52 protein-coding genes and 3 tRNA genes (2 of these 55 only partly in view) are annotated in these 56,465 nt (G+C 63.5%); 15 read left to right on the top strand and 40 right to left on the bottom strand.

Annotation, left to right across the window (positions count from 1 at the left end):
• From infB to scpB, 5 genes are all read right to left on the bottom strand, one after another.
• On the bottom strand, positions 1 to 1,175 hold the 5' portion of the coding sequence (gene infB / locus YH64_RS01800; RefSeq protein WP_143215214.1) for a translation initiation factor IF-2. It extends 1,879 nt beyond the left edge of the window; 1,175 of the gene's 3,054 nt are visible here — the first part of the coding sequence; it begins with the start codon at positions 1,173 to 1,175; its stop codon lies beyond the left edge, outside the window.
• A gap of 95 nt (positions 1,176 to 1,270) precedes the next feature.
• The gene (gene nusA / locus YH64_RS01795; RefSeq protein WP_006218270.1) at positions 1,271 to 2,749 is read right to left on the bottom strand and encodes a transcription termination factor NusA; all 1,479 of its coding nucleotides are present in this window, start codon (positions 2,747 to 2,749) and stop codon (positions 1,271 to 1,273) included.
• On the bottom strand, positions 2,746 to 3,249 hold the full coding sequence (gene rimP, locus YH64_RS01790) for a ribosome maturation factor RimP (RefSeq protein WP_046802774.1): 504 nt from the start codon (positions 3,247 to 3,249) through the stop codon (positions 2,746 to 2,748). The genes nusA and rimP overlap by 4 nt, the downstream gene beginning before the upstream one ends.
• Before the next feature lie 584 nt (positions 3,250 to 3,833).
• Entirely contained in the window at positions 3,834 to 5,669 is a 1,836-nt protein-coding gene (gene rluB, locus YH64_RS01785) for a 23S rRNA pseudouridine(2605) synthase RluB (RefSeq protein ID WP_046802773.1), read from the bottom strand.
• A gap of 35 nt (positions 5,670 to 5,704) precedes the next feature.
• Entirely contained in the window at positions 5,705 to 6,919 is a 1,215-nt protein-coding gene (gene scpB, locus YH64_RS01780) for an SMC-Scp complex subunit ScpB (protein ID WP_046802772.1), read from the bottom strand.
• A gap of 62 nt (positions 6,920 to 6,981) precedes the next feature.
• On the opposite strand from scpB, the gene YH64_RS01775 reads away from it, so the two are divergent.
• Positions 6,982 to 7,058 (top strand) — tRNA-Met (locus YH64_RS01775).
• Here YH64_RS01775 and YH64_RS01770 read toward each other — a convergent pair.
• The 4 genes from YH64_RS01770 to YH64_RS01755 form a co-directional block, all read right to left on the bottom strand.
• Positions 7,037 to 7,243 (bottom strand): hypothetical protein, encoded by a 207-nt coding sequence (locus tag YH64_RS01770; protein ID WP_082134327.1) that lies wholly within the window; start codon positions 7,241 to 7,243, stop codon positions 7,037 to 7,039. The two genes, YH64_RS01775 and YH64_RS01770, sit on opposite strands and share 22 nt — an antisense overlap.
• Positions 7,244 to 7,713: 470 nt before the next feature.
• Positions 7,714 to 8,619, bottom strand: a complete 906-nt coding sequence (locus YH64_RS01765) for a LysR family transcriptional regulator (RefSeq protein ID WP_104143175.1) — start codon at positions 8,617 to 8,619, stop codon at positions 7,714 to 7,716.
• Between the two features lie 105 nt (positions 8,620 to 8,724).
• Entirely contained in the window at positions 8,725 to 9,738 is a 1,014-nt protein-coding gene (locus YH64_RS01760; RefSeq protein WP_046802771.1) for a GTP-binding protein, read from the bottom strand.
• A 196-nt stretch (positions 9,739 to 9,934) separates the two neighbouring features.
• Positions 9,935 to 10,010: transfer RNA gene (locus YH64_RS01755), tRNA-Asn, on the bottom strand.
• A 235-nt stretch (positions 10,011 to 10,245) separates the two neighbouring features.
• Between YH64_RS01755 and YH64_RS01750 the strand changes: the two genes are divergently transcribed.
• From YH64_RS01750 to YH64_RS01735, 4 genes are all read left to right on the top strand, one after another.
• Positions 10,246 to 10,321, top strand: a tRNA-Thr gene (locus YH64_RS01750).
• A gap of 143 nt (positions 10,322 to 10,464) precedes the next feature.
• A complete protein-coding gene (locus YH64_RS01745; protein WP_046802770.1) occupies positions 10,465 to 11,124 on the top strand; it encodes a response regulator in 660 nt (219 codons plus the stop codon).
• Positions 11,121 to 12,455 carry an ATP-binding protein gene (locus YH64_RS01740; RefSeq protein WP_046802769.1) on the top strand — a complete coding sequence of 445 codons (1,335 nt, stop codon included), beginning with the start codon at positions 11,121 to 11,123 and terminating at the stop codon, positions 12,453 to 12,455. Before YH64_RS01745 ends, YH64_RS01740 begins: the two co-directional genes overlap by 4 nt.
• A gap of 78 nt (positions 12,456 to 12,533) precedes the next feature.
• Positions 12,534 to 13,976 (top strand): DegQ family serine endoprotease, encoded by a 1,443-nt coding sequence (locus YH64_RS01735; protein ID WP_046802768.1) that lies wholly within the window; start codon positions 12,534 to 12,536, stop codon positions 13,974 to 13,976.
• A gap of 33 nt (positions 13,977 to 14,009) precedes the next feature.
• On the opposite strand, the gene maiA is transcribed toward YH64_RS01735, so the two are convergent.
• From maiA to YH64_RS01720, 3 genes are read right to left on the bottom strand one after another with little or no spacing between them, the layout of a single operon-like run.
• Positions 14,010 to 14,654, bottom strand: coding sequence for a maleylacetoacetate isomerase (gene maiA / locus YH64_RS01730; protein WP_046802767.1), 645 nt, complete (start codon positions 14,652 to 14,654; stop codon positions 14,010 to 14,012).
• Positions 14,655 to 14,708: 54 nt separating this feature from the next.
• On the bottom strand, positions 14,709 to 15,686 hold the full coding sequence (gene ispH / locus YH64_RS01725) for a 4-hydroxy-3-methylbut-2-enyl diphosphate reductase (protein WP_046802766.1): 978 nt from the start codon (positions 15,684 to 15,686) through the stop codon (positions 14,709 to 14,711).
• Entirely contained in the window at positions 15,686 to 16,162 is a 477-nt protein-coding gene (locus tag YH64_RS01720) for a peptidylprolyl isomerase (protein WP_006218259.1), read from the bottom strand. The genes ispH and YH64_RS01720 overlap by 1 nt, the downstream gene beginning before the upstream one ends.
• A gap of 49 nt (positions 16,163 to 16,211) precedes the next feature.
• On the opposite strand from YH64_RS01720, the gene radC reads away from it, so the two are divergent.
• From radC to YH64_RS01690, 6 genes are all read left to right on the top strand, one after another.
• Complete coding sequence (gene radC / locus YH64_RS01715; protein WP_104143170.1) at positions 16,212 to 16,889, top strand: DNA repair protein RadC; 678 nt, start codon at positions 16,212 to 16,214, stop codon at positions 16,887 to 16,889.
• A gap of 196 nt (positions 16,890 to 17,085) precedes the next feature.
• On the top strand, positions 17,086 to 17,712 hold the full coding sequence (gene kynB, locus YH64_RS01710) for an arylformamidase (protein ID WP_006218257.1): 627 nt from the start codon (positions 17,086 to 17,088) through the stop codon (positions 17,710 to 17,712).
• A gap of 183 nt (positions 17,713 to 17,895) precedes the next feature.
• Positions 17,896 to 18,744, top strand: a complete 849-nt coding sequence (gene kynA / locus YH64_RS01705) for a tryptophan 2,3-dioxygenase (RefSeq protein ID WP_046802764.1) — start codon at positions 17,896 to 17,898, stop codon at positions 18,742 to 18,744.
• 212 nt (positions 18,745 to 18,956) lie between these two features.
• A complete protein-coding gene (locus tag YH64_RS01700; protein WP_006218255.1) occupies positions 18,957 to 19,223 on the top strand; it encodes a type B 50S ribosomal protein L31 in 267 nt (88 codons plus the stop codon).
• Between the two features lie 124 nt (positions 19,224 to 19,347).
• On the top strand, positions 19,348 to 21,078 hold the full coding sequence (locus YH64_RS01695; protein WP_046802763.1) for a glycosyltransferase family 39 protein: 1,731 nt from the start codon (positions 19,348 to 19,350) through the stop codon (positions 21,076 to 21,078).
• A complete protein-coding gene (locus YH64_RS01690; protein ID WP_046802762.1) occupies positions 21,075 to 22,481 on the top strand; it encodes an MATE family efflux transporter in 1,407 nt (468 codons plus the stop codon). The genes YH64_RS01695 and YH64_RS01690 overlap by 4 nt, the downstream gene beginning before the upstream one ends.
• 146 nt (positions 22,482 to 22,627) lie before the next feature.
• Here the strand turns inward: YH64_RS01690 and paaK are convergent, their stop codons facing one another.
• The 9 genes from paaK to paaA all read right to left on the bottom strand — a co-directional run bounded on the left by paaK (position 22,628) and on the right by paaA (position 30,836).
• Positions 22,628 to 23,947: a phenylacetate--CoA ligase PaaK gene (gene paaK / locus YH64_RS01685; RefSeq protein ID WP_046802761.1), complete on the bottom strand. Its 1,320-nt coding sequence runs from the start codon at positions 23,945 to 23,947 to the stop codon at positions 22,628 to 22,630.
• Positions 23,948 to 24,048: 101 nt separating this feature from the next.
• Entirely contained in the window at positions 24,049 to 24,519 is a 471-nt protein-coding gene (gene paaI / locus YH64_RS01680) for a hydroxyphenylacetyl-CoA thioesterase PaaI (protein ID WP_046802881.1), read from the bottom strand.
• Positions 24,519 to 25,307, bottom strand: coding sequence for a 2-(1,2-epoxy-1,2-dihydrophenyl)acetyl-CoA isomerase PaaG (gene paaG, locus YH64_RS01675; RefSeq protein WP_046802760.1), 789 nt, complete (start codon positions 25,305 to 25,307; stop codon positions 24,519 to 24,521). Before paaG ends, paaI begins: the two co-directional genes overlap by 1 nt.
• A gap of 14 nt (positions 25,308 to 25,321) precedes the next feature.
• Positions 25,322 to 26,986, bottom strand: coding sequence for a phenylacetic acid degradation protein PaaN (gene paaN / locus YH64_RS01670; protein WP_046802759.1), 1,665 nt, complete (start codon positions 26,984 to 26,986; stop codon positions 25,322 to 25,324).
• Between the two features lie 47 nt (positions 26,987 to 27,033).
• The gene (gene paaE / locus YH64_RS01665) at positions 27,034 to 28,119 is read right to left on the bottom strand and encodes a 1,2-phenylacetyl-CoA epoxidase subunit PaaE (protein ID WP_046802758.1); all 1,086 of its coding nucleotides are present in this window, start codon (positions 28,117 to 28,119) and stop codon (positions 27,034 to 27,036) included.
• A 13-nt stretch (positions 28,120 to 28,132) separates the two neighbouring features.
• A complete protein-coding gene (paaD, locus tag YH64_RS01660; RefSeq protein WP_046802757.1) occupies positions 28,133 to 28,639 on the bottom strand; it encodes a 1,2-phenylacetyl-CoA epoxidase subunit PaaD in 507 nt (168 codons plus the stop codon).
• Positions 28,636 to 29,400: a 1,2-phenylacetyl-CoA epoxidase subunit PaaC gene (gene paaC, locus YH64_RS01655; RefSeq protein ID WP_046802756.1), complete on the bottom strand. Its 765-nt coding sequence runs from the start codon at positions 29,398 to 29,400 to the stop codon at positions 28,636 to 28,638. The genes paaD and paaC overlap by 4 nt, the downstream gene beginning before the upstream one ends.
• Before the next feature lie 14 nt (positions 29,401 to 29,414).
• On the bottom strand, positions 29,415 to 29,699 hold the full coding sequence (gene paaB / locus YH64_RS01650; RefSeq protein WP_006218245.1) for a 1,2-phenylacetyl-CoA epoxidase subunit PaaB: 285 nt from the start codon (positions 29,697 to 29,699) through the stop codon (positions 29,415 to 29,417).
• 147 nt (positions 29,700 to 29,846) lie between these two features.
• Positions 29,847 to 30,836 (bottom strand): 1,2-phenylacetyl-CoA epoxidase subunit PaaA, encoded by a 990-nt coding sequence (gene paaA / locus YH64_RS01645; RefSeq protein ID WP_046802755.1) that lies wholly within the window; start codon positions 30,834 to 30,836, stop codon positions 29,847 to 29,849.
• Between the two features lie 172 nt (positions 30,837 to 31,008).
• Between paaA and paaX the strand changes: the two genes are divergently transcribed.
• Positions 31,009 to 31,938, top strand: a complete 930-nt coding sequence (gene paaX / locus YH64_RS01640) for a phenylacetic acid degradation operon negative regulatory protein PaaX (protein ID WP_046802754.1) — start codon at positions 31,009 to 31,011, stop codon at positions 31,936 to 31,938.
• Positions 31,939 to 32,061: 123 nt separating this feature from the next.
• On the opposite strand, the gene orn is transcribed toward paaX, so the two are convergent.
• A complete protein-coding gene (orn, locus tag YH64_RS01635) occupies positions 32,062 to 32,607 on the bottom strand; it encodes an oligoribonuclease (protein WP_046802753.1) in 546 nt (181 codons plus the stop codon).
• Between the two features lie 60 nt (positions 32,608 to 32,667).
• On the opposite strand from orn, the gene YH64_RS01630 reads away from it, so the two are divergent.
• A complete protein-coding gene (locus tag YH64_RS01630; protein ID WP_046802752.1) occupies positions 32,668 to 33,918 on the top strand; it encodes a M48 family metallopeptidase in 1,251 nt (416 codons plus the stop codon).
• 38 nt (positions 33,919 to 33,956) lie between these two features.
• Positions 33,957 to 34,871, top strand: a complete 915-nt coding sequence (gene rsgA, locus YH64_RS01625; protein WP_046802880.1) for a ribosome small subunit-dependent GTPase A — start codon at positions 33,957 to 33,959, stop codon at positions 34,869 to 34,871.
• A 124-nt stretch (positions 34,872 to 34,995) separates the two neighbouring features.
• Here rsgA and YH64_RS01620 read toward each other — a convergent pair whose 3' ends face one another.
• On the bottom strand, positions 34,996 to 35,727 hold the full coding sequence (locus tag YH64_RS01620) for a CoA pyrophosphatase (RefSeq protein WP_046802751.1): 732 nt from the start codon (positions 35,725 to 35,727) through the stop codon (positions 34,996 to 34,998).
• A gap of 123 nt (positions 35,728 to 35,850) precedes the next feature.
• Positions 35,851 to 36,231, bottom strand: coding sequence for a 50S ribosomal protein L19 (gene rplS / locus YH64_RS01615; RefSeq protein ID WP_006218237.1), 381 nt, complete (start codon positions 36,229 to 36,231; stop codon positions 35,851 to 35,853).
• A gap of 218 nt (positions 36,232 to 36,449) precedes the next feature.
• On the opposite strand from rplS, the gene YH64_RS01610 reads away from it, so the two are divergent.
• Positions 36,450 to 37,322: a DMT family transporter gene (locus tag YH64_RS01610; RefSeq protein ID WP_046802750.1), complete on the top strand. Its 873-nt coding sequence runs from the start codon at positions 36,450 to 36,452 to the stop codon at positions 37,320 to 37,322.
• A gap of 104 nt (positions 37,323 to 37,426) precedes the next feature.
• Here the strand turns inward: YH64_RS01610 and YH64_RS01605 are convergent, their stop codons facing one another.
• The 16 genes from YH64_RS01605 to YH64_RS01525 form a co-directional block, all read right to left on the bottom strand.
• On the bottom strand, positions 37,427 to 37,924 hold the full coding sequence (locus tag YH64_RS01605) for a hypothetical protein (protein WP_046802749.1): 498 nt from the start codon (positions 37,922 to 37,924) through the stop codon (positions 37,427 to 37,429).
• Positions 37,925 to 37,986: 62 nt separating this feature from the next.
• Positions 37,987 to 39,522 (bottom strand): PA0069 family radical SAM protein, encoded by a 1,536-nt coding sequence (locus YH64_RS01595; protein WP_370512716.1) that lies wholly within the window; start codon positions 39,520 to 39,522, stop codon positions 37,987 to 37,989.
• 212 nt (positions 39,523 to 39,734) lie between these two features.
• Entirely contained in the window at positions 39,735 to 41,033 is a 1,299-nt protein-coding gene (locus tag YH64_RS01590; protein WP_046802747.1) for a sulfate adenylyltransferase subunit 1, read from the bottom strand.
• Positions 41,034 to 41,073: 40 nt separating this feature from the next.
• Positions 41,074 to 41,982 carry a sulfate adenylyltransferase subunit CysD gene (cysD, locus tag YH64_RS01585; protein ID WP_046802746.1) on the bottom strand — a complete coding sequence of 303 codons (909 nt, stop codon included), beginning with the start codon at positions 41,980 to 41,982 and terminating at the stop codon, positions 41,074 to 41,076.
• 41 nt (positions 41,983 to 42,023) lie between these two features.
• Positions 42,024 to 42,770, bottom strand: coding sequence for a phosphoadenylyl-sulfate reductase (locus YH64_RS01580; RefSeq protein WP_046802745.1), 747 nt, complete (start codon positions 42,768 to 42,770; stop codon positions 42,024 to 42,026).
• 2 nt (positions 42,771 to 42,772) lie between these two features.
• On the bottom strand, positions 42,773 to 43,837 hold the full coding sequence (locus YH64_RS01575; protein WP_046802744.1) for a sulfate/molybdate ABC transporter ATP-binding protein: 1,065 nt from the start codon (positions 43,835 to 43,837) through the stop codon (positions 42,773 to 42,775).
• A 27-nt stretch (positions 43,838 to 43,864) separates the two neighbouring features.
• Positions 43,865 to 44,767, bottom strand: coding sequence for a sulfate ABC transporter permease subunit CysW (gene cysW / locus YH64_RS01570; RefSeq protein ID WP_046802743.1), 903 nt, complete (start codon positions 44,765 to 44,767; stop codon positions 43,865 to 43,867).
• Positions 44,764 to 45,654 carry a sulfate ABC transporter permease subunit CysT gene (gene cysT / locus YH64_RS01565; RefSeq protein WP_046802742.1) on the bottom strand — a complete coding sequence of 297 codons (891 nt, stop codon included), beginning with the start codon at positions 45,652 to 45,654 and terminating at the stop codon, positions 44,764 to 44,766. Before cysT ends, cysW begins: the two co-directional genes overlap by 4 nt.
• 24 nt (positions 45,655 to 45,678) lie before the next feature.
• Positions 45,679 to 46,707: a sulfate ABC transporter substrate-binding protein gene (locus YH64_RS01560; protein WP_046802741.1), complete on the bottom strand. Its 1,029-nt coding sequence runs from the start codon at positions 46,705 to 46,707 to the stop codon at positions 45,679 to 45,681.
• Positions 46,708 to 46,920: 213 nt separating this feature from the next.
• Complete coding sequence (locus YH64_RS01555) at positions 46,921 to 47,562, bottom strand: peroxiredoxin (RefSeq protein ID WP_046802740.1); 642 nt, start codon at positions 47,560 to 47,562, stop codon at positions 46,921 to 46,923.
• Positions 47,563 to 47,713: 151 nt separating this feature from the next.
• Positions 47,714 to 49,540 carry an acyl-CoA dehydrogenase gene (locus YH64_RS01550; RefSeq protein WP_046802739.1) on the bottom strand — a complete coding sequence of 609 codons (1,827 nt, stop codon included), beginning with the start codon at positions 49,538 to 49,540 and terminating at the stop codon, positions 47,714 to 47,716.
• A gap of 72 nt (positions 49,541 to 49,612) precedes the next feature.
• The gene (gene aspT, locus YH64_RS01545) at positions 49,613 to 51,313 is read right to left on the bottom strand and encodes an aspartate-alanine antiporter (RefSeq protein WP_046802738.1); all 1,701 of its coding nucleotides are present in this window, start codon (positions 51,311 to 51,313) and stop codon (positions 49,613 to 49,615) included.
• A gap of 22 nt (positions 51,314 to 51,335) precedes the next feature.
• Positions 51,336 to 53,162: a bifunctional aspartate transaminase/aspartate 4-decarboxylase gene (locus YH64_RS01540; RefSeq protein ID WP_046802737.1), complete on the bottom strand. Its 1,827-nt coding sequence runs from the start codon at positions 53,160 to 53,162 to the stop codon at positions 51,336 to 51,338.
• Positions 53,163 to 53,277: 115 nt separating this feature from the next.
• Complete coding sequence (gene aspT, locus YH64_RS01535) at positions 53,278 to 54,969, bottom strand: aspartate-alanine antiporter (RefSeq protein WP_046802736.1); 1,692 nt, start codon at positions 54,967 to 54,969, stop codon at positions 53,278 to 53,280.
• 198 nt (positions 54,970 to 55,167) lie between these two features.
• Positions 55,168 to 56,097 (bottom strand): electron transfer flavoprotein subunit alpha/FixB family protein, encoded by a 930-nt coding sequence (locus YH64_RS01530; protein WP_046802735.1) that lies wholly within the window; start codon positions 56,095 to 56,097, stop codon positions 55,168 to 55,170.
• Between the two features lie 2 nt (positions 56,098 to 56,099).
• On the bottom strand, positions 56,100 to 56,465 hold the final stretch of the coding sequence (locus YH64_RS01525) for an electron transfer flavoprotein subunit beta/FixA family protein (RefSeq protein WP_046802734.1). The gene runs 384 nt beyond the window's last position; the window shows 366 of its 750 coding nt (coding positions 385–750); its start codon lies off the right edge, out of view — the gene reads right to left on this strand; the stop codon is at positions 56,100 to 56,102.

The following is a 56,465-nucleotide window of genomic DNA, read 5'->3' as shown; positions in this document are numbered from 1 at the left end:
TTGTCGGCGGGCTTCTTGCGCGAGGCGTCATCCGACCAGGTCGAAGCAACTTCGGCGGTCTTGATGGTCTTTTTCGCGCCAGGAGCGGCGGGCTTGGCGTCCTTCTTGGCGCCAGGCGTGGCACCCGGCTTGCCGGCCGGCTTGTGCAGCGTGCCGGAAATCGGCGCGGCAGCGGCGGCTGCGGGGGCCTCCGGTTCAGGAGCACGCAGCACCTTGCGCGGACGATTCAGCATCTCGCGCAGCGCGGCGGCTTCGGCCTCGGCGGCACGGCGCGCCTCATCGCGGCCACCCGACGTAGCGGACGCAGCAAGGGGCGGGCCGGCGCGGCGGTTGTCGGCACGGTTGCCCACCTTGACGGGGGGCGCGGCCGGCGCGGGCGCGGCGGTTTTCACGGGTTCGGACTTCGCGGCAGGCTGCGCCTGGGCGATCGGCGCAGTGGCCTCGGGGGAAGGTGTATCGGACTTATTGGCTAGCACAACGGGTTCCGGCTTGGCTTCTTCAGCCTTGGGCTCGGTGGATTCAGTCTTAACTTCGGGCTTGGCCTCTTCGGCCACGGGCTCGGCAGGAGCAGGCGCCGGCGTCGGTTCGGGTTCAGGCTGGGCCTGGACTTCGGCGGCTTGCGCCTCGACGGGGGCGGGCACTTCGGCCGCGACGGGTTCAACAGGCGCGGGCGCTTCAACCGGCGCGGGCGCTTCTACAGCAACGGGCTCTTGTGCCGCGGCAGGGGCCGAAGCCTCGGCCTTGTCGGCAGCGGTCTCGCGGGGCTCGACCACGGCAGGAGCCTCGGGTGCAGCCGGCGCGGACACCTGCTGCTCTTCTTCGATCGCAACTTCATCTTCGGCACGCGCGGACGCGGCTTGCTCAAGGGCGATTTCGGAGGGATCACGCTTGACGAACACGCGCTTCTTGCGCACTTCAACCTGGATCGTGCGCGAGCGGCCGGTGGCATCAGCCTGCCGGATCTCGGACGTCTGGCGGCGCGTCAAGGTGATCTTCTTGCCTTCGGTCGCGCCATGGGCGCGACGCAGCGATTCGAGCAATTTCGCCTTGTCGCTGTCGGTGACGGAATCGTCAACCGATTTGAGGTCAACACCAGCCGAGCGCAGCTGATCCAGCAGCACATTGGCAGGCATTTTCAGCTCGGTAGCGAACTGGGCGACGGTGTTACTCGACATTAGGCTCTCTCTTCCCTATATGCAGCTATTACAAACAACGTGAACTTGCGGTGGATGAATCCAGCACTACCCACCGCAGACCCGTGTCCTTTTGGTTATTCTTCGTCGAACCAATGGGCACGGGCACGCATGATGAGGTCGCTGGCTTCCTGCTCGGTCAAGCCGGCGATTTCCGCCAGTTCGTCCGTTGCCAATTCGGCCAGATCATCACGCGTATGCACTTGACGCTCGGCCAGCTTTGCAGCCAGTTCTTGCGTCATGCCTTCGAGTTCAAGCAAATCCTGTGCGGTCTCAAGACGCTCTTCCTGGGCAATTGCCTCAGTCAGCAGCGCATTGCGGGCACGGGCGCGCAATTCATTGATGGTGTCTTCGTCAAACGCTTCGATTTCCAGCAGTTCCTGCATGGGTACGTAAGCGATTTCCTCGATACCGGTAAAACCTTCGTCGATCAGGATGTCGGCGACTTCCTCATCAACGTCCAACTTGCTCATGAACGTGGTGCGCAGACCCGAACGCTCGACTTCCTGGCGATTCAGGCTTTCTTCCGGCGTCATGATGTTGATCTGCCAGCCCGTCAGCTCGGACGCCAGGCGCACGTTCTGACCCTTGGCGCCGATGGCCTTGGGCAGGTTTTCTTCGTCAACCACGACGTCCATCGCATGCTTGTCTTCATCAACGACGATCGATTCGACGTTGGCCGGCGCCAAGGCGCCAATGACAAACTGCGCGGGGTCTTCAGACCACAACACGATGTCGACCTGTTCACCACCCAGCTCGTTACGAACCGCGGTGACGCGCGAACCGCGCATGCCGACGCAGGTGCCGATCGGGTCGATACGCTTATCGTATGCCACCACGGCGATCTTGGCACGCACACCCGCGTCGCGAGCGGCAGCCTTGATCTCGAGCAGACCCTGTTCGATTTCGGGCACTTCGTTCTCGAACAGCTGGCGAATGAACTCGGGCGAGGTGCGCGACAGGATCACCTGCTGACCACGCGCGGCGTGGTCAACACGCAACACGTAGGCGCGGACGCGGTCGGCAACCCGGAGATTTTCCTTCGGGATCATTTCGGAACGCGGCAGGCGCGCTTCGATCTTGCCGGTTTCGACAATGGCGTCGCCCTTGTCCATGCGCTTGATCGTGCCGGACACAATGGTTTCGCCACGGTCCAGGAAGTCGTTCAGCACCTGTTCGCGTTCAGCGTCCCGGATCTTTTGCAAGATGGCCTGCTTGGCCGCCTGCGCGCCGATACGGCCGAATTCGATGGGCTCAAGCGGCTCTTCGATGTATTCGCCTTCCTGAATATCAGGAACGATTTCTTGCGCGTCCGACAGCATTTCCTGCTTGTCGGGCTCTTGCAGGCCCGCTTCGTCGGGCACCACCAGCCAGCGGCGGAAGCCCTCGTGATCGCCGGTTTCCCTATCGATGGCGACACGAATGTCCGCATCATCCTTGAAGCGCTTTTTCATGGCCGAGGCCAGCGCGCTTTCCAGCGCACCGAACACGACGTCACGCGTGACGTTCTTTTCACGCGCCAAGGCATCGACCAACAGAAGAATTTCGCGACTCATCGCTTTTTGCCCTTGAAATCCAGAACGGGATCCAGTTTTGCACGTTCGATATCTTCGACCGTGAAATTCAACACCTGGATTTCGTTCTTTTTTGCCTCAAATTCGAGACCGAAGACGGTCTTGTGCATCCCAGCGTCGGCTTCCGAGGCGGCGGCGTCCTCTTCGGGCACGGTCAACGTGCCGGAGAAAACCTTACGTCCGTCTAATGCCTCACGCAGCTTGATTTCGATGCGCTCGCCTGCAAACCGGCGGAATTCGGCTTCGTTGCGCAACGGGCGGTCAATGCCCGGCGAACCGACTTCCAGTCGTTTGTAGTCGACGTTTTCAACTTCGAACACCCGCGACAACTGGCGGGAAACCTGTTCACAGTCTTCGATGCGCACACCGCCGACCCGATCGATCGTTACGCGCAAAAGGCCCAGGGCGGCACGCTCGACGTCCACGAGTTCGACGTCCATGCCGGCCAGAGCCTCTTCGGTCAATGCGAATAAATCAGCCATATACTCAAAAAAAATGGGCTGCACGCCCAGCCCACCGATATTGCGCAGAGCCCAGCCGCTTCCCTACTGCACGTAAGGAGCAATGCTGGGCAGCGCCCTATATTGCGACCTAAATTGATGCACCACGGGTCATTCCGACCCTGCCTGCCCCACAACCCGATATTGAAACCTCGGGTCCGGCGGCACTTGGCGCATATCCGATGCCAAACTGCTATTGAACAACTTCGTATTCAACAACCGCTGAGAACCGCAGCTATTGCAAACCCGCTGCGCTTCAATTGCTAATGCAAACTGCTGCCGGCTGCCGGCTATAACACCTGGCAGTCATACCAGCATTCGAACCGGTACTCATACCAGCATCCATACCAGCCGCGACCCCGGCGTTGACCCCCAGCTTTGGCAACAACCAAGCCTGCCAAAGCGGCATCTCGACCCCATCGCCCGGCAAAGGGCAATGACGCGAAGCCATGAAAACCATTGATTTTACCAGATAAACTGGAAAAACGCCTGATTCGTCACGGGCTTACGCTTATACGGGACATATCGGGGTCGGCGGCGCGCCAAACGCGCCGCCAGCAAGCGGATCAGCGGCCCTGACGGCCTCGTCCACCCATCACACCCAACCGCGATTCATGCGCCGAGGCGCCTCGCGGCTGCCAATCGTCGCCGCGCGGGCCCGACGAGGCAGAGGAAGCACTGCGCGGAGCGCGCGGCTTGCCGCCCGCCCCCGGACCCTTGTTCGCAGCCGGGCCGCCAGCATTGCGCGAACCTTCCGCCTTATTGCCGCCACGGCCGCCGGCGCCGGCAGGCTTGCCGTTACCGCTACGCCCACCATTGGCGCCACGCGCGCCCGCCGGCTTGCCACCGGGCTTGCCGCCCGAAGGTTTGCGGCCACCACCCACGGGCGCATCGGCCACGTTGCCGGCCCCGACATCAGCCGAAGCCACGTTGCCGCGTTGACCATCTGCCGCCGCCGCGCGCGGACCGCGCGGGCCTCGCGGCTTGCCGCCCGGTTTTCCGCCCGGCTTGCCGCCTTGCTTGCCACCAGGACGGCCGCCACCGGCCGCGGCCGAACGCTCGCCGCCGGGTTTGCCGCCCTTGCGGTTGCCGCCCGGCCCTTCCGAGGCCAGCGGATGACCGTTGGCATAGCCACCGGCAATCATCAATCCGGTGCCAAAGGGATCGGACGGGCATGCGGCGGTTTGACCCGCGCTACCCAGCCGGCCGCCTTGCAGTTTGCCGCGACGACCGATTCGGGCGCCGTTCATACCATTGCGATCCATCGTGCCGAAGCCGGGAGGCAGCGCGCTGTCATGCGACACGGGCTGCTTCGAACGGCGACGGTTGCCGCCGGATTCGTCGTCATCGCGCAACAGGCCCAGCTGGACCATCAGCGCGGTAACCAGCGAACCATCCAATTCTTCCCAGCGACCACGACGCAACGTGCGCGGCAGGACCACGTCACCGAAGCGAGTGCGGATCAGGCGGCTGACCGTCACACCTACCGCTTCGAACATGCGGCGGACTTCGCGGTTGCGCCCTTCCTGCAAGGTCACGCGATACCAGCGGTTGCTGCCGTCGCCACCCAGGTAATCCAGCGCGCCGAACGCGGCCACGCCGTCTTCAAGTTCGATGCCGTCCACCAGCGACTGGCGCTGCGCTTCGTCCATCTCACCCAGCACCCGGACCGCGTACTCGCGTTCCGTGCCATAGCGCGGATGCATGATGCGGTTGGCCATGTCGCCCGACGTCGTGAAAATCAGCAGACCTTCCGTGTTCAGGTCAAGGCGCCCCACCGACAGCCACTTGCCCGTGCGCAGCTTGGGCAAGCGTGCAAACACGCTGGCGCGACCGGCCGGATCGTCATGACTGACGATTTCGCCAGCCGGCTTGTGATACAGAATTACGCGCGGCGGCTTTTTCGTATTCGTGCGCATGATCGGTTTGCCGTTCACGCGGACCTGATCGTTGGGCGCAACGCGTTGGCCGATATGGGCCGGCTCGCCATTGACGGACACGCGACCGGCAACGATCAACTCTTCCATCTCGCGGCGCGAGCCGATGCCGGCGTCCGCCAGCACCTTGTGCAGCTTGGGCATGACCGAATCGCTGTTCAGGTACTTGCCCAGGCGCTGTTCCATGCGATCGGTGTTGTCGAGATACGACAACGCTTGCTCCGCTTCCTGCTCACCACCCCGGGAGTCAGCCGACTCAACCGGTGCCGCGGCCGCAACGGACTGGCCCTCAGCGGGTGCCTGCTCTGCGGCGGCGTCGCCACGGCGACGGCGGAACGGCGTCCTCAGCTTGCGACCGCGCCCACGCGCGCCGGCATCGCCTTCAGCAGAGGGTTCGCGCGCGGCGGAGGCGTCCGGCTGACCGTTGGAAACGGCGTCATCCGAACGGGGATTGTCGTCCTGCATTGCTGTATTCGTTGTCACTGGGACAGCTCCGAATTTCAAACTTGGGTAGGCCTGCCAGGGGCGGGCTCGTCATCATCAGGGGACGCCGAATCAGGATCGGCGCCAGGTTGCGCCGGATCCGCTTCGTCCGAGGCCGTGGAAACGGCATCGGGTTCGGGCCGAACAGGATCATCAAGGCCGAAAGCGGGCTCATGCCCGGCGGCGCCAGGCGCTGCGTGATCGGTCTCGTCAATCGGGTCGGTCGGTTCCGCGTGTTTTGCGTTCGCGACACTTTCCTTTGCAGCACCGGCCGTAGAGGGGTCGGCGGCCATATCGGAAATGTCGTTACCGAACCTGTCGTCGGGAAAACCGGACGGGGTCGGCATATTGGACAAGCCTGCGGCTTGCTCCCGGACGGTGGGTTCGTCGTCGGGATTCGCGCCTTCTTCTGTGCGCGAAACGACGGATTCTACGCTATCGACCGGGTCTATGGGTGCATCCTGTTCCGAAACTGACAATTCCGCAACTGGAACAGGGTCATTTTCTTCGGGGTCGGCCATATTTTCTACGGCAAGCTCGCCTTGGGCATGTTCACCGCCCTCGCCCGCCTCGGCAATGCTGACTTGCCCGTCGGCAGCGGCGTCCGCATCCCCGACTTCCGCTGCCCCTTCTGCCGGTGCCTCAGCGCCCTCGCCCGTCAGTTGCTGGACTTCACCCAGGTCCAGCCCCGCGAGCGCGGCGGCCGCGTGAGCAGATTCCAGAGGCGGCAACTCGTCCAGCGCACGCAGCCCCAGATCATCCAGGAACTGTCGCGTGGTGCCGAACAGCGCAGGACGACCCGGCGCATCGCGATGCCCGATCACCTCGATCCAGCCACGATCTTCCAAGGCCTTCACAATTTGCGAAGACACCGTCACGCCACGTATATCTTCGATATCGCCGCGCGTAACGGGCTGGCGCCAGGCAACAATCGCCAACGTTTCCATGACCGCGCGCGAATACTTGGGCGGCTTTTCAGGACTCAGGCGCTCAAGGTACCGCTGCATATGCGGGCGGCTCTGGAATCGCCAGCCGCTTGCCAACTGCACCAGCTCGAGGCCGCCATCGGCCCAATTGGCTTGCAGCGTCTCCAACAGCCCGCGTAGCTTGCTGTTATCGAATTGTTCATCGTCCCCGAATAGCTTGCGCATATCGGACAGTTGCATCGGCTGCACCGCGCATAACAACGCGGTTTCCAGCACGAGTATTGCCTCGCTATCGTTCATCGACATTCAAATTCACAAAGGGCTAACTTGCGCTAGGTTGAAAATAAGGTTAATATTCTTTTCTCAGACGCGGGGTGGAGCAGTCTGGCAGCTCGTCGGGCTCATAACCCGAAGGTCGTAGGTTCAAATCCTGCCCCCGCAACCAAATTTGATGAAGGCCTGGCGAATGCGCCGGGCCTTTTTCATTTGTGCTTCATGGATATAGCTAAAACCAGGTTGTGCGGACACGGCTTGCACGAAAGCGAACGGCACCGCGCCGGCTTTCTCGGCACGCCTAGCCGCCATCAAGACGGGGCTGCAATCGACGGCGTTGATCGGCGTATTGTTCACAAGATTCCTGGGTTGACTGCCAATGACAGGCTGGCGCCACGAAAGGCGAGCGGGTCAAGATAAAGGCGTAGTGTCTGCGCATCGGATATCGCGGCAGACGCTTTAAGCAAATTCTGGAAAAGCCGGCATCAACGGCCAGCAAGCCCGAGGGAAGCGCCGGAACCCGACGCCTGCATTTCACGGCGGTCAGTATCAAGGCCCGAATCCGCGGCCAATGATCTTGGCAATATGGCGACCGGCCACACGCCCGACAATCAATCACCCCTGCGCAAGCGAAGACCTGCTTCGTCGCGCCCTGGCCGGACGCTGGCCAGCCTTACGATTCTTGGATATTTTGAAGGTACATGCCAGCGGACACCGATTTGCCAGGACTGACATCAACGCCCATGGCCAGCCGTCCGCGCAATTGGCGAATTATACCGCCATAACGTTGTGCCTCAAGCCTGAAACGCGTGCGCGGGTGGCCTGGATCAGGCACCTGGCTTGTCCCAAGGAGCCGAACCCAAGCGCTCAACCAGAAAGTCCAACATGGAACGCAGTATCAAGGGCATTTGCCTGCGCGACGCATAAACGCCATAAATACCCAATTCCTGGGGTTTGCATTGAGGCAAGATCGCTTTCAAACGCCCCGCCGCAATATATTCATTGGCGTAGTAAGTGGGCAACATCGCAATACCCGCCCCCTCCAACGCGGCATGCAGCAGCACGGACACTTCGTTGGCGCTGATATTGCCGCTGACCGGCACATCCACGGGCAAGCCTTCCCGCTCGAAACGCCACAGGCTTTTGCCGAAATAAGAATGCGTCAGGCAGTTTCGCAGTGACAGGTCTTCGATTCGAGCCGGCACCCCCTCTCGGGCCAAATATTCGGGGGAAGCGCACACCACCGACCGGCAAACCGCCAGCTTGCGAGCGATCAGGTTCGGATCCAGGTCATTGGTGATGCGCACCGCGAGGTCGACCCGCTCTTCCACGAGGTTGACGGCGCGCTCGACCAACATCAAGTCGACCGACGTGCCCGGGTGCAGCTTCACGTAATCCGTCACGGCGCTGGCCAGATGCCTTGAACCGAACGACATGCTGGTGGTGATTCGCAACAACCCCCTAGGGGTATCTTCAGGCGTGGATACCGCGCTTCGCAGGTCACCCACCATATCCAGCATCTGGCGGCAACGGGGTAGCGTCTCGGCGCCCGCGGGGGTCAGGCTCAGGCGGCGCGTCGTACGGTGCAGCAAGCGCACCCCAACCCACTGCTCCATTTCAGCCAGATAGCGCGAAACCATGGCGCGCGACATGTCGAGATGAACCGCCGCCGCCGACAGGCTTCCCCGGTCAGCAACCTCTACAAACACCTGCATCGCCTTCAAACGATCCATGATTGTCTCGATTCTTGCATCAGACCGTACCGGTTATACCGTATTTCAGTGCAACATCTGCGCCTAAATGGCGACATTTTGAGCACTCACGCCAGCACGGCAGGCTCAAGCCGGCGGCTGCAACAACGCCTCGGCAACGGCCGCGCGAACCTCGGCAACATCCAGGCCACGCCCGATATAGACCAGGTGCGATGCGCGGTCGTCGGTTGGCCATTGCGCCAGTGCGCGCAAGGGGTACAGCTCGCCATGAACCCCATGCACCTCGCAAGGCAGCGCCTCCCCTTCGAAGCACACCAGCCCCTTCATCCGCAAAATTCCCTGCCCATAGCGTTCTTGAATGCGGGACACACCAGCAAGGAACGCGGCACGCCCGAGGGGCGACGACAAGAACAAAGAAAAGCTCGCAACCTGGCCATGCCGGTCGGCGGGTGGCCGGATAAACGCCTGAAGCCAATTCGACAAGGCAGCACCATCGCGGCGCGCAGCCACATCGGGCCCTTCGCGCAAGATGCCGGCCAGCGGCGCATCCTGGCGCTGCACACAACGCCGCGCCCCCGGGTTAATGGCAATGACTGCCTGCTCTACGCGGCGCAACTGCGCGGCGTCGGCCAGGTCGGACTTGCTGAGCACGACGGTGTCTGCCAACGCCAACTGCCGCGCGGCTTCGGGCTGGTTGGCCAATTGCGATTCACCATGACGCACATCCACCAACACGATTGCGCCGCGATACGCGTAGCGCTCCGCCAGGAACCGGTCGTGCTTGAGCATGAACAGCGTCGAAGCGGGATCGGCCAACCCGCTGGTTTCGATAATCACCCGGCGAAACGGCTTGATCCGCCGACTGACCGCCAACATGAAAAGCTCACGCAGCGTATCGACCACCGCCCCGCTGACGACGCAACACAGGCAGCCGCCCTCGATCAGGACGACATTGGCAGGCGCCAAGCGGACCAGATGGTGATCGACCCCGATATCGCCGTATTCATTGACCACGACCACGGTGTCGGCATAGGCGGGCTCGTGAAGCAGGCGGTTCAGCAGCGTGGTCTTGCCGCTGCCCAGGAAGCCCGAAATCACGGTTACGCCGATGCGCTTGTCGTCTTCAATCTGGCCTGCCATCGCACCTTGTCCCGCTCGGTTGTGTTGGATCTGGCGAAGCGTACAACAACCCGCACAACAACCGTATCCGCGTGGTAGCGGGGCGCGCAGCAAAAACTAAAAGGGCCACTCGCTTTCGCGAGTGGCCCTTCAGTTCGGCTTGGGTCCCGTGCCATTGCCATGCTTGCGCGTAGCGGCTTGTGACCTTGAATTCTTTTGGCTCCCCGAGCTGGGCTCGAACCAGCGACCTGCGGATTAACAGTCCGTCGCTCTACCGACTGAGCTATCGGGGATCTGCCAAGAACGCAATTATGAACTAAATTTTTGGCGCGCGCAAATTGCGATTTTTTTTAGTTCTTTTTGGGCCGACCGTTTCCCATCCCCAAAAAACTCTGATATGATTTCGGTCTTTCCAGATCAGGCCCCATAAACAGGGCGGCGAACTGGAAAGAACAAAGATGTTTTGCTGATCTTTTGTTCGTTGCTCCGCAACCCGGAAAGGCGATCAAATCCCAAGCAAATGGTCTTGCCGGCATAGCTCAGTTGGTAGAGCAGCGCATTCGTAATGCGAAGGTCGTAGGTTCGACTCCTATTGCCGGCACCAAATTCTAAAAGCAGCCCTCTCGGGCTGCTTTTTTCATTTCCGCGCCCCGACACGTCGGCAAGCCGCTTCCCCCCAACGGGAACTCCACCCGCCCGCCGCGCGTCCAACTTGCTGGATTTTCATTCAGCCAAGCGAAGACCACCATGCGCATCCTCCTTGTCGAAGACGACATCATGATTGGTGAAAGCGTGCTGGATTGCCTGCGCGCCGAACACTACGCCGTGGACTGGGTCCGGGACGGCAGCGCTGCTGAATCGGCACTGCGTACCGACCCCTACGACCTCATCCTGCTGGACCTGGGCCTGCCCAAGCGCGACGGCTTGGCCTTGCTGCGCGAGCTACGCGCCCGCAAGGACCGCACGCCTGTCCTTATCGCCACCGCCCGCGACGCCGTCAGCGACCGCATTGCCGGCCTGGACGCAGGCGCGGACGACTACATCGTCAAGCCATACGACGTGGACGAACTGCTGGCGCGCATGCGGGCATTGATACGCCGCAGTGCCGGCCGCGCCGAACCGGTGTTTGAACATGAGGGCATCACGATCGACCCGCAATCGCACGCCGCCATGGTGGACGGCACGCCGGTTGCGCTGACCGCCCGCGAATGGGCCGTCCTGGAGCCGCTGATCGCCCGCCCGGGCATGATCTTTTCGCGCGCTCAACTGGAAGAAAAACTCTACAGCTGGAAAGACAGCGTCAGCAGCAACGCGGTTGAGGTTTATATTCATGGCCTGCGCAAGAAACTGGGTCCGAACCTGATCCAGAACGTCAGAGGCGTCGGCTATGTCATCCCCAAAACATGAGCATCAGGCTTAGCTACTCACTGAGAGCCCGCCTGCTGTTTTTTCTGCTGGCCGCCATCGTGGTCGGCGCGTTGGCGCAAGGCGTTATCGCGTATCGCAGCACGCTGGCCCAGGCCGACGACATCTTTGATTCGCTGCTGCAACGCACTGCGCTGTCGCTGGGCACGGGCGATGGGCTGCTCAGCACCGGCCCGACGCAAAGCCTGGGCGCCGCAACGCCCATGGCAGACGATCTGATCATTCAAATCTGGACACCCGACGGCCTGCGCGTTTTCAATTCCCGTTCGCGCCGCCCCCTGCCGGATCAGATCGTCCTGGGTTTTTCCGATGCCAAAATGGAAGGCACCACGTACCGCGTGTATGCGCTGGCCACCCCGTTTCAGGTGATACAGGTGGCGCAGGACATGAACGTGCGCAAGCACATGGCGCGCGAGCTGGCGCTGCGAACCATCGCACCCATCGCGGCGGCGGCGCCCCTGTTGATGCTGGTGGTGTGGTGCGTCGTCAGTTGGTCGCTGCGACCCGTCAAGCGTGCCCGCGCTCAGGTGGCGGCGCGGCAGCCCGAAGATCTGTCGCCCGTCAACGTGCAGGGCTTGCCAGACGAGATCCGCCCGTTGATTCTTGAATTGAACCTGCTGCTGGAACGCATGCGAACCGCCTTCGCCCAGCAAAAACAATTCGTTGGCGACGCGGCGCACGAGCTGCGCTCGCCACTGGCCGCACTGCGCTTGCAGCTACAGGCTCTGCAACGGGCCGGCGACGCCGACAGCCGCAAAATCGCGGAACAGCGCCTGGCCTCGGGCATTGACCGCGCCACCCGGCTGGTGGAGCAGATGTTGTCCATGGCTCGCCACGAAAGCGCGTCGGAGCCCACGCCCGCGGCCCCCGTGGACTTGGCCGACGTGCTGCGCCAGGCGCTGTCCGAGACGCTGGCACAGGCCAATGCCAAGGCGATCGCCATCGACATGGAAGGGGCCAGCGAAGCGCGCGTACAAGGCCATCGGGACGCCCTCACCTTGCTCGCTCGCAACCTGCTGGACAACGCCATCAAGCACAGCCCGGAAGGCGGCCGCATCCGGCTACATCTGCAATCCGAAGCGGACCAGGCGTCTTTCACCATCGACGATGAGGGGCCCGGCATACCCCCCGCCGAACGCGAGCGCGTCTTCGACCGCTTCTATCGCGCCGAAGGCAACACGCAGCACGGCAGCGGACTGGGCCTGTCAATCGCGCGAGCCATCGCCGATCGCCATGGCGCCGACATCATTCTTGAGGACGCGCCCGGTGGCCAAGGGCTGCGCGCGCGCGTGCGATTTCCCATTTTGCGTTGATTACGCCGATTTAAGATTCGCCTAAGTGTCAGGCCCGAAGATAGCGCCATGTCCTCAAACATGAACGCAGGAGCCGACATGAAGACCTCGCAAATGAAACCCTCGCGCCTTGTGCTGGCGCTGCTGGCCGCTGGCGCCATTGGCGGCGCCGGCGCAACCGCCGTGACGGGCGGCGTGTCGATGGCGGCAAACGCCCCGACCGCCATCGCCGCAACGCCCTCCATCAATGCTTCCAGCCCGCCCAACTTCGCGCAGATCACGCGCGACTTTGGCCCGGCCGTCGTCAACATCAGCGTCAGCGGCACGCGCAAGGTATCCGCCGATGACGATGACCCCTTTGCCCAGTTTTTCGGCCAGATACCGGGCTCGCGCGGTCGCATGCCGTCGCGTGAAGTTCCGATGCGCGGCGAAGGTTCGGGCTTCATCATCAGCGCCGACGGCATCATCCTGACCAATGCACACGTCGTGCAGGATGCCAAGGAAGTCACCGTCAAACTGACCGACCGCCGCGAGTACAAGGCGAAAGTGCTGGGCGCGGACCCGCAGACCGATGTGGCCGTACTCAAGATCGACGCCAAGAACCTGCCGGTGGTCAAGGTGGGTGACGTGAACCAGCTGCAAGTGGGCGAATGGGTGCTGGCCATCGGCTCGCCCTACGGCCTGGAAAATACGGCCACGGCCGGCATCGTCAGCGCCAAGGGCCGCTCGCTGCCCGACGACACGTCGGTGCCCTTCATCCAGACGGACGTGGCGGTCAACCCGGGAAATTCGGGGGGCCCGCTGTTCAATGATCGTGGTGAAGTCGTGGGCATCAACTCGCAGATCTACAGCCGCACCGGCGGTTTCCAGGGCCTGTCGTTCTCGATTCCCATCGACGTGGCCTATAAGATCAAGGACCAGATCCTGGAACACGGCAAGGTGCAGCATGCGCGCCTGGGCGTGACGGTGCAGGAAGTGAATCAGGACCTGGCCAATTCGTTCAAGTTGGATTCGCCGTCCGGCGCGCTGGTGTCCAGCGTCGAAAAGGGCAGTGCCGCCGACAAGGCGGGCTTGCAACCGGGTGACGTGGTGCGCCAGATCAATGGCAGGACCATCGTGTCCTCGGGCGATCTGGCGTCGATGATTACCCTGGCTTCGCCCGGCGAAAAGATCAAGCTGGACGTCTGGCGCGCCGGTGCTCCGAAGGAACTGGTCGCTACCTTGGGCGGCGTTCCGAAGGACAAGACGCAGTCGGCGTCCGGCGATCAAGACGTGCAGCGCGGTCAACTTGGCCTTGCCCTGCGCCCCCTGAGCCCGCAGGAGCAGCAGGCCTCGGGCACCGAAGGGTTGCTGATCGAGCGCTCTGCCGGCCCGGCCGCCAAGGCTGGCATCGAACCGGGCGACGTGCTGCTGTCGCTAAACGGCGTGCCGGTGCACAACATCGGCCAGGTCAAGGAAGCGCTGTCCAAGGCCGGCAAGACCGTGGCCCTGCTGGTTCAGCGCGGCGAAGACAAGATCTTCGTGCCGGTGCAGATCGGCTGACGGCCTGCCGGCCATCCGGCCGGCCAGCTACCTTTATTCCGCGTCGGGCTGCTTGCCCGGCGCGGCGTTTGCGAAAGCCGGCAACTCGCGGCAGGCGGCATCGATGCGCGTCACGTTGGGCATCGCGGAAAGGTCACACTCGAAGCGCCGCGCATTGGCCACTTGCGGCACCAGGCACAGGTCCGCGATGGTGGGCGTGTCGCCATGACAAAAACGGCCCGTGGCGCTTGAGCGTGCCAGCTGGGCTTCCAGTGCTTCCAGGCCTTGATGCACCCAATGCTTGTACCAAGCGCTTTTTGCCGCTTCGTCCACGCCCAGCGTGTGCTTCAGGTACTTCAGCACGCGCAGGTTGTTCAGCGGATGCGTGTCGCAGGCAATACCCAGTGCCAGATCGCGCACGCGCGCGCGTCCAATCGGGTCGGCCGGCAACAGCGGCGACTGCGGATGCGTTTCTTCCAGGTATTCGATGATGGCCAGGGACTGGCCGATCACCGCATCGCCATCAATCAAGGTCGGCACCAGCGCCGTCGGGTTCAGCTTGCGATAGCCGTCCGACAGTTGCTGGCCGCCGTCCTTCAGCAGGTGTACGGGCAAATATTCGTAAGTCAGGCCCTTCAGATTCAGGGCGATACGCACGCGATACGCGGCCGAGCTGCGGAAGTAGCTGTACAACTGCATGAAGTCTTCTCCTTGTTTTTTTGGGCGCTGTGCCGCCGTGCGGGCGGCGCTTGCTTATTCCAGCGATTCCGTCTGCGCGGACTTGCGCGACAAGCCCTTGGGCAACGGAAAGGCCACATTTTCTTCCAGGCCCGGCATGGTGCGCACAGACACGGCGCCCAATTCCTTGACGCGGTCAATGACCTGCTGCACCAGGATTTCAGGCGCCGAAGCTCCCGCCGTCACGCCGATGCGCTTGCGGTCAACCAACCACGCCGGGTCAATGGATTGCGCGCCGTCGATCAGGTAGGACGCCACGCCCTTGCGTTCGGCCACTTCGCGCAGCCGGTTGGAATTGGAACTGTTCGGGCTGCCCACGACCAGCACCAGGTCGCACTCGGGCGCCAGCACCTTGACCGCATCCTGGCGGTTCTGGGTGGCGTAGCAGATGTCGCTTTTCTTGGGCTCGACAATGCTGGGAAAACGCGCCTTCAGCGCTTGCGACACCGCCGCCGCGTCATCCACGGACAGCGTCGTCTGCGTCACGAAAGCCAGGTTTTCCGGGTCGCTGACTTGCAGGCCCGCCACGTCTTCCACGGTTTCGACCAGGTACATGCCGCCTTGCGCCTGGCCCAGCGTGCCTTCCACTTCAGGATGCCCCTTGTGGCCGATCATGATGATCTCGCGGCCGGCCGCGCGCATGCGGGCCACTTCAATGTGCACCTTGGTGACCAGCGGGCAGGTGGCGTCAAACACCTGCAAGCCGCGAGCCTCGGCTTCGGCCCGCACCGCCTTGGACACGCCATGGGCCGAGAACACGACGATGGCGCCCGGGGGCGCATCGTCCAGTTCGTCGATGAAGACGGCGCCCTTGGCGCGCAGGTCTTCCACGACATAGCGGTTGTGGACGATTTCATGGCGCACGTAGATCGGTGCGCCATGCAGTTCGATCGCGCGTTCGACGATGTCGATGGCGCGGTCCACACCGGCACAGAAGCCACGCGGCTGCGCCAGCAGGACTTCGGCGTCGGAGGCGGTAACGGCCTTGCTCATCAGAGAACTCCCAGCAGCGCCACGTCCAGTTGCAAGCGGACGCCCGCAAGCGGATGGTTGAAGTCGAACAGCGCCGACTCATCGTTGATTTCTTTCAGCACGCCCGAGTAGCGGCCGCCGTTGGGGGCGGTGAACTCGACCAGGTCGCCCGGCTCGAACGTGGCGTCGGCGCCCGCGTGCTCGGCAAGCATCGCCCGCGTGACGCGCTGGATCAGTTCGGGGTTGCGGTCGCCGTAGGCGTCGGCGGGTTCCAGGGTGACGCTGAATTTCTCGCCTTCGGCATGGCCGATCAGCGCGGCTTCCAGGCCAGGCGCCCACTGGCCGCTGCCCATTTGCAGCGTGCCGGGACGGCCGTCGAAAGTATTCGTGAACACAGAGTCCTTGCCAGGACCGGACGCAAGCGTGATTCGGTAATGCAGCGTCAGGTAGGAATCCGGACGGACAAAAACGTTCACTTCGTTAGAGGCGATGCTCAAGATCTGCCACCGTATGGATATTGGATAAACCCTGATTTTAGAGCCTTATATGAAATTGTCTGTCCGGCTGGCAAAACACGAGCGTCCCCGAGAGCGGCTGCTACGCCATGGCGCAGCAGCGCTCCAGGACGCAGAGCTGCTGGCGCTGGGGCTGCGCACGGGGATTCCGGGCACCAATGTGGTGGATCTGTCCAACCGGCTGCTTGAGCGTTTTTCCGGCCTGCGCGGCCTTTTGGGGGCCACACCCGAGGAACTCATGGCCGTTCCGGGGCTGGGCGCCGCCAAATCCTGCACCCTGGCCGCCCTGCTGGAGCTGGCGCGCCGCGCCGTCGAAGAAGACCTGACCCGGCCCCATTCTGTGCGCCATCCCGCCCAGGTAAAGCAATATTGCCTGACGGCGCTGGGCCATCGGCGGGTGGAACACTGCATTGCCCTCTACCTGGACAACCAGCTACGGGTGATCGCCACGGGCGAACTGGCGCGCGGAACACTGTCGCAGGCATCGGTTTACCCCCGCGAGGTCGTGCGCGAGGCCCTGCGCCACCACGCGGCGGCCCTGATCGTGGCGCATAACCACCCTTCTGGCATGGCCGAGCCCAGCGCGGCGGATCGGGGCTTCACGCAACAGCTGAAACAGGCGCTGGCCCTCGTGGACGTTAAACTGGTCGACCACCTGATCGTGGCCGGCGCGTCGGTCATATCCATGGCGGAACTGGGCGGGCTGTAGCGGGCGGCAGGGTGCTTGTCGGCACGCCCCAAGCCGCCGGATTTCGTTAGACTGCCGAGCGGAATTGCTTTAGGCTTTAACCTATTCGCGCTGGAACATTTGCTGGAACATTTGCTGGAACATTTGCTGGACCATTCGCTAGAACACCCGCTGGACCATTCGCCGGAACATTCCGGCCGACACGAAAACGCTTCTGATGAAACGCTTGTGGGACATTTCCCCGCCCGTCTCCACGGCGTCACCGGTTTTCCCCGGCGACACGCCGTACCGCCAGCAATGGAAGTGGTCGCTGACGCCCGGCTGTCCGGTCAACGTCAGTGAAATCACGCTGTCGCCGCACATCGGCGCCCATGCCGACGCCCCCCTGCACTATCAGAACGGCGCTGCCGCCATCGGCGCGGTCTCGCTGGAACCATTTCTGGGTCCTTGCCGCGTCATTCACGCCATTGATTGCGGCCCGTTGATCACCACGGACCACCTGGCGCACGCAGCGCTGAACCTGCCGCCGCGCGTGCTCGTGCGCACTGCCAAGCATGCGGCGCAAGATTGGTGGACGGACGATTTTTCGGCCTACGCCCCCCAAACCATCGAATGGCTGGCCGAACGCGGCGTCATGCTGATCGGGTTGGATACCGCCAGCATCGACCCCGCGTCCAGCAAGACCCTGGACAGCCACCATACGATCTTGCGGCACGACATGCGGGTACTGGAAAACCTGGTTCTCGATGATGTGCCCGAAGGCGATTACGAATTGATCGCCCTGCCGTTGGCGCTGGTCCAGGCCGATGCCAGCCCGGTACGCGCCGTATTGCGCGAACTGTAGGCTGGTCCGCTGGCTTTCGGGCGGCCACCTTATACGGGCCGCCCGCCTTGAAAGACGCACGACCATGAACCTTTCCCCAGATCACGCCGTCGCGCTTGCGCGCGCCCGTTCCTGCGCGCCGGGCTGGCGCGCATTGCCCGCCGCGGCCCGCCGCGCTGCCCCGCCCTGCCACGGAGGCCAAGCATGAGCTGCCCGCACCGCCCCGAAGACATCGTCCACCAGGAAAAAGCGCAGCTCGATTTCACGCGCGACATGACCTACGGCGACTACCTGCATCTGGATCAGGTGCTGGGCGCGCAGCATCCGCTGTCGCCCGAGCACAACGAGATGCTCTTTATCATCCAGCACCAAACCAGCGAACTCTGGATGAAGCTGATGCTGCATGAGTTGCGCGCAGCCATCGCCAGCGTGGCGGCCGACCGGCTGCAACCGGCCTTCAAGATGCTGGCGCGAGTCAGCAAGATCATGGAGCAGCTGGTTCATGCCTGGGATGTGCTGGCCACGATGACGCCGCCCGAATATTCGGCGCTGCGGCCGTACCTTGCGCGTTCCAGCGGATTCCAGAGCTACCAGTACCGCCAGATCGAATTCCTGCTGGGCAACAAGAATGCGGCCATGCTGAAACCGCATGCGCACCGCGAAGACCTGCTGGCCCAGGTGCGCAGCGCGTACGACGCGCCCTCGCTGTATGACGAGTCCCTGCGGCTCTTGGCGCGCCATGGCATCGCCGTGCCGGCGGACCGCCTGGAACGTGACTGGACCCAGCCCTATGAATCGTCGGAAGGCGTGGAAGCCGCATGGTTGACGGTGTACCGCGACACCGATCGCTATTGGGACCTGTATCAGCTGGGCGAAAAACTGACCGATCTGGAAGACGCGTTCCGACTGTGGCGATTCCGCCACGTCACAACGGTTGAGCGCGTCATCGGCTTCAAGCGCGGCACCGGCGGCACGTCGGGCGTGGATTACCTGCGGCGGATGCTGGATGTCGTCCTGTTCCCCGAGATCTGGAAACTGCGCACGGAACTGTAAGGGCCCGTCCCCTTTTGCGCCCGGTGGCGGGCTGCCGATTCTGGCCTGCCCGCCCTGGTCTACCGGGAAAAACCCGTGCTAGAATTTGGGGTTACTTTTTGGATACGTGGCTGGAATCCTTGCGTGGGCGTTCTACTGTGAACGGCATAACGCGTCCTGGCTGGCGACCCTACAACTTGAAAGACCCCTTGGCGGGTCCTAGGATAAGCACCATGAAAGAAGGCATTCACCCCGAATACCGCGAAGTCGTCTTCGCCGACCTGCAAACGGGTAACAAGTTCATCACCCGTTCGACCGTGCACACGCGCGAAACCGTCGAAATCGACGGCAAGACGTACCCGCTCTTCAAGTGCGACGTGACCTCCGAATCGCACCCGTTCTATACGGGCGCCCAAACGCGTATCGTCGAAACCGGCCGTGTGGAAAAGTTCCGCGCCCGCTTCGCCCGTACCGCCGGCACGGTCAAGTCCGCTTCCTGATCCTGTTGCTCCTGCGGGAGTCACAGCAAAAAGGCAGCCTCCGGGCTGCTTTTTTTTCCTCCCTTGCCTGCTTTTTGCAAGCCAGGGGCTGGCGCAACCTGATCCCTCGGTTACATTAACGCCCGTGTCCCCACTTTCTTTTTCCACTCCTGCCCGGCTCACGTCCGTGGCAACCGCGAAGCTTCCCAGGTTGATCCTGCTGGGCCTGGCGCTGGCCTATATCGTGGCCGGCCTGTTCATGCGCGACCCGTGGAAAACGGACGATGCGGTTGGCTTGGCGACGATGATCACCGCCATCCGGGAAGGCGGCATCACGTGGCTGCTGCCCCAGGTCGGGCTGCTGGCCCATGCCGAAGAAGGCCCGCTGATTACCTGGGTGGGCGCCATCTGCATCTGGCTGTTCGGCCCGTTTATCGGCGATATCACCGCCGGCCGCCTGCCGAATCTGCTGTGGTTCGGCATCACGGCCTCCAGTGTCTGGTACGGCACCTACCTGCTGGGCCGCCGTAGCGAAGCACAACCCCTGGCGCTGCCCTTTGGCGGCGAACCCGAACCGCGCGACTACGGACGCATGCTGGCCGACGCCGCGCTGCTGCTGCTGCTGGCCACTGTGGGCATCCTTCAGCGCACGCACGAAACCACTGTCGTACCCGCCATCATGGCCTGCCAGGCGCTGGCCTTTTATTCGTTGGCGCGCAGCGTCGACCGGCCGGTTACCGGCACCACCACGCTGGGCATCGCGCTGGCCGCAAGCTTTCTTACGCGCGGTTGGGTGGGCGCGATTCCCATCATGATCGGCGCACTGCTGGCGTTCTATCCGCGCAGCCAATTGTGGAAGTGCAAGCGCTGGCTGCCGTGGGCGGTGCTGGTGACGGTAGCGCTGATCCTGGCGTGGTGGATCCCGGCCAGCGAAAGCAGCCAGTATTGGATCCGCAACTGGAAGACCTGGAACCTGACGTCATTCGCCTTGCCGACCTGGCATGACATGGGCCGCACGCTGCGCGACTTGCCCTGGTACTTGTGGCCGACATGGCCGCTGGCCTTGCTGGCGGTCTGGCGCTGGCGCGAATGGATCTACGCCCCGCACATCTGGCTGCCGTTGATGCTGCTGGTCTGCGCGGCACTGGTGCTGTTCGTACTGGAAGAGGCGTCCGACTCGGAATACGTGATGCTGGCCGTACCCTGCGCCGTGCTGGGCGCGTTCTCGTTACCCACGCTGCGCCGTGGCGTGGTCAATACGCTGGACTGGTTTGCCGTCATGTGTTTTTCGCTGACGGCCGCCACCGCGTGGCTCGGCTGGGTGGCCCTGCACTTCAATTGGCCGGCGCAGATTTCCCGCAACATTGCCCGCCAGACCACCGGCTACGAGCCCGTCATTTCGTGGGGCGCCTTCACGCTGGCGGTGATCTTTACCGTGGCCTGGATTGCGCTGGTGGTGTGGCGCCTGCGCGTACGCCCGCAAGCGCTGTGGCGCGGCACGGTGCTGTCCGCCGGCGGCCTGACCGTAACGTGGATTCTGCTTGTGCTGCTGTGGCAACCCGCCGTGGACTACGCGCGCAGCTATCGCACGGTATCGGGCCAACTGGCGCAGGCACTGGCGCAACATGCGCGACCCGGCGAATGCGTACGTGGCCTGAGCCTGGGCAGCGGCCAGCGCGCATCGTTCCTGATCTTCGACAATCTGACCTTCACGTTCGACGCGAAGTGCACGCTGATCCTGCAACAGACTAACAACCAGAGCCTGCGCGACAACACTGCCGCTTATAGCGACGGGGCCGACGTGTTGTGGCAGGGCGGCCGCCGCGCCGATCGCCAGGAAGTGTTCCGACTGCTGCGAGTCGGCCCGAACCGATGAATTCCGTCAACGCGGCGCCGATATCCTTCGGCGCCACTGTGCGCGGCATCGCCAAACAAGCGTGGCCGGTGCTGATCAGCCAGTGGGCCGGCATTTCGTTCGGCGTGCTGGACACCGCCATGACAGGCCACTCCAGCGCCAGCGACCTGGCCGCGATGGCCTTGTCCGCCTCTATCTACATCACCGTTTTCGTTGGCCTGATGGGCGTGGTACATGCGCTCATCCCCATCCTTGCGCAGCATTTCGGCGCCGGCAACAACGACGAAGTCGGCCGCAGCTGGGGCCAAGGCGTCTGGCTGGCGCTGGGCTTGTCCGTGGTGGGCGCGGTGCTGATGCTATTCCCGGACGTGTGGTTGTCGATGTCGGGCGACGTGGCGCCGGGCGTGCGCGAACGGATCGGGTCCTACTTGCAGGCCTTGGTGCTGGCCCTGCCGGCCGCGCTGGTGTTTCGCACCATCTACGCGCTGGGCACCTCGGTGTCACGGCCAAAGCTGGTCATGGCAATCAACCTGTCCACCATTGCATTCAAGGCGTTTTTCAACTGGCTGTTCATCTACGGCAACCTGGGCCTGCCCGCCATGGGCGCCACCGGCGCGGGGCTGGCAACCGCCGTGGTGTCGTGGATGAGCCTGGGCCTGGGCCTCTGGGTCATCACGCACGATCGCTTCTATCGCCGCTTCAATCTGCGCGTGGGCAAGCCCGACTGGAAGACGTTGAAGGAACTGCTGCGCCTGGGCATCCCCATGGGCGGCTCGTACCTGGTCGAGGTGTCGGCCTTTACTTTCATGGCCCTGCTGGTGGCGCGCGAAGGCACGTACGTCACCGGCGGACACCAGATCATGTCGAACCTGGCGGCCCTGTGCTACATGATGCCCATGGCGCTGGGCGTGGCCACCGCGGCGCTGACCGCGCAGGCCATCGGCGCGGGCAATCTTGCGCACGCGCATCGCACCGGCATGGCCGGGCTGGCGCTGGGCCTGATCGGCGCATTGTTGACCGCCGCCGTGCTGTTGGTGGGCCGGCCCCTGATCCTTGCCGCATACACGGACGACATCGGCGTGGCTGCCGTGGCAACGACGCTGCTGGCGGTGTTGCCGCTGTTTCACCTGTTCGATTCCATGCAATGCATCAACTCTTACCTGCTGCGCGCCTACAAGGTTGCGGTGGTGCCGCTGCTGTTGCAGGTGGTGGCGCTGGCGGGCGTGGGGCTGGTCGGCGGCTGGTGGTTCGGCTTTGGCCCCGGCCGGGGTGGCCTGGACGGCGTCCGCAACGCGTTGCTGCCCGGCTCACCCGAAGGCGCGGGCAGCATGTGGTTGATGGCAATGGTGGGCTTGGCGCTGTCCGCCATCCTGCTGCACATCTGGTACCGCCGCATCGTTCGCACGTTGGCCGTGGGGCGGTAGCCAACACGGCCCTGCCCTGGCGCCCTCCCGTGGCGCCCTCCCCTGGCGCCTTTCCGCGGGGTTACGGAAATAAAAAAGCAGCCAGACGGCTGCTTTTTTTGTGATTGACGGCTGAAACCGGAAACAACCGGGTCAGACAGCCTCGATCAAACCACCTTCGGTCGCTTGTCGATCACGCGGCGCGCCTTGCCGGTCAGCGTGCGTTCCACATGGCCGGCGTCCGACACCTGGATGCGCGCGCTGACGCCGATGTGCGTCTTCACGGCATGCTGCAACTGCTTGCCCAGGTTATTGCGTTCGGCGTCCGACAGCCCCGAGAACTCGGCGCGCACTTCGGTCAGGATTTCAAGCTCGTCCATATTGCCGGTACGCGACAGGACCAGCTGATAATGCGGCGCCAGCTGGGCGATCTTCAGCACCAGTTCTTCCACTTGCGTCGGGAACATGTTCACGCCCCGCACGATCAACATGTCGTCGCTGCGGCCGGTGATCTTGCCGATGCGGCGCATGCTGCGCGCCGTGGGCGGCAACAGGCGGGTCAGGTCGCGAGTGCGGTAGCGGATGATCGGCATCGCCTCTTTGGTCAGCGACGTGAACACCAATTCGCCGGCCTCGCCATCGGCCACCGGTTCGCCGGTGTCCGGATTGATGATCTCGGCGTAGAAGTGGTCTTCCCAGACGACCGGGCCGTCTTTGGTTTCCACGCACTCGCTGGCCACGCCCGGGCCCATCACTTCCGACAAGCCGTAGATATCCACCGCATCGATACCGGCTTCGGCCTCGATATCGGCACGCATCTGGCCCGTCCACGGCTCGGCGCCGAAGATGCCGATACGCAGCGAGCTTTGACGCGGATCAATGCCCTGGCGGCGCTGTTCTTCGAGAATATTGCAGAAATAGGAGGGCGTGACCATGATGATGTCCGGACGGAAATCGTTGATCAACTGCACCTGCTTTTCGGTTTGCCCGCCCGACATCGGGATGACCGTGCAACCCAGGCGCTCGGCGCCGTAATGCGCGCCCAGCCCGCCAGTGAACAGGCCATAGCCATAGGCGATGTGCACCGTGTCGCCCGGCTTGCCGCCGGCCGCGCGGATCGAGCGCGCCACCAGGTTCGCCCAGTTGTCCAGGTCGCCCTTGGTGTAGCCCACCACCGTCGGTTTGCCCGTGGTGCCGCTGGACGCGTGAACGCGCGAAATACGCTCGCGCGGCACGGCAAACATGCCGAACGGATAGTTGTCGCGCAGTTCCTTCTTGGTCGTGAAAGGAAACTTCGAAATATCGGACAGCTGCTTCAGGTCGTCGGGATGCACGCCCGCTTCGTCGAACGCTTTCTTGTAATGCGCAACATTGTCGTACGCATGCTTGAGCGACCACTTGAGGCGCTCGAGCTGCAGCGCGCGCAGCTCGTCCTGGCTGGCATGCTCGATGGGGTCCAGCCCCGGCTTGCTCATGGTGTTGGACATGGTTATCTCTCTCCTGAATTTCTCTTTACGCCGGTCCGCTCGGCGCGCGGGTTCTATCTTTGTTGGATGACGAATGTTCTAGTGGCGTTGGACCGTCATCCTCAGCCTTCGGCGGGAACCCCCACGATCTGGCCCTTGATGCGATAGGACCGCCCGCGAAACAGGGCGACATTGCGGCCGTCCTGGTTGGTAACGGTAACGTCGTACACGCCCGTGCGGCCGGCCAGCGAGCGCTCTTGCGCCACGGCGGTCAGCAAGTCGCCTTCGAAACCCGGCGCCAGGTAATCAATGGTGCAGCCCGACGCCACGGTGCTGACATTGCGGGAATTGCACGAGAACGCGAACGCGCTGTCGGCCAGCGCAAAGATAAAGCCGCCGTGGCAGGTCTTGTGGCCGTTCAGCATGTCGCCGCGCACGCGCATCGTCAGCCGCGCATAGCCGGGCGCCATTTCCTCGACCTTCATGTCCAGGCCTTGCGAGGCCGCGTCGCCCGCGTACATCACGGTGCCAACGGCCTGCGCCAATTCCTGCGGATCGCTGGGCGCTTCAATGGGGGGAACGTGCACGGTCATCATTGCCCCTTGAATTGCGGTTCGCGCTTGCCCAGGAACGCGGCCACGCCTTCGGCGTAGTCGGCGCTACGGCCCAGTTCGCGCATCATGTCGCGTTCCAGATCCAGCTGCGTCGACAGATCATTGCCCAGGCTGGCCTGCATGGCCCGCTTGGTGTATGCCAGACCCTTGGTGGGTGCCGTGGAAAAGTGCTGCGCCAACCGTTCCAGCGTGGCGTCGAATTCCTCGTCCGCCACGCACTGCCAGATCAGGCCCCATTCCTCGGCTTGCTTGGCGCTGAGCTTGTCGCCCAGCATCGCCAGGCCCATGGCGCGCGCGCGGCCCACCAGTCGCGGCAGCGCGAACGTGCCGCCGGTGTCGGGGATCAAGCCCAGGCGGCAGAACGACTGAATGAAATTGGCCGACGCCTTGGCGATAACGATGTCGCCCGCGAACGCCAGGTTGGCGCCCGCCCCCGCCGCCACGCCGTTCACGCCGACCACAACCGGCATCGGCAAGGCGTTCAAGCGGCGCACCAGCGGCGCGTAGAACTTGTCGACGGTTTCGCCCAGGTCCGGCGGCGTACCGTCTTCGGCGGGCTTGCGCTCGCTTAAGTCTTGCCCCGCACAAAAGCCCCGCCCTGCGCCGGTCAGCACCAACACGCGCGCGCCCTCGGTTTCCACGCGCGTCAACGCGTCGGCCACTTCGGCGTGCATGTTCGCGGTGAAGCTGTTCAGCTTGTCCGGGCGGTTCAGCGTCAGTCGGGCGATGCCGCCCGACAAATCAAATTGAATATCCTGATAGCTCATAAGCGTCGCCCTGCTTAGACGTGACGGCGGGTTTGCACCACGCGGAAGCGGTTCGACACGAAGGCGGTGTCGGACAGTGCGGCGTTGGCGGCCGGGTTGGCGCCGGTGCCGTGGAAGTCGCTGAAGGCCGCGGTCTGGTTGACGAACACCGCGCCCGTCAGGTTCAGCGACAGCGACACGCCGGACACTTCGGCCGCGTCCTGCACCTGGTCGGCCACTTGGGGGTCGGTGGTGTAGGCCGACAGCGACAGCGCACCGTGCTGAATGACGCTGTCACGCGCCAGCTCGACGCTGTGGGCGGTGGAATCCGTAGCCACCACGAAGGCGATCGGGCCAAACCATTCCTGGCTGATGGCGGCGTTGCCGGCTTCCGTACGCAGCAGCAGCGGCGTGCGCACGCGGGCATTTTCAAACTGCGGGTGCGTCAGCGCCTTGCTGTCCGCCACCACCGGCAGGCCCAGCGCGCGGGCCTTTTCGATGCGTTCGACGATGCCGTCGTTCTGGATGGCGCCCGTCAATTCCACGGCGCGGGCGGCGTCGGCGCCCAGCTTCTCCAGCGCCACGCCCAGGGCAGCCGCGACGTCGTCAAAACTGACGCGGCCTTCCGGCGTGTTGATGCCGTCGCGCGGCACGTAGATGTTTTGCGGCGCCGTGCACATCTGGCCCGAGTACAACGCCAGCGAGAACGCCAGGTTGCGCGCCACGCCCTTCAGGTCGTCGGTGGAATCGATGATGACCTGGTTGACGCCGGCCTTCTCGGTGTAGACCAGCGCCTGGCGCGCGTTGTCTTCCAGCCAGTTGCCGTTGGCGGTGCTGCCGGTAAAGTCCACTATCTTGACGGCCGGGTCCAGCGCCAGCTTCTGCGCCGTGTCGTCGCCAGCTTCGTGCGCGGCCAACAACACCACATCGGGATCAAAGCCGGCTTCTTGCAGCACTTCGCGCGCGACCTTCACGGTGATGGCCAGCGGCAGGATCGCGCCCGGGTGCGGCTTGACGATAACGGTGTTGCCCGTGGCCAGGCTGGCGAACATGCCGGGGTAGCCGTTCCATGTTGGGAACGTCGAGCAACCGATCACCAGCGCCACGCCACGCGGCACCACGGTGAACTGCTTTTCCATGCGGATGGGGTCATTTTTGCCTTGCGGCTTTTCCCACATCGCCACGCCCGGAATGCGCGACATTTCCTGCCAGGCGTAGGTCACGGCTTCAAAGCCGCGGTCTTGCGCGTGCGGGCCGCCGGCCTGAAAGGCCATCATGAAGCCCTGGCCGGTGGTGTGCTGCACGGCGTAGGCAATTTCAAAACTCAGCTTGTTCAAGCGCGCCAGGATTTCCAGCGACACGCCCACCCAGGCTTGCGGACCGGCACGGCGCCAATCTTCCAGCGCGCGCTTGGACGCGCCGATCAGCTTGTCGACCGGCACATGCGGGTACGTAATGCCTAGGTCGAAACCGTAGGGCGATTTCTCGCCGCCCACCGTGCCGTCGGCGTCGTGCAGGTTCAGGGGAAACGGTTTGCCCTTGAGCGCTTCGAAGGCGGCGCGGCCGTCGTCGTTGGCCGTTTCGCCATAGTTGCGCGGGCTGGGCGATTCGGCAAACGGGCTCCAGTAGCCGCGCAGCGCGGCAGCCGCCAGGGATTGTTCCAGCACGGGCTGGTGACGCTCGAAGAATTTTTGGGACACGCTTGTCTCTCCAATGAATTAGGGGTGTCTGACCGGCACGGGCCGCGTCAGGTTTCCTGGTCGAAGTCGATGACCAGGCGGTCGCTGACCGGAAAGCTCTGGCAGCTCAGTACGAAACCGCGCGCCACTTCGTAGTCTTCCAGGGCGAAGTTGGCATCCATGTCCACTTCGCCTTCGATGACCTTGCAGCGGCAGGTGGAACACACGCCGCCCTTGCACGAATAGGGCAGCTCGATTCCCTGCGCCAGCGCCGAGTCCAGCACGCTGTCTTTATTCTTATCAATCACGAACATGCGGCTGTGGCCGTCTTGCACCACGGTCACTTCGCACTGGCCCTTGCCTGGCGCCTGCGGGGCGTCGTGGCCGGTACGCAGTGCGCGCGGCCCCTTGGGCGCGCCGAACAGTTCAAATTTGATGTTCGCCTTGGGAATGCCGCGCGCTTGCAGCCGCTCGACCACGCTTTCTGTCATGGTTTGCGGACCACAGACAAAAGCGTAATCGATGTCTTCGGGGCTCATCCAGGCCGACATCAGCTGGTCGACCTTATCGCCGTCCAGGCGGCCGTTGAACAGTTCGATGTCTTGCGTCTCGCGGCTCATGACGTAGACCAGCGAGAAGCGCTCCATGTACAGGTTTTTCAGGTCTTCGATTTCTTCGCGGAACAGCACGGCCGACGACGCACGGTTGCCAAAGAACAGCGTGAACTTGCTGCGCGGCTCGATCGACAGCGCGGTTTTCACCAGCGAGAACACCGGCGTGATGCCGCTGCCCACCGCGAAGGCCACGTAATGGCGCTGGTTCTCGGGCGAGAAGTCCACCGTGAAGTTGCCGGCGGGCGCCATCACTTCCAGCGTCTGGCCGGGTTGCAGTTCATGGTTGGCCCAGCTCGAGAACGCGCCTTCGTCGACCTTCTTGATGGCCACGCGCAGCAGCTTGTCGTGCGGCGCGGAACAGATCGAGTACGAGCGGCGCAGCTCTTCGCCGTTCAGTTGCGTGCGCAGGGTCAGGTACTGCCCCGGCAGGAAGGCAAACTCGTCGGTCAGCGTGTCGGGCAGGTCAAAGGTCACCACCACGGCATCACGCGTGTTGCGCGCCACCGAGGCCACCTTCAAGGAATGAAATTGGTTGCTCATCTTGAAACCGCTCTCAGTGAGTCTTGAAATAATCGAAGGGTTCGCGGCAAGACACGCAGCGATACAGCGCCTTGCACGACGTGGACCCGAAGTTGCTGACCATCCGCGTATCGCGCGAGCCGCAGCGCGGGCACGCGATGGCGGGCGCGACAGCGCGGCGGCTGATGCCCGAAATGTCGATGGCGCGCTCGGCGGGCGCGGCGATGCCGTAACCCTTGAGCGCTTCGCGGCCCTTTTCGCTCATCCAGTCGGTCGTCCAGGCGGGCGCCAGACGGGTGTCGACACGGACGTCGGCCACGCCATGGCGGGCCAGCGTCTGTTGGATGTCCTGTGTGATTTCTCGCATGGCCGGGCAGCCGGAATACGTGGGGGTGATGACGACGACACAGGTGTCGCCTTCCCAGTTCACCTCACGCACCACGCCCAGGTCCACCACGGACAGCACGGGGATCTCCGGGTCGGGGACCTCGTGCAGCCAGGCATAGACCTGGTCGGCGGAAACGGGCGCCAGCGCGTTCACCAGGTGGCTCCCGGGTAGGCGCGCGGCAGGTACTGCATTTCGGCCAGCACGTAGCCCAGCTCTTCGGTGTGCTTGCCCTGGCGACCGCCCCGGTAGGCCAGATGGTTGGCCGCGGTTTCATCGGGAACGGTCAGCGTGGCTTCTTCCAGCACTTCGCGCACGTGCGCCAGCCACGGTTCGCGCAGCGCGGCCAGTTCACAGCCGATGCCGCGCGCGGCCACGTCCTGGTCCACGGCGTCGTCGGCGAACAGTTCGCCGGTAAAGCGCCAGGCGTCGTCGATGGCGGCCTGCATCTTGGCGTGGCTTTCGTCGGTGCCGTCGCCCAGGCGCACGACCAGGTCCGACGAGCGGCGCACGTGGTAAGTGACTTCCTTGATGGACTTGGCGGCGATGGCGGCCACGCGTTCGTCGGAGGATTGTTCCAGGCGTTGCAGCAGGAAGTAGTGCCAGACGTCGAACAGGAACTGGCGCGCCATGGTGTCGGCATAGTTGCCATTGGCGCGTTCGACCAGCAGCACGTTATGGAATTGGTGGGCGTCGCGGTGATAGGCCAGCGCGTCTTCATCGCGGCCCGCGCCTTCGACGTCACCCGCCAGCGTCAGCCACATGCGCGCCTGCCCCAGCAGGTCCAGCGCGGTATTGGTCAGCGCCAGGTCCTCTTCCAGGATGGGGCCGTGCCCGGTCCACGCGCCCAGCCGCTGCGACAGGATGAGCGACGAATCGCCCAGGCGCAGCAGGTATTCAAACAAAGTCTTGTCCATGTCCGCCTGCCGCCTTACATGTGCTTGATTTCTTCGGGCATCGGGAAAAACGTGGGATGCCGGTAGACCTTGCTGTTGGCCGGCTCGAACAAGGGTTCCTTGTCGCCGGGGCTGCTGGCCGAGATGTCCGAGGCGCGCACGACCCAGATGCTCAGACCTTCGTTGCGGCGCGTGTAGACGTCACGCGCGTGATTGATCGCCATTTCGGCGTCCGGGGCATGCAGGCTGCCGACGTGCTTGTGGGCCAGGCCGTGCTGGCTGCGGATGAACACTTCCCACAAAGGCCAGTCTTTGCTCATGATGGATATCCTTGAAATGCCGGGCGCGCGCGGCGCGCACCGGTATGCAGTGAAGGTTGCGGTATGGGTTGCAGCAAGGGTTGCGGCGCGGGATGCGGACGCGGGTTGCAGGCGCGGGTTGCAGGCGGGCAGGCGTTGCAGACCGCCTCAAGCGGCCTTGCGTTGCGCCTTCTTGTCCGCGTAAGCGACCAATGCGTCGCGCACCCAGGCGCCGTCTTCGTGCGCCTTGACGCGCGCGGCCAGGCGTTCGCGGTTGCACGGCCCATTGCCTTTGAGCACGGCGTAGAACTCGCTCCAGTCGATCTCGCCGAAGTCGTAGTGGCCGCGTTCCGCGTTCCACTTCAGGTCGGGGTCCGGCACGGTCAGGCCCAGGTATTCGGCCTGCGGCACGGTCTGGTCCACCATCTTCTGGCGCAGCTCGTCGTTGGAGAAAAGCTTGATCTTCCAGGCCATCGATTGCGCGCTGTTGGGCGAATCGGCGTCCGACGGGCCGAACATCATCAGCGCCGGCCACCACCAGCGGTTCAGCGAATCCTGCACCATCGCCTTTTGCTCGGGTGTGCCATGCAGGCACATCTGCATCAACAGGTCATAGCCCTGGCGCTGGTGGAAGGACTCTTCCTTACAGACGCGCACCATGGCGCGCGCGTAGGGGCCGTAGGAACAGCGGCACAGCGGAATCTGGTTGATGATGGCCGAGCCATCGACCAGCCAACCGATCATGCCGATGTCCGCCCAGCTAAGGGTCGGGTAATTGAAGATGCTGGAGTACTTGGCGCGGCCCGCGTGCAGGTCGTCGATCAGGTCATCGCGCGATACGCCCAGCGTCTCGGCGGCGCTGTACAGATACAGCCCGTGGCCGGCCTCGTCCTGCACCTTGGCCAGCAGGATCGCCTTGCGCTTGAGCGACGGGGCCCGCGTGATCCAGCTGCCTTCGGGCAGCATGCCGACGATTTCCGAGTGCGCGTGTTGCGAGATCTGGCGCACCAGCGTCTTGCGGTAGGCATCGGGCATCCAGTCCTTGGCCTCGATGCGCACGCCATCGTCTATGCGGCGCTGGAACGTCTGTTCGGGGCCTTCAAGCTGGTCGGCGGTTTTGACCTGCTTGACGCCGGTTTCGACGAGTTGAGCGTACATGTTTGTCTCCTTGAGACGGTTTGCGAAATCGCAAGGCAAACGTTCCGCAGCGCCGTCATGTCATAGGCGGATTATTTAATACAAAAAAACCATTGTCAAACGCAAAGCTGTATCACATTGGATTTATGTATCATATTGCGGATCCTGATATCGGCCGCATGCGGCCCCCCTTATGGCAAACCCTACGTCGCCTTTGGACCGTTTCCTGTCCCGCTTGCTGAAAAGCGACCCGCCTCGCGCCAAATCGCTGTGCGTCAGCTTGCTGGGGGACGCGTTGGCCCCTCACGGCGGCGCCATCTGGCTGGGCGACCTGATCGAATTGCTGGCCCCGCTTGGTATCAATGAACGCCTGCTGCGCACCAGCGTTTTCCGGCTGGTGGCGCAAAACTGGCTGCAATCGGAACGACATGGCCGGCGCAGTCTGTACCTGATTTCGGAACAGGGGCTGCGACATACCGCACATGCCTCGCAGCGCATCTACGAAGGTGCAACGCAGGACTGGAACGGGGAATGGACCCTGGTGGCGCTACCGCGCACGGGCAACGGGCTGGCCGAGCGCGCCGAGTTGCGTCGGGAATTGGTCTGGGAAGGGTTCGGCATGATCGCGCCGGGCCTGTTCGCCCACCCGCACACCGAGGCGCGGGCCGCGCACGACATTCTTGAAAAGCTGGGTATCCCGGATCGGGCGCTGGTGCTGTCGGCCCGGGATCTGGCCGGCGCGGGCGGCCTGCCGATCGCCAGCCTGGCGTCGCAATGCTGGAACCTGGATGACGTGGCCGAGCAGTATCGCCAGTTCTCCCGCAACTTTGGCCCGCTGGAAAAATTACTGGATGACGCGCCGCCGCCCGCCGACGCGTTCGTCGTTCGGGTCATGCTGTTGCACAATTGGCGCCGGATCGTTCTACACGACCCGCAGCTGCCCGGCCCGATGCTGCCCGACAACTGGCCGGGCCACGCCGCCCGCGCGCTGTGCGGCAGAATCTACTGGAAGGTTTTCGACGCGTCGGAGACGCATCTGAACGCGAGCGCCGGGCAAGATAATGCGCGCTATACGCCGCTGACGGCCGAGGTGGAATCCCGTTTCGGTGGTCGGCCGGCCTGACAGGTGTGGCGGCGGGCGGGTCAAGGACCCTCTGCCCGGTGCAGGCGGCCGAGTGAATGCAGGCCGATGAATGCGGCCCGCTGCATCCGGCCCGATACATGCGCCCCCTGAAAACCGCCCGGCTTACACCTTCAGCAGGTGCTCGCGGTAGTACTTGAGTTCGTCGATGGACTCATAGATATCAGCCAGCGCTTCGTGGCGGCTCTTTTTCTCAAAGCCCTTGTACACGGCCGGCGCCCAGCGGCGCGCCAATTCCTTCAGCGTGCTGACATCCAGGTTGCGGTAGTGGAAAAACTGCTCCAGGCGCGGCATGTACGCAAACATGAAGCGGCGATCCTGGCTGATGGTGTTGCCGCACAGCGGCGATTTACCCGCCGGCACATGCTGCGCCAAAAACGCCAAGAGCGTATCCTCTGCCTGCGCTTCGGACACCGTGGACGCGCGCACCTTGTCGATCAGGCCGCTTTTGCCGTGGGTGGATTTATTCCAGTTGTCCATGGCGTCAAGCAGGCTGTCAGGCTGGTGGACGACCAGCACCGGGCCTTCGGCCACGACCGTCAGGTCGGGTTCCGTCACCACGACGGCCACCTCGATGATGCGTTCTTTCTCGGGATCCAGCCCGGTCATTTCCATGTCGAGCCAGACCAGGCGATTTTCGTTCACAGCCATATAATTTGCCTATAAAACACGCGATTTTCGCACATCCCTACTGAGCAAAACGCTTCGCCCATGTTCACACTGCTGTTCGTTGCTTTCCTGCTGGCCGATATTGCCGTGCGCCTGTGGCTGGCCGGTCGCCAGATCCGCCACGTGGCGCGTAACCGCGATCGCGTGCCGGATGAATTCTCGCCTCGCATCGGCCTGACCAGCCATCAGCGCGCGGCCGATTACACCATCGCCCGCGTCAAACTGGGCATGCTTGAACGCACCTACGACGCCATTTTGCTGGTCTGCCTGACGTTGATGGGCGGCTTGCAATTCATCGACCTGATGGTTGGGCAGCTTACCAGCAATGATTTTTTGCGCCAGATGCTTTTGCTGGTCGTGGTGGCGCTGGTGCTTGGCGTGCTGGGCCTGCCTTTCACGCTGTGGCGGCAGTTCAAGCTTGAGGCGCGTTTTGGCTTCAACCGAATGACGCCCGAGCTATTCATTGCCGACACGGCCAAGGGCCTGTTGGTTGCCGCCGTCCTGGGCCTGCCGCTGGCCGCCGCCGTGCTGTGGTTGATGGGCAGCGCGGGCGCCTACTGGTGGGTCTGGGCGTGGGCGCTGTGGACGGTGTTCAACCTGGCGCTGCTGATCGTCTACCCGATGTTCATTGCCCCGCTTTTCAATAAATTCACGCCACTGTCCGACCCGGACCTGGCCGGCCGCATCCAACGGCTGGCCCAGCGCTGCGGCTTCGCGCTGAACGGACTGTTCGTCATGGACGGCTCGCGCCGGTCCGCGCACGGCAATGCCTATTTCACCGGCTTTGGAAGGTCGCGCCGCATCGTGTTTTTCGACACGCTGCTGGCGCGCCTGAACGGCGATGAAATTGAAGCGGTGTTGGCCCACGAACTGGGTCATTTCGCCAAGCGTCATATCATCAAGCGCGTCGCCTTCAGCTTTGGCGCCGCGCTTGCCTTTTTTGCCATCCTGGGCTGGGTCTCGCAACAACCCTGGTTCTACATGGACCTGGGTGTGGTGCCCCAACTGGGCGGACGCAACGACGCGATGGCGTTGCTGCTGTTCTTCCTGGTCATTCCCGTTTTTACTTTCATGTTCACGCCGTTGGCCAGCTGGTACTCGCGTCGCGACGAATTCGAAGCGGACCGCTATGCGGCCGAGCAGAGTTCGCCGCAACATCTGGTGTCCGCGCTGGTCAAACTCTACGACGACAACGCCGCTACGCTGACTCCCGACCCTGTGCATTCCGCCTTCTACGATAGCCATCCCCCCGCCGCCGAGCGCATCCGCCACCTGATGGCGCCCACCGCATGAGCGCCCCGCGCAATGCCAGAAACGGCGTGACAGCGCCCATGACCGACGCCGTGGGCGGCCAGCTGGACGGCCGCATCATCGCCGCGCACGGACGCCACTACACCGTTGAGCTTGCCGACGGATCGCTGCGCAAGTGCTTCCCCCGCGGCAAAAAGGCCGGCGCCGCCGTCGGCGACCGCGTGCGCATTGCCCCCCAAGGCAAGGACGAAGGCGCGATCGACGCGATCCTGCCGCGCACCAACCTGCTGTACCGGTCCGACGAGATGCGGTCCAAGCAGTTCGCCTCCAACGTCGACCAGTTGTTGATCGTGATCGCGGTGCAGCCGACCTTCTCCGACGACCTGACCGGGCGAGCCCTGGCCGGCGCCTGGAGCGCGGGCATCTCGCCGCTGATCGTCTTGAACAAGACCGACCTGACAGAAGAATTGCCCGCCGCTCGTGCCCGCCTGGCGCCGATTGCGGCGTTGGGCGTGCCCGTGGTCGAGCTCAGCGCGCTGGAACCTGAGAAGGTGCACACGCTGCTGGCGCCTCGTCTGGCCGGCCGCACCAACCTGCTGCTGGGTCAAAGCGGCATGGGCAAGTCCACGCTGCTTAACGCATTGATCCCGGACGCGCGCGCGGCCACGCGCGAACACTCCACGGCGTTGGACATGGGCAAGCACACCACGACCAGCACGCGGCTTTATCACCTGCCCGATCCCGGCGGTGACCTAATCGATTCGCCCGGGTTCCAGGCGTTCGGCTTGCAACACCTGACGCGCGACGACATCATCCGCGGCTTCCCTGAATTTGCGCAGCCTATCGAGGAATGCCGCTTCTACAATTGCACGCACCGCCGTGAACCGGGCTGCGGCGTAGTGGCCGCCTTGCAGGCAGGCAAGATCAACCCGCTGCGCTACGCGCTATACGAGCGCATTCTTGAAGAGAATCTGGCGGGACAACAACGCTATTGATTTTGGGCTGCTCGCGAACGCCGCGATGGCCATAAAGGCCACGGCAACAAAAACGGCCCGCAAGGGCCGTTTTCTATTGCACGGATAAATAGCGCGATGGTCTGGCCCGCTTTCGGCCATACCGTCAGCGCGGCTGCAATCCGTGGCGCAGCAGGTGATAGAGGTTGCGCAACATGCCCGCCGTTGCCCCCCAGATGAAATGCTTGCCGTAGGGCATCCCGTAGTAATTGCGCACGCGTCCGTCGTCCAGCCTGGCCTCGTACAGCCGATGATTGGCCGGGTCCATCAGGAACGACAGCGGCACTTCAAACACTTCAGCTACCTCGAACGCGTCGGGCGCCAGCTCAAAACCGGGCCGCACCAACGACACCACCGGAATGATCGAAAAACCCGTCGCCGTCAGGTAGGGCGGCATGCTGCCCAACACTTCCACATGGTCTTCCGGCAATCCGGTTTCTTCCTGCGCTTCGCGCAAGGCAGCGGCCACGGGCGTAGGGTCGCTGGTTTCGATGCGGCCACCCGGAAAGCTGATCTGCCCCGCGTGGTCATGCAGATGCGCGGCGCGCTGGGTCAGCATGATGTGTACGCCGTCGTCGCGCGTGACCAGCGGAATCAACACGGCCGCGGGCACCGGTGTGCCCTCGCGGCCGGGGTATCGCAGATCGTTGTCGCGCGAAAGCTCCAGCGTCCAGGTGGATGGCTGGTTCAGCGTGCCCCGCAGGCGATCCGGGGTCAACAGGCTGGCAGGTACGGCCGGCAGAGAATCATTGGCCACTACCCACGGTTGCGTTGCCGGATCGAAGCCCGGGCGCACAAGCGGCCGTCGAGGCCGCGCAGAATACGAGGAATCAGACATACGGCTTTGCTAAAAGAAAAAGGCACCCTCGCAGGTGCCTTTTTAACCCGGAAACCTGTGCCGGACGGAAACGCTGAATGGCGCGAACGTCCGACACTGGTAGGGCCGTGTGCCGATAAGCGATCAAGCCGCCGAGGCTTGCTTGCTGACCAGCTTTTCCTTGATACGTGCCGACTTGCCCGAGCGGTTGCGCAGGTAGTACAGCTTGGCGCGGCGCACGTCGCCGCGGCGCTTGACTTCGATGCCGGCGATTTGCGGCGAGTACAGCTGGAACGTACGTTCCACGGCTTCACCCGACGAAATCTTGCGCACGGTGAACGCGGAGTTCAGGCCGCGATTGCGCTTGGCGATAACAACGCCTTCGAAAGCCTGCACGCGCTTGCGGGTGCCTTCAACGACGTTCACGCTCACGATGACGGTGTCACCAGGAGCAAATTCAGGCTTGGCTTGGCCGCCGGTCAGACGGGCAATTTCTTCCTGTTCCAGGATAGCGATAAGGTTCATGAGAACTCCTAGATCATCATGTCTTTGCGGGCTAAAACTTTTGCCGTTCGTTTTTTACCGATGTTGTTACTGGTGCCGCAAGCAGAGGATGAGATTTGGCAAACCAATGATTCTACACCAAAAGTTGGCTAGGCCGTCGGGTAGAATGGCGCCCTTCCGGCAGCTTGCTGTACCCTAGCGGCTTCTGTAACAAACACGTCATTCGGCGCTGTTCCCTCATGTCGTATACGTCCCTGATATTGGTCGTCCTGGCGGCGATGGCCCACGCTACGTGGAACCTGCTTGCCAAGCGCGCGGCCATGGTGGGCGCGCCTTTTGTGTTTGCCTATGGGCTGTGCGCCTCGTTGCTGTACGCCCCCTGGGTCATCTGGGTGCTGATCCACGACGGCATGACATGGACGTGGCCCGTCGTCGGCGCCATCCTGACATCCAGCCTGTTGCATCTGGGCTACAGCCTTTGCCTGCAACGCGGCTATCAGGTTGCCGACCTGTCCGTGGTGTATCCCATTGCGCGAGGCACCGGCCCGCTGCTTTCCACGACGGGGGCATTCCTGCTGCTGGGCGAACCCGCCACCGCCACCGGCATTGCCGGCATGCTGTGCGTGGTGATCGGCGTGCTGATGATCGCCACCCAAGGGCGTCTGACCATCTTCAAGCAGGCCCAAGCGTGGATCGGCGTGCGCTGGGGCGTGGTGATCGGCCTGTTCATCGCCGCCTACACCGTGGTGGACGCCTATGGCGTGAAGGTTCTGTTGATCAGCCCCGTGCTGTTCGATTGGTTCACATGCGTAACGCGCACCGCAATGATGACGCCCCACATGATGGGCCGGCGCGCACAAGCCTGGCAGTCCATGCGCGGGCACTGGCACCTGGCGCTGGCCGTGGGCCTGCTGTCTCCGTTGGGGTACATCCTGGTGCTGTATGCGCTGCGCAACGGCGCGCCGTTAAGCCTGGTGGCGCCTGCCCGCGAAATGTCGATGATGCTGGGCACCCTGGCCGGCATGTTCCTGCTGCGCGAAAAGGTCGGGCCGGGCCGGTTGGCCGGTTGCATATCCATTCTGGTGGGCGTGGTGCTGCTGGGCTCCAGCTAAGCCTGCCACGCTGAGCTCGCCGACGTGAAGCTTGGCGCACGCCTAGCCTGCCGTGGCCGTTCAATGTATCAGTCGTGATTGTTTGAAAATCGAGCCCGGGCGATTCAGAAGCCAGCGGCGGCTCCAAGCCACATCAGGCCGGGGATGATTGCGCCCCACGCCAACACCATCACCACATCCAGCACCATGGCCTTCATGGTGACTTGCGACGTTACGGGTTCAACGGTGGCGTTGCCCAGACTGCGCTCGCGTACCGCCGACACCGGCAAAGCGGGGGCCATGGCAGGTGACAAGGCGGGCGCCATCGCGGGGGTAACGGCAGGCACCGGTACCGGTGTCACGACCGATGGCATCCCGCGCGTCGCCGCGCGCTCGACCAAGCCGCCCTCTTGGGCCGGCGTGGGCGGGAACGGCCAGCGTGCGGGAGACGTGCCCGAGCGGCTGCGCTGGCGCGGTTCGTCACCGGCGGACGCGGTATTCCACGGCATGGCCAGGCCCGCCAGCTTGGCGCAAGCGGCGCGGGCTCGATACGCGCCACGGCGCAGCGGGTTCAACGAGACGATGAGCTCATCTGACAAAACGGAAAAATCAGCGGTGTTCATGAGAACTCCTTGAAGAAACGATTCCACGCCGCCGCAGCGGCCGACACGGCGAGCGGCCGTGATCAATCGAACAGCGACAACTGGCCGGCGGCCAGCGCCTGCAACTGGCGCGCCCCACGGCCATAGCCGCCGGAAACTGCCGGCAGGCCGTCAGAAAGGGGGACCCCTGAAGACGCTTGCGCGCCAACCGGGGATAGGAAAGCGGTAGAGGAAGGGGTAGCGGGCACAGTCACCGCAGAGCCGGCCGACGACGCCACTGCTGCGGACACAACCGAAGACGCCGCGCCCTGCCCTGCAAGCGGGCCCGCCGAAAACAGAGACGGCGTGGCGCCCGCCGCCAGCGGCGGCTGGAAGCGATCGCAGTCCAGCGCGAGCCTGTGGCGGTTCAGCCCGAGCTTGCGGGTCGCGACGGCGAAGCGCTGGCGCAGCAAGTCTGCCCAGATGCCGGTGCCACGCATGCGCGAGCCAAAATTAGGGTCATTGCGGCGACCGTTGCGCAGGTCTTCTATGCGGTGCAGCACGCGCTGGGCGCGGTCGGGGTAATGGGCGTTAAGCCAATCCTCGAACAGGGTTTTGACCTCCCAGGGCAGGCGCAAGACGGTGTAGCTGGCGTAATGCGCGCCGGCCGCCTTGGATTCCTGGAGGATGTGTTCCATGGATTCATCATTGATGAACGGGATGACGGGCGCCACCAGCACGCCGACCGGCACGCCGGCATCCGTAAGGCTGCGCACGGCTTCCAGCCGCCGCCACGGCGCTGCGGCACGCGGCTCCAGCGTGCGCGCCATGCCGGCGTCCAGCGTGGTGATGCTGATATAGACCACCACCAGATTCTGCTCAGCCAGCGCTGCAAGCAGGTCGAGATCCCGCGCGACCAGCGCGTTTTTCGTGACGATGGTGACGGGATGGCGGGTTTCCAGCATCAGTTCCAGCATGCCGCGCGTCAGCCGCCAATCGCGTTCGATGGGCTGGTAAGCGTCAGTGGCGGAACCGATATTGATGGGCGACGGCTTGTAGCCGGGGCGCCCCAGTTCGGCGCGCAGCGCATCCACGGCGTTTGCCTTGGCCACCAGGCGGGTTTCGAAGTCCAGCCCGGGCGACATGCCCAAATACGAATGCGTGGGCCGCGCATAGCAGTACACGCAGCCGTGCTCGCATCCGCGATACGGGTTTACCGCAACGTCGAAGGGGATATCGGGCGAGTCATTGCGCGACAGCATCTTGCGCGCTTCTTCGGTCGTGACGGTTGTCTTGGGTGCGGGCGGAGCCAGCCGCGTATCAGGAATGATGGGGATGACCGTGGCGCCAGGGCGCGCGCCAGCCACCGGCGCGTGCGCGGAGCCGGACCCGGCTTCAGGCGAATCCCCAGAAGCGGAATCCGTGAATGTATCGGAAAAGGAGTCGGAGAAAGAGTCGGGGACGGATTCTACGAAATCCGCCGGCAGGCCTGAACCGGACCAACCGTCGTCGACCTGCACACGGTCATCGCGCTGAAAGCGATGCCGAACATTAGTAACCGCACCCCGACCGCGCAAGGCGGCGGGGGCGGCAGCCGGGGACCCAGAACCGGCGGGAAAAGAATGATCGGTGCGTGCCATAAAAACTACTGTACAAAAACACAGTGGTTTTGACAAGCACCAAAAGCCTTTCCGTAAGACAGCCCCACTTTACCGCAAGACGCGAGGCGCGTCTGAACAAATCGATTTCATCAGGCGATATCGCCCGCAAACCCGCACCAGCATTAGGTTTGGAAGAAATACAACATCAAAAATCGGGCCGAAAGTCCGTTGTTTTCCGGCCCGATTCCAACCTAGCGCAACATGCCCGCCGCAGCCGTCTGATGCGTGGCTTCATCGATCAGAATGAAGGCGCCGGTCGTTGGCACATCAGCGTATCGATCCACCGCCAGCGCCTCGCGCGTGGTGAACGTCACGCGACCGATGTCGTTCATCTGCAAGGTGCCTTCGGTGTTCTCGACTTCCTGCAATTCGTGGATGTCGCGATGCGAGAGCACCGCGCGAATCTTTGCCGACGTAAGCCGCGTGCCCGACTTCAACAGATACTTGCGCGCCGGGTTCAATGCTTGCGCATCCAGCCAGCACAGCTCGGCTTCGAACTCGCGCGTGACTTGCGCCGGCGCCGCCGTGTGCACGATGACATCACCGCGCGACACGTCGACATCGCGATCCAGCACCACCGTGACCGAGTCGCCCGCCACCGCCTCGTCCAGCACGCGGTCAAAGACGCGGACTTCGCGCACCACCGCACTGACGCCCGACGGTTGCACGGTGATGGCGTCGCCCGCGCGCAGCACGCCGCTGGCCAACCGGCCGGCATAACCGCGAAAGTCTTCTTTCTGATTTCCCCCGTGCCGCGCCACCCACTGCACGGGAAAGCGCAGCGGCAAGGCACGGCCGTCACTGGCAAGGTCCAACGATTCCAGCAGCGCCAGCAAAGGCTGGCCCTCGTACCAGGGCGTCTTGGGTGACAGCGTCACGACGTTGTCGCCATTCAGCGCCGACAGCGGCAGCGCATCGAAATGTGCGATGCCAAGCTTGGCGGCGAGTTCGGCATACGCATCGCGAATGCGCTCGAACACGGCGCGATCCCAATCGACCAGGTCCATCTTGTTCACGGCCACCACGATGTGGCGGATACCCAGCAGCCGCGCAATGGTGCTGTGCCGCTTGGTCTGCGGCAGCAGCTTGCCGTCGGCCGCGCGCGTGGCGTCGATGAGGATCACGGCCACGTCCGCCGTGGACGCGCCCGTGACCATATTGCGCGTGTATTGCTCGTGGCCGGGCGCATCGGCAATGATGAATTTGCGCGCGGGTGTAGAAAAGTACCGGTAGGCCACGTCAATCGTGATGCCCTGCTCGCGCTCGGCTTCCAGCCCGTCGGTCAAGAGGGAAAAGTCGATGCCGTCGCCCGCCACGCGCTTGTGCTTGGCGCGCGAGATCGCATCCAGCTGGTCGGCGAATACGCCCTTGCTGTCGTACAGCAGGCGCCCGATCAGCGTGGATTTGCCATCGTCGACGGAGCCCGCCGTGATCAAGCGCAGCACGCCCGTGCCGGCGCCGGAAAGGAAAGAATCGTTCAGTGCGTTCATGGTGCGTCCCCTGCCGCCGGCCGCAGCCGGCGTTTTGCATTCAGAAATAGCCTTCCTTCTTGCGGCGCTCCATCGAGGCCTCGGAAGTCTGGTCGTCCATGCGCGTGGCGCCGCGCTCGGTGATGTCGGTCACCGCCGTCTCGGCGATGATGGCGTAGGTGTCAGCCGCGTCGGAAGCCACCGGGCAGGTGCAAGAAATATCGCCCACGGTGCGAAAGCGCACCGGCATCCGCTCGACCTGCTCGCCGTCTTGCGGCGGCGTCAGGCGGGTCACCGGCACCAGCAGGCCCTTGCGCCGGACCACCTCGCGCTGATGGCTGAAGTAGATCGACGGCAACGCCAGCTTCTCGCGCTGGATGTATTGCCAGACGTCCAGTTCCGTCCAGTTCGAAATCGGGAAGACGCGCATGTTCTCGCCGCGATGCACGCGCGTGTTGAACAGGTTCCACAGTTCAGGGCGCTGTGCCTTGGGGTCCCATTGGCCGAATTCATCGCGGAACGAAAAGATGCGTTCCTTGGCGCGGGCCTTTTCCTCGTCGCGGCGCGCTCCGCCGATGCAGGCGTCAAAGCCGAATTCCTCGATGGCTTCCAGCAGCGTCACCGCCTGCGCCGCATTGCGCGAGTCGGTTTCGCGCCGCAGCACCACGCTGCCACGCTTGATGGAGTCCTCGACGCTGCGCACGATCAGGGTCTCGCCCAATTCGGCTGCGCGCTGATCACGAAAGGCGATGACTTCATCGAAGTTGTGGCCCGTGTCGATGTGCATTAGCGGGAAGGGAAAGCGGCCCGGGCGAAACGCCTTTTCCGCCAGGCGCAGCAGCACCACGGAGTCCTTGCCGCCCGAGAACAGCAGCACGGGCTTTGCGCTTTCGGCGGCCACCTCGCGCATGATGAATATCGCTTCCGATTCCAGCCAATCCAGGTGGCTGCGTTGGATCACAGCAGACATAGGTTATTCCCCTAAGACAGAATTTGAATTCATGGACGGCGTCATTCGCCGCGCGTCACGACACTGATGACGCGGTTGCCCGCGTGCAGACCGCATTCCTTGGAATCCGACGATTCCCACCACCATCTTCCGGCGCGCACGTCCTCGCCCGGCCGGATGGCGCGCGTACAGGGCTCGCAGCCGATGGACGGGTAGCCCTGGTCGTGCAGGGGGTTGTAGGGCACATCCAGCGCACGGATCACTGCCCACACGTCGTCCTCGCTCCATTCGGCCAGCGGGTTGAACTTGGTCAGGCCGAACACGGGGTCTTGCTCTTGCAAGGGCAGTTCGCCGCGCGTGGTGGATTGCTGGCGCCGCTGCCCGGTGACCCAGGCGCTGCGCCCGGCCAGCGCGCGTCGCAGCGGCTCGACCTTGCGAATCTGGCAACAGGCTTTGCGCAGGTCCACGCTTTCATAGAACGCATAGGCGCCATGCTGGGCAACGTGCTGCTCCACCGCCGCCGCCACGGGCCGGTACACCGTGACATCGCGCCCATAGCGCGCGCGAACGGCGTCCAGCACGCCCAGCGTTTCCGCATGCAAGCGGCCCGTATCCAGGGTGAACACTTCCAGGTCCAGGCCCGAGTCGTAGATGGCATGCGTCAACAACATGTCTTCAGCGGCCAGCGACGACGCCAGCGCGGCGTCCGGATAGCGCTGCTGAATATCGGCCAGACGCCGCACCAGCGCCTGCCAACGCTGCGCCAGCGCGGCGTCCTGGATGGAAGGAAAATCAACAGAGGTCGTCATGGTCATGGTTGCACCGCAAAGATCCGGGCGCGCCGGGGACGCGCCAACAACGTATCGCCATCGCGCAGGTCCAGTTCCCGATACAGGTGCTCGGGCACTTCCGCTTCGATGATGGCGTCGGAATCCTGGCGCGCCAGTTCCAGATAGGCGCTGGGGCCGGCCAGATAGGCGTGCGACAGGCGCACCGCAATGCCCTGCCCGCCCGCGCGATAACGCTCGATCTCGAACTCGTGGGGACGAACGTAAGCGGTGGCGCGCTGCGCATGGGCTTGCGCCAGGTCAGGCGCCGGCAGCGACAAGCCGGCGCCTTCCCAGACTCCGCCCGTCGCCACGCCTTGCAGCTGGTTCACATCGCCAAGAAAGCCGTACACAAACGGCGTCGCGGGCTGTTCCCAGACTTCACGCGGCGTGCCCACCTGCTCGATACGGCCGGCGTTCATCAACACCACGCGGTCCGCGACCTCAAGCGCCTCTTCCTGGTCGTGCGTCACAAACACGCTGGCCACGTTCAGCTCGTCATGCAGCCGGCGCAACCAACGACGCAGTTCCTTGCGTACCTTGGCGTCCAGCGCGCCGAACGGCTCGTCAAGCAGCAACACGCGCGGCTCGACGGCCAGTGCGCGTGCCAGGGCGATACGCTGACGCTGGCCGCCGGACAGCTGCGCGGGATAACGATCCGCCAGCCAATCCAGCTGCACGAGCGTCAGCAGGTCATGCACCTTGCGCTGGATCTGGTCTTCGGACGGGCGCTGCGACCGGTGCTTCACGCGCAGGCCGAACGCCACGTTCTCGAACACCGTCATGTGCTTGAACAGCGCGTAATGCTGGAATACGAATCCCACCTGGCGCTGGCGCACGTCCACGTCCGTGGCGTCTTCGCCCCCGAACAGGACGCTGCCCGAATCCGGCAATTCCAGCCCGGCGATGATGCGCAGCAGCGACGTCTTGCCGCAGCCGGACGGCCCCAGCAACGCCACCAGTTCGCCGGTTTCGATATGCAGCGACACGTCATTCAGCGCCTGGAACTGGCCGAAGCGCTTGGATAGATTACGTACTTCGATACTCATGCCTGTCTCCGTCTGGGCCGTCGCGCGTTACGCGATGGCCGGCTTGATCGTTGCGGCCGCTGCACCGGGATACTCGACCGGCAGGTCGGCGGCGCGCAGCATGCGCGCGTTGCGCCACTCGACCAGGTTTTTCGCCACCAGCGTCACCAGCGCCAGCAGAGCCAGCAACGAGGCCACGGCGAACGCGGCCGAGTACTGGTATTCGTTGTAGAGAATTTCCACGTGCAGGGTCATGGTGTTGGTCAGCCCGCGCACCTGGCCGGACACCACCGACACCGCGCCAAATTCACCCATTGCCCGCGCGTTGCACAAGATGGCGCCGTACAGCAGGCCCCACTTGATATTGGGCAGCGTCACGCGCCAGAAGATCTGCCAGCCGCTGGCGCCCAGCGTCAGCGCCGCCTGTTCTTCTTCGCTGCCTTGCGCCTGCATCAACGGGATCAGCTCACGCGCCACAAACGGAAAGGTCACGAACAGCGTGGCCAGGATGATGCCGGGCACGGCGTAGACGATCTTCCAGTCGTGGTCCTGCAACCAGCCGCCCAGCCATCCTTGCGTGCCGAACAACAGAATGAAAACCAGGCCGGCCACCACGGGCGATACCGAGAACGGCAGGTCGATCAACGTGATCAGGAACTGCTTGCCGCGAAACTGGAACTTGGTGATGGCCCATGCCGCCGCCACGCCAAACACCAGGTTCACCGGCAACGCGATGGCCGCCACCAGCAAGGTCAGCCGGATGGCGGACAGCGCGTCGGGCTCGACGATGGCATCCAGGTACAGCTGCCAGCCTTTCTTGAAGGCCTCGGCGAACACTGCCGCCAGCGGCACCAGCAGGAACAGGGTCAGGAATGCCAGCGCAACAAACAGCAAGATGCCGCGCACCCAGCGCGGTTCGGTCAAATGGGCCGGACGATCCGCTGCGCTCATGCCAGCCTCCCAAGGTTGCGGCGGGCTTGCCAGCCTTGCAGCAGATTGATGACCAACAGCATGACGAAGGACAGCACCAGCATCACGGTCGCGATGGCGGCGGCGCCGGCGTAGTCGAATTGTTCCAACTTGGAAATGATCAGCAGCGGCGTGATCTCGGACACCATCGGCATGTTGCCGGCAATGAAAACCACCGACCCGTACTCGCCGACCGCCCGCGCGAACGCCAGCGCAAAGCCCGTCATCAACGCCGGCACGACGGTGGGCAGCAGCACGCGGCGGATGGTCTGCCAGCGGCTGGCACCCAGGCTGGCCGCCGCCTCTTCGATTTCGCGTTCTACGTCTTCCAGCACCGGCTGCACCGTGCGCACCACGAAGGGCACGCCGATGAAGATCAGCGCAATCACGATGCCCAGCGGCGTGAACGCCACCTTCCATCCAAACCATTCGGACAGCGGCGCGCCCAGCCAGCCTTTTTGCGAATACAGCGCGGTCAGCGCGATGCCCGCCACCGCTGTGGGCAATGCGAAGGGCAGATCCACCAGAGCGTCCAGAATCTTCTTGCCGGGAAAGCGATAGCGCACCAGCACCCAGGCCACCACGGACCCGAACACCAGGTTGACCAGCGCAGCGATCAGCGAGGCGCCAAAGGTCAGTTGATACGACGCCATCACGCGCGGCGCCGTCACCGTGTCCCAAAACCCTTGCCACCCGAGTTCGGCGCTTTTGATGGGCAGCGCAGCCAGGGGAATCAGCACAAGCACGCTCAGGTACAGCACGGCGTAGCCCATGGAAATACCGAATCCGGGCAGCACGCCCGGGCTGTTGCGCCGAACGGCAAAAGGCGCTTGCGCGCCGATTGCCGTCGGGGGGGAGGCAGTTGTCATAGCCGTCGTCCGAAGGTCGTGTCGTTATTTCTTTTGCGGCAGGTAGATCTGGTCGAAGGTGCCGCCATCACTGAAGTGATCTTTCTGCGCCTTGCGCCAGCCGCCAAAGATCTTGTCGTCGATGGTGACGAGCTTGACCTTGGGGAACTTGCTTTCGTACTTGGCGGCCACCGTCTTGTCGATGGGCCGGTAATAGTTCTTGGCGATGATTTCCTGCGCGGCGGGCGTGTACAGGAATTCCAGATACGCCTGGGCGGCGGCGCGCGTTCCCTTCTTGTCCACGATCTTGTCCACGACGGCCACCGGTGGTTCGGCCAGGATGGACAGGGACGGCACCACGATGTCGAACTTGTCGGGACCCAGTTCTTCAAGCGCCAGGAAGGCTTCGTTTTCCCAGGCCAGCAGCACGTCGCCCACGCCGCGTTCCACGAACGTGGTCGTGGCGCCGCGTGCACCGGTGTCCAGCACCGGCACGTGCTTGAGCAGGTCGCCGACATAGGCGCGAGCCTTCTCTTCGCTGCCGCCGTTCTTTTCCAGCGCGTAGGCCCAGGCAGCCAGATAGTTCCAGCGCGCGCCGCCGGAAGTCTTCGGGTTGGGCGTGATGACTTGCACGCCGTCCTTGATCAGGTCGTCCCAGTCCTTGATGCCCTTGGGGTTGCCCTTGCGCACCAGGAACACGATGGTGGACGTATAGGGCGAACTGTTCTGCGGCAGGCGAGACTGCCAGTTTTCGGGAATGAGCCCCCGGTCGGCAATGGCGTCGATGTCATAGGCCAGCGCCAGCGTCACCACGTCGGCTTCCAGCCCATCGATGACCGAGCGCGCCTGGCGACCCGATCCGCCGTGCGACTGGCGTATGGTCAGATCGACGCCGGCCTTGTCCTTGTACTGCTTGATGAAGGCATCGTCGATGGCGCGATACAGCTCGCGCGTGGGGTCATAGGACACGTTCAACAGCGTTTGCTTTTGCTGCGCTTGCGCCGGCGCCACGGGCGTCAGAGATACCGCCACCGCTGCCAGCGCGGCCAACCAACCCGCTTTTCCGAAAGACATCCCTTGCTCCCTGTATTTTCAATATGGAAGCAAGTGTGCTGGCTGCGCATTCTGAACGGAACGAATCATTATTTGATTGCTCATCGCTCGCAGGCATATAGGACCGCCGTCCCAGCCATGAGAAAACCGCCGCGTTCTCCTATGGAGAAGGCGGCGGTTCGGGCGGCTCAACGCCGCGTTTTTTACCGGGAGGCTACCCCCCGGAATTCGAATTTACTTATTCGGTTGGGGCGTGATGCGCAGGTAAGGACGCACGGCCTTATAGCCTTTGGGGAACTTCTCTTTGATGACGGCCTCGTCCTGCAGGGACGGAACAATGATCACATCGTCGCCATCTTCCCAGTTGACCGGCGTGGCCACGCTGTGGCTGTCGGTCAATTGCAACGAGTCGATGACGCGCAGGATTTCATTGAAGTTGCGGCCCGTGCTGGCCGGATACGTGATGATCAGGCGCACCTTCTTGTTCGGGTCGATGATGAACACCGAACGCACCGTCAAGGTGGCATTGGCATTCGGGTGAATCATGTCGTAAAGCTCGGAGACCTTGCGATCCTTGTCGGCCAGGATCGGAAAGTTGACCTTGGTGGACTGCGTGTCGTTGATGTCTTCGATCCACTTCGAATGCGAATCGGCGCCGTCCACCGACAGGGCCAGCACCTTCACATTGCGCTTGGCGAATTCGTCAGCGAGCTTGGCCGTGTAACCCAGCTCGGTCGTGCACACCGGCGTGAAGTCGGCCGGATGCGAAAACAGCACCCCCCAGCTATTGCCCAGATATTCGTGGAAGCGAATGGGACCGGCCGAGGAATCCTGTTCGAAATCGGGGGCGGTATCGCCCAGACGTAGATGACTCATGGTGTCTCCTATTTGAGGATTCAGTGGGGAGGATCTGGCCGCCCGCCTTGCAGGGGGCAGCGCAGGATGGCGTTTCAAAGCCGAGCTTACTGCTTGCGAAACGATTCTTCCATCAAACCTTCGGTCGAGGAAATACGCAAGCCATATAACCTTATGCAATATCCGCGGCCGCCCCGCAGGCGTCCGCGACCACGCCCGCGCGCACCGCCGCCGACAGCGCCAGGGCGCGCGGAAGGATGTGGGCGGCATAGAACAGCCCGGTCGCGATCTTGGTTTTGTAAAACGGGTCTGACGAACCGGCAGCGATATGCCGACGGCACGCCAATACGGCGCGTGCCATCTGCCAGCCGCCATGCACCACGCCGGCCAGCATCAGGTATGGCACGCTGCTGGAAAACACCGCGCGCACGTTGGCGGCGGATTGCTCAAGAATGAAACCCACGCCGGCCTCATAGGCCTGGATGGCGCCATCCAGGTTGTCGCGCAACAGGCGTAGCGCATCGCGTTCCGGCGCTGCCGCGCGCGTGGACTCGGCCTCGACGGCGCGCAAGGTCTCGCGCATGGCGGCGATGGCGGCGTAGGCGGTGGCGCCGCCGTCGCGCTGCGTCTTTCGACCCACCAGGTCGTTGGCCTGGATGGCGGTGGTGCCTTCGTAGATCGGCAGAATGCGGGCATCCCGGTAAAACTGCGCCGCCCCCGTTTCCTCGATGAAGCCCATGCCGCCATGCACCTGGATGCCCAGCGACGCGACCTCAACGGCGATTTCGGTCGAGTAGCCCTTCACCACGGGCACCATGTATTCATAGAACGCGCGGTTGCGCGAGCGCTGTTCGGGGTCGGGGTGATGCGTGCCCTTGTCGTGGGCGGCGGCCGTCACATAGGACACGGCACGCGCCGCCTCGGTCAGGGCCTTCATGGTCAGCAGCATGCGCTGCACGTCTGGATGGCGCACGATGGCCACCGGCCCCGCCGAGCCTTCCACCGCGCGGCCCTGCACGCGTTCACGCGCATAGGCCAGCGCATGCTGGTAGGCACGTTCGGATACGCCGATACCCTGCTGCCCCACCGAATAGCGCGCCGCGTTCATCATGATGAACATGTATTCCAGGCCGCGATTCAATTCGCCGACCTGATAACCGACGGCGCCCTCGCCGACATCGCCCTGGCCCGAGCCATACAACAACACGGCGGTGGGGCTGCCATGGATGCCCAGCTTGTGCTCCAGCGATGCGCACCAGACATCGTTGCGCTTGCCAACGGCGCCGTTGGCGTCGACCAGGAACTTGGGCACGATGAACAGCGAAATTCCCTTTACGCCGGCGGGCGCGTCCGGCGTGCGGGCCAGCACCAGGTGGATGATGTTTTCAGCCAGATCATGTTCGCCGAAGGTAATGAAGATCTTCTGGCCGAACAGGCGGAACGTGCCGTCGTCCTGGCGCACGGCGCGTGTGGCGACCTGCGCCAGATCCGAACCCGCTTGCGGCTCGGTCAGGTTCATGGTGCCCGTCCATTTGCCCGCGATCAGGTTCGGCACGTACTCGCGGCGTTGCGCGTCCGAGCCCACGGTCAGCAGGGCTTCGATCACCCCGTCCGTCAGCATGGGGCATAAGGAAAATGCCAGGCTGGCGGCCTGGATGTTTTCGCCCGGCGCGGCGGCGACCAGCTTGGGCAGGCCTTGCCCGCCCCACTCTTGCGGATGCTGCAAGCCCTGCCAGCCGCCGGCGGCGTAGTCCTTGAAGCCCTGCGCATAACCGGGCGTGGTCGTGACATGGCCGTCTTTCCACACAGGCGGCTGCGTGTCACCGGGCACATTCAAGGGCGCGACGGCCTGCTCCACAAACCGGCCGTTCTCTTGCAGAATGGCGTCAACCAGATCGGGCGTGACGTCACCGAAGCCGGGCAATGCAAGGATGTCGTCCAGGCCGGCCAGTTCGTTCAGCGTAAAGCGGAACTCCTGTAGCGGGGTTACGTAGGGCATGATGTCTCCGTGTGCAAAACGACAGCGAGGCGCCAAGCGCCTCGCCTCTGCTGCGTCTTTCAGATACGCGTCTTAACTCAGATGGTACGCCAACGACACAATGATGGGTCCCAGCACCGGCAGCAGCACGTTGGCGATGGCATAGGTCACGGTGTAACCCAGCAGCGGCACGGAACTTCCGCTGGAGTTCAAGATGGCGCTGATGGCGGGCGTGCTGACGTGCTGCCCGGCAATGGCGCCCACCAGCAGCGGGCCTTCAATCTTCAGTATCTTGTGGCCCACCCACAATGACAGGCAGGCAGGCCCCAGCGAAACCAGCAAGCCGATCAATGGCAGCACGGCGCCGTGTTCGCGGATCAGCGATACGGCTTCTGGTCCGGCCGACAAGCCCACGCAGGCCACAAACACCGCCAGCCCGAGATCCTTCAACAGCTGCACGGCGTGGTCCGGAATGTGGCCCAGCGACGGCCGCTTGGCATTGATCCAGCCACACACCAACCCGCTGACGAGCGCCCCGCCGCCGCTACCCAGCGACACCGGGATGCCCCACATGCGCGCACTGAGGCTGCCGATCATCAAGCCCGCCAGAATGCCGAAGGCCAGGAACACCAGATCGGTGACACCGCTGCGGCGCAGCTCGCTGCCCAGGGCTGCGCCCGCCTGCGCCAGTTCGGGTTCGGCGCCCACCAGCGTGACCAGGTCACCGTATTGCACGATGGTCGCCGGCGTCAACGGCAAGGCGTGCCCAGACCGCATGATCGACTGCACGAAGACGCCACGCGCCCGCTTGGCGCCCGGGCGCTTGCCCAGCTCGCCCATGGTGATTCCATTGACGTTCTTTTTGTTGACGATGACCGCAAGCTCGCGCATTTGCAGATCATCGGCGTGCGCTTCCGGCAACTGAATTTCTGGCCCGACCACCGCGCCCGCCCGCAGCGCAAAACGGCGCAAGCCCAGCACTACCACGATGTCGCCCGTGGCAAGCGTGTCCTCGGGAGTAACGTCCAGCGCCGCGCCGTTGCGCAGGATGCGGCTGATCACGGTACGGCCACCCAACTGAGCCTCGACGTCGCCCACCTTCATGCCGTCGGCGTCCTTGACCACGTGGGCGCGCCCCACCAGACGCGGCAAGGTGGGCAGGTTGATGTCTTCGTCTTCACCGGACGCGACGCCCAGCTTGGCCTCCAGCGCCTTGGACGCCTGGCGCAAGTTGATGCGCAACAACGCCGGGGCCACCTGGCTGGTAAAAAACACAATGCTGATCAAGCCCACCAGGTAGGTCAGCGTGTAGGCCGTGGCGATGTTGGCCTCCATGCGCTGCACCTCTGCATCCGGCAAGCCCAGGTGCTTGAGCGCTTCGGCAGCGGTGCCGACCACCGCCGATTCGGTTGCGGCGCCTGCCGCCAGCCCCGCCGCCGTACCGGCATCCAGGCCAAACAGCGGCACGGCCGACAACACGATGGTCAGCACCAGCAACGCTTCAATGATGGGCAGCGCGATATAGCGCAGGCTGGAACGATTCAGGTTGGCAAAGAACTGCGGGCCGCCCGAATAGCCCATGGCGAAGATGAACAGCGCGAAGGCCACCTCTTTCAGGTCCCCGCGCATCTGGCAGCCCGTCTGGCCAATCAGCAGGGCGACGATCAGCGTGCCGCACACGCCGCCCAGCTGAATCGGCCCGACCTTGAGCTTGCCGATCAGGTATCCCAAACCCACCGTGACGAACAACACCGCGATGGGGACGCTATTGAAAAACCCGATCGAGCACGTCATAGCTCATGTCGCCTGTGGTTGCCTACTTACGGGCGGTCGCCTTCTTGGCGGATTTGGCCGCCGTGTCCGCTTGCTTGACGGCTTTCTTCACCGCCTTCTTGGCGACCTTCTTCGTGGCCGTCTTTGCCGCGCGCTTGGCCGCGCCGGCTTTCACCGTCTGGCCCTTGCCGGCAGTCGGACCCGAACGCACCAGTTCGGACGCCTTCCATGCCTCGACGTACTCGGTCGCGCACTCGACCATGTACTTGCCGATCTTGGCGTAATCGGCATCATCCAGGTTGGCCAGCGAGATACGGATCGACCAGGGCGGCCCGCCGAAGCCGCCGCCATCCATCAGCACAACACCCGTCTTCTCGGCCAGCCGGAACAGGAAGTCCACGGGCTCGTAGTTCGACGTCATGTACTTGCAGAAGGCATCGCCATACATGACCTTGGCCCAGACCATGAAGTCCAGTTCCACGTAATACCAGGCGCGCATGGGATCTTCCGGGGGCACCGGGATACCCAGCCCGCTCCACAGCGAGTCGCGGCGCGCACGCACGATCTCCATCGTCAGGTGCTTGTAGGCGTCCTTCAGGTCCAGCAAGTGGGACAGCGCAAAAAAGCACATCTGCACCTGCTGCGGCAGGGACAGGCCCGCCGTGTGGTTCAGCGCCACGTTGCGGCTGTCGGCCACCATGCGGTCGATGAACTTGAGCTTTTCCGGCTCCATCGTCATGGCGCCGTAGCGCTTGTTCAGACGCTGCTTCCACGCCGCGGGCAGCTCGGCGATGCGCCGGTCCATGGTGTTTTTCTCGTGCGTGGCAATCACGCCCAGGCGCCAACCCGTGCAACCGAAGTTCTTGGAAAAGGAGTAGACGCAGATGGTGTTGTGCGGCACTTCGGCCATCAGCGAACGGAAGTTCGGCACGAACGTGCCGTACACATCGTCCGTGACCAGCACCAGATCAGGATTCTTGCGGATCAGGCGCACGATCTGCTTCATTTCGACCGGGCTGAATGCCACCGATGGCGGATTGCTGGGGTTCACCGTCACGGCCAGCTTGATCTTGGGATTTTCCAGCTTGGCTATTTCAGAGGCGGGATAGTGCCAGTCGTGCGTGCCGTCGGCCCGCAGGCTGCTGGCGTTGATGGCAACGATCTTGAACTGGAAACGCTCAAGGTGCGCGATTTCGATATAGGGCGTGAAAGTCGGCAGAAACAGCGCGATAGTGTCGCCCTGCTTCAACAGGCCGTTCTGCATCATCGAGTCGAAGATGTAGCACATGGCGGCCGTGCCACCCTCAACCGGGAACAGGTCGAACTTGCCCTTTGGCGGCCGGCCGTCGCACATTTCCTTGATCAGGTAGTCGTGCACGATCTGTTCGGTGTGCACCAGCGCGCGCGGCGGCACGGGGTAGTTGTCCCCGATGATGCTGTCGGTCAGTTCATGGATCCATTCGTCGGGGTCGAAACTCTTGACCTTGACGCCGTATTCAAGCACGCCAACCAGGAAGTCGTAGCCGTCCTCGCCCTTGTGCTTGGACAAGAACTTTCGCAGGCGGTCGGCGCAGCCCTTCTTGGCGGGCATGCCCGCCAGGATGGCGTCATCACGCACCCGACGCGCCTCTTTCATGGCGAACTGGCCCATCAGGAAGAAGGCGTCGCGCGGCTCGGTGGCGATCCAATTCGGGTTGCCGCGACCGGCGTTCAACATGGTCAAGGCGGCCGTGTGCTGATTCTCCTTGGCCAAGGTAATCAGATAATCCTTCAATTCGAAGGGCGACAGCTGTTCAAGGTCGCGTTGACGCGAGCGGGTTGTCTTCAAGGCGGAAGCCAGACTGACAGTGAGAGGCGCGGTGGAAGCCATTTTTAGGTACTCCTGGTTTGCGTTTTGACAAGCGCTGGCGGAGCGGCGCGGGCGGGTACGCCCGCCGCCACGATGTGCTGCCCGCAAGCCCTGAACAGGCTTGCGGGGCGTCCCACTAAGTCATCAGCATGACAATGACAATGCCCCAGATAATGAGCAGGGTATTGCCGATTGCATAGGGCACCGTGTAGCCCAGGGCGGGCACCTGGCTTTTCGCCGTCTCGGTGATTTGGCCGATCGCCGCCGTCGTGGTGCGGGCGCCAGCGCAGACGCCCAGCACGATGGCGGGATGGAATTTGAAGATATATCGGGCGATGAACACGCCCAGGATCATCGGCACGCTGGTGGCGATGATGCCGGCCACGAAAAGCTTGGCGCCCAATTGTTGGAAGCCCTGCACGAAGCCCGGCCCGGAGGTGATGCCGACCACCGCCACAAACGCCGTCAACCCGACAGACGTCAAGAACCAATGCACGGGTTCCGGCACGCGGCCGAAGGTGGGATGCACGGATCGCAGGTAACCGAAGACCAGGCCCGATATCAGCGCACCGCCGGACGTCGACAAGGTAATGGGAATGCCGCTGACCGTCAGCACCAGCGAGCCGAACAACCCGCCCAGCAAGATGCCGAAGCCGACGAACACCATGTCGGTCTGCTCGGTGGCCCGGTCCACATAGCCCAGCTTGGCCACGACGCGCTCGACGTCACGCTTGGCGCCCAGCACGAACAGGCGATCGCCGCGGTCCAGTTTCAGCCCCCAATTAACCGGCATGTCGTGACCGCCGCGCACAACCTTGCGCAGGAACACGCCCCGGCCCAGCTGACGCACGGTTTCGTTTTCGGCCAATTCCTTAAGCGTCTTGCCGGCCACATTCTTGTTGGTCAGCACCACCTCGACAATCTCGGCGGGCAGGTTGATGACGTCCCTGTCCTCGACTTCGTTGCCGATGATGCCGCCGGCCTGCAACACCAGCGCGTCGTGGCGCCCCGTCACGCCCAGCACATCGCCCGCCTGCAGCACGGTGCTGGAATCGTTATCGATGATCTGGTCGCCGCGGCGGATGCGTTCCACAAACACGCGCGCGTCGACAAAGCGCGCTTCCAGATCGCCCACCGTCTTGCCCACCAGATCGGTGTGATCAAGCTTGTAGGCGCGGGCCGTGAACTTGCGGTAGCCGGACAGTTCCATGGAATCGGCGCCACCGGACATCTTGGCTTCGTATTCCTTGCACTCTTTGACGATGTCCACGCGCATCAGCTTGGGGCCCAGCGAGGCCAGCAACCAGGCGCTGCCGACCGTGCCGAAGATGTAGCAGACGGCGTAGGCCACCGGGATGCTGTCGATCCACTTCTTCTTCGTCGCGGCGTCCACGCCCAGCCCGTTGATCGTGTCCGTGGCCACGCCCATTACCGCCGAAATGGTTTGTGCGCCGGCCAACAGCCCGGCGCCGGTACCGGCGTCAAAGCCAAATCCGACGGCGGTGGCCCAGGTGACGAGCAAGCAGATGACGCAGATGATGACCGCGAAGATGACCTGGGGAAGGCCATCGCTTTTCATGCCGCGGAAGAATTGTGGCCCGACGCCGTAGCCAAGACCAAAAAGAAAAAGCAGGAAGAACACCTGCTTGAGAATCGGGGCAATGGTGATATCAAGTTGGCCGACCAACACACCTACCAACAACGTGCCTGTTACCGCGCCCAGATTAAAGCCAAAAAGTTTTTTAGCTCCGATCCAGTAGCCCAATCCAAGGGTTAGAAAGACCGCCAACTCTGGGTACTTCCGCAATGTGTCAAAGAACCATTCCATCCCGAATCTCCTTCGTTCTGTACAGGTCGAGCACGTACGCGAAAAATCCTGCTGCGCGCGGAACACATTATCAGAATCTTTCAGAAATTCAAAAGAAATACTACATAGATATCAAACTATCGCGGATCATCGCAGACCAAAAAAAACCCCGCGGACGATGCGTCCGCGGGGTTTTCATACTGACGACGGCGCTGAGTTTTACAGGGCGCCGGTCAGTTCAGGTACGACCTGGAACAGGTCGCCCACCAAGCCATAATCGGCCACGCCGAAAATCGGGGCTTCGGGATCCTTGTTGATGGCCACGATGACCTTCGAATCCTTCATGCCGGCCAAATGCTGGATGGCGCCGGAAATACCAACGGCCACGTACAGCTGCGGCGCAACGATCTTGCCGGTCTGGCCCACTTGCCAGTCGTTCGGCGCATAGCCGGCGTCGACGGCGGCGCGCGAGGCACCCAGGGCGGCGCCCAGCTTGTCCGCCAACGGGTCCAGGATCTTGAAGTTCTCGGCGCTGCCCAAACCACGGCCGCCCGAAACCACGACGCGAGCGCCGGCCAGTTCGGGGCGATCGCTCTTGGCGACTTCACGGCCCACGAAGGTGGACTTGCCCGAATCCGCCACGGCAGCCACGTCTTCCACAGCGGCCGAACCGCCCTGCGCGGCAACGGCGTCAAAGCCCGTCGTGCGCACGGTGATGACCTTGACGGCGTCGGCCGATTGCACGGTGGCAATGGCGTTACCCGCGTAGATGGGGCGCTGGAACGTGTCGGCCGATTCCACGCCGATGATGTCGGAAATCTGCGCGACGTCGAGCTTGGCAGCCACGCGCGGCGCCACGTTCTTGCCCGACGCGGTGGCCGGGAACAAGATGTGGCTGTAGTTGGAGGCCACGGCCAGCACTTGCGCCGCGACGTTTTCCGCCAGGCCGTCAGCCAGTTGCGGCGCGTCGGCCAACAGGACCTTGGCGACGCCTGCGGCGGCAGCGGCTTGGTCGGCCACGGCACGCGCATTGGCGCCGGCGACCAGCACGTGCACGTCGCCTCCGATCTTGGCGGCGGCGGCGACGGCGTTCAGGGTTGCGCCCTTGAGCTGGGCGTTATCGTGTTCGGCAATAACCAGCGTCGTCATGTTCAGACCACCTTCGCTTCGTTCTTGAGTTTGTCCACCAGGGCCGCAACGTCGGCCACCTTGATGCCGGCCTTGCGGGCGGGCGGCTCGCTGACCTTCAGCGTCTTCAGGCGCGGCGCGGGATCAACACCCAGTTCTTCGGGCGTGACGGTGTCCAACTGCTTCTTCTTGGCCTTCATGATGTTGGGCAGCGTGACGTAACGCGGCTCGTTCAGGCGCAGGTCGGTGGTGACGATGGCCGGCAGCGTCAGCGTCAGCGTTTCCAGCCCGCCGTCCACTTCACGCGTGACCGTGACCTTGCCGTCGGCCAGTTCAACCTTGCTGGCGAACGTGGCTTGCGGCCAGTCCAGCAGCGCGGCCAGCATCTG

Origin of the sequence: Achromobacter sp. LC458, from assembly GCF_001005835.2 — a bacterium.
Classification (GTDB): Bacteria; Pseudomonadota; Gammaproteobacteria; order Burkholderiales; family Burkholderiaceae_B; genus Achromobacter; species Achromobacter spanius_B.
Note: the sequence above shows the minus strand (reverse complement) of the source record. Positions and strands in the feature narration are given on the sequence as shown.

What these genes read in the sequence shown, in the direction of transcription:
- YH64_RS01745 (WP_046802770.1), top strand. Translation starts at nt 10,465, where the DNA reads ATGCGCATCCTCCTTGTCGAAGACGACATCATGATTGGTGAAAGCGTG.
- ispH (WP_046802766.1), bottom strand. Translation starts at nt 15,686, where the DNA reads ATGAGCAAGGCCGTTACCGCCTCCGACGCCGAAGTCCTGCTGGCGCAG.
- YH64_RS01550 (WP_046802739.1), bottom strand. Translation starts at nt 49,540, where the DNA reads ATGCCCTACGTAACCCCGCTACAGGAGTTCCGCTTTACGCTGAACGAA.
- paaX (WP_046802754.1), top strand. Translation starts at nt 31,009, where the DNA reads ATGGCAAACCCTACGTCGCCTTTGGACCGTTTCCTGTCCCGCTTGCTG.
- YH64_RS01555 (WP_046802740.1), bottom strand. Translation starts at nt 47,562, where the DNA reads ATGAGTCATCTACGTCTGGGCGATACCGCCCCCGATTTCGAACAGGAT.
- scpB (WP_046802772.1), bottom strand. Translation starts at nt 6,919, where the DNA reads ATGTCGATGAACGATAGCGAGGCAATACTCGTGCTGGAAACCGCGTTG.
- rsgA (WP_046802880.1), top strand. Translation starts at nt 33,957, where the DNA reads ATGACCGACGCCGTGGGCGGCCAGCTGGACGGCCGCATCATCGCCGCG.
- rplS (WP_006218237.1), bottom strand. Translation starts at nt 36,231, where the DNA reads ATGAACCTTATCGCTATCCTGGAACAGGAAGAAATTGCCCGTCTGACC.
- YH64_RS01560 (WP_046802741.1), bottom strand. Translation starts at nt 46,707, where the DNA reads ATGTCTTTCGGAAAAGCGGGTTGGTTGGCCGCGCTGGCAGCGGTGGCG.
- kynA (WP_046802764.1), top strand. Translation starts at nt 17,896, where the DNA reads ATGAGCTGCCCGCACCGCCCCGAAGACATCGTCCACCAGGAAAAAGCG.
- rimP (WP_046802774.1), bottom strand. Translation starts at nt 3,249, where the DNA reads ATGGCTGATTTATTCGCATTGACCGAAGAGGCTCTGGCCGGCATGGAC.
- aspT (WP_046802736.1), bottom strand. Translation starts at nt 54,969, where the DNA reads ATGGAATGGTTCTTTGACACATTGCGGAAGTACCCAGAGTTGGCGGTC.
- YH64_RS01540 (WP_046802737.1), bottom strand. Translation starts at nt 53,162, where the DNA reads ATGGCTTCCACCGCGCCTCTCACTGTCAGTCTGGCTTCCGCCTTGAAG.
- maiA (WP_046802767.1), bottom strand. Translation starts at nt 14,654, where the DNA reads ATGCAGTTGTACAGCTACTTCCGCAGCTCGGCCGCGTATCGCGTGCGT.
- paaI (WP_046802881.1), bottom strand. Translation starts at nt 24,519, where the DNA reads ATGACCGTGCACGTTCCCCCCATTGAAGCGCCCAGCGATCCGCAGGAA.
- paaB (WP_006218245.1), bottom strand. Translation starts at nt 29,699, where the DNA reads ATGAGCAAAGACTGGCCTTTGTGGGAAGTGTTCATCCGCAGCCAGCAC.
- YH64_RS01530 (WP_046802735.1), bottom strand. Translation starts at nt 56,097, where the DNA reads ATGACGACGCTGGTTATTGCCGAACACGATAACGCCCAGCTCAAGGGC.
- YH64_RS01595 (WP_370512716.1), bottom strand. Translation starts at nt 39,522, where the DNA reads ATGGCACGCACCGATCATTCTTTTCCCGCCGGTTCTGGGTCCCCGGCT.
- YH64_RS01590 (WP_046802747.1), bottom strand. Translation starts at nt 41,033, where the DNA reads ATGAACGCACTGAACGATTCTTTCCTTTCCGGCGCCGGCACGGGCGTG.
- YH64_RS01575 (WP_046802744.1), bottom strand. Translation starts at nt 43,837, where the DNA reads ATGAGTATCGAAGTACGTAATCTATCCAAGCGCTTCGGCCAGTTCCAG.
- YH64_RS01700 (WP_006218255.1), top strand. Translation starts at nt 18,957, where the DNA reads ATGAAAGAAGGCATTCACCCCGAATACCGCGAAGTCGTCTTCGCCGAC.
- YH64_RS01765 (WP_104143175.1), bottom strand. Translation starts at nt 8,619, where the DNA reads ATGGATCGTTTGAAGGCGATGCAGGTGTTTGTAGAGGTTGCTGACCGG.
- aspT (WP_046802738.1), bottom strand. Translation starts at nt 51,313, where the DNA reads ATGACGTGCTCGATCGGGTTTTTCAATAGCGTCCCCATCGCGGTGTTG.
- YH64_RS01630 (WP_046802752.1), top strand. Translation starts at nt 32,668, where the DNA reads ATGTTCACACTGCTGTTCGTTGCTTTCCTGCTGGCCGATATTGCCGTG.
- nusA (WP_006218270.1), bottom strand. Translation starts at nt 2,749, where the DNA reads ATGAGTCGCGAAATTCTTCTGTTGGTCGATGCCTTGGCGCGTGAAAAG.
- YH64_RS01605 (WP_046802749.1), bottom strand. Translation starts at nt 37,924, where the DNA reads ATGAACACCGCTGATTTTTCCGTTTTGTCAGATGAGCTCATCGTCTCG.
- paaE (WP_046802758.1), bottom strand. Translation starts at nt 28,119, where the DNA reads ATGAGCAACCAATTTCATTCCTTGAAGGTGGCCTCGGTGGCGCGCAAC.
- YH64_RS01690 (WP_046802762.1), top strand. Translation starts at nt 21,075, where the DNA reads ATGAATTCCGTCAACGCGGCGCCGATATCCTTCGGCGCCACTGTGCGC.
- YH64_RS01620 (WP_046802751.1), bottom strand. Translation starts at nt 35,727, where the DNA reads ATGTCTGATTCCTCGTATTCTGCGCGGCCTCGACGGCCGCTTGTGCGC.
- YH64_RS01740 (WP_046802769.1), top strand. Translation starts at nt 11,121, where the DNA reads ATGAGCATCAGGCTTAGCTACTCACTGAGAGCCCGCCTGCTGTTTTTT.
- paaC (WP_046802756.1), bottom strand. Translation starts at nt 29,400, where the DNA reads ATGGACAAGACTTTGTTTGAATACCTGCTGCGCCTGGGCGATTCGTCG.
- cysT (WP_046802742.1), bottom strand. Translation starts at nt 45,654, where the DNA reads ATGACAACTGCCTCCCCCCCGACGGCAATCGGCGCGCAAGCGCCTTTT.
- paaA (WP_046802755.1), bottom strand. Translation starts at nt 30,836, where the DNA reads ATGTACGCTCAACTCGTCGAAACCGGCGTCAAGCAGGTCAAAACCGCC.
- YH64_RS01735 (WP_046802768.1), top strand. Translation starts at nt 12,534, where the DNA reads ATGAAGACCTCGCAAATGAAACCCTCGCGCCTTGTGCTGGCGCTGCTG.
- cysD (WP_046802746.1), bottom strand. Translation starts at nt 41,982, where the DNA reads ATGTCTGCTGTGATCCAACGCAGCCACCTGGATTGGCTGGAATCGGAA.
- rluB (WP_046802773.1), bottom strand. Translation starts at nt 5,669, where the DNA reads ATGCAGGACGACAATCCCCGTTCGGATGACGCCGTTTCCAACGGTCAG.
- YH64_RS01580 (WP_046802745.1), bottom strand. Translation starts at nt 42,770, where the DNA reads ATGACGACCTCTGTTGATTTTCCTTCCATCCAGGACGCCGCGCTGGCG.
- paaK (WP_046802761.1), bottom strand. Translation starts at nt 23,947, where the DNA reads ATGTCCAACACCATGAGCAAGCCGGGGCTGGACCCCATCGAGCATGCC.
- orn (WP_046802753.1), bottom strand. Translation starts at nt 32,607, where the DNA reads ATGGCTGTGAACGAAAATCGCCTGGTCTGGCTCGACATGGAAATGACC.
- radC (WP_104143170.1), top strand. Translation starts at nt 16,212, where the DNA reads ATGAAATTGTCTGTCCGGCTGGCAAAACACGAGCGTCCCCGAGAGCGG.
- YH64_RS01610 (WP_046802750.1), top strand. Translation starts at nt 36,450, where the DNA reads ATGTCGTATACGTCCCTGATATTGGTCGTCCTGGCGGCGATGGCCCAC.
- kynB (WP_006218257.1), top strand. Translation starts at nt 17,086, where the DNA reads ATGAAACGCTTGTGGGACATTTCCCCGCCCGTCTCCACGGCGTCACCG.
- cysW (WP_046802743.1), bottom strand. Translation starts at nt 44,767, where the DNA reads ATGAGCGCAGCGGATCGTCCGGCCCATTTGACCGAACCGCGCTGGGTG.
- YH64_RS01760 (WP_046802771.1), bottom strand. Translation starts at nt 9,738, where the DNA reads ATGGCAGGCCAGATTGAAGACGACAAGCGCATCGGCGTAACCGTGATT.
- paaG (WP_046802760.1), bottom strand. Translation starts at nt 25,307, where the DNA reads ATGAGCTATCAGGATATTCAATTTGATTTGTCGGGCGGCATCGCCCGA.